52 protein-coding genes, 1 pseudogene and 1 riboswitch are annotated in these 57671 nt (G+C 47.0%); of the genes and pseudogenes, 42 read left to right on the top strand and 11 right to left on the bottom strand.

Features of this window, described 5'->3' with window-relative positions; translation table 11 throughout:
* Positions 1–24 precede the first annotated feature (24 nt).
* The 3 genes from uvrB (at position 25) to luxU (ending at position 4067) form a co-directional block, all read left to right on the top strand.
* Positions 25–2055 carry an excinuclease ABC subunit UvrB gene (gene uvrB / locus UF06_RS12905; protein WP_045570813.1) on the top strand — a complete coding sequence of 677 codons (2031 nt, stop codon included), beginning with the start codon at positions 25–27 and terminating at the stop codon, positions 2053–2055.
* Positions 2056–2317: 262 nt separating this feature from the next.
* Positions 2318–3736, top strand: a complete 1419-nt coding sequence (luxO, locus tag UF06_RS12900; RefSeq protein WP_045570812.1) for a quorum-sensing sigma-54 dependent transcriptional regulator LuxO — start codon at positions 2318–2320, stop codon at positions 3734–3736.
* Positions 3720–4067, top strand: coding sequence for a quorum-sensing phosphorelay protein LuxU (gene luxU / locus UF06_RS12895; RefSeq protein ID WP_045570811.1), 348 nt, complete (start codon positions 3720–3722; stop codon positions 4065–4067). The genes luxO and luxU overlap by 17 nt, the downstream gene beginning before the upstream one ends.
* Before the next feature lie 62 nt (positions 4068–4129).
* Here the strand turns inward: luxU and UF06_RS12890 are convergent, their stop codons facing one another.
* The gene (locus UF06_RS12890) at positions 4130–5023 is read right to left on the bottom strand and encodes a YvcK family protein (protein WP_045570810.1); all 894 of its coding nucleotides are present in this window, start codon (positions 5021–5023) and stop codon (positions 4130–4132) included.
* 175 nt (positions 5024–5198) lie between these two features.
* A riboswitch (molybdenum cofactor riboswitch) is annotated at positions 5199–5337 on the top strand.
* Between UF06_RS12890 and moaA the strand changes: the two genes are divergently transcribed.
* The 12 genes and pseudogenes from moaA to UF06_RS26180 all read left to right on the top strand — a co-directional run.
* The gene (gene moaA, locus UF06_RS12885) at positions 5326–6315 is read left to right on the top strand and encodes a GTP 3',8-cyclase MoaA (RefSeq protein WP_045570809.1); all 990 of its coding nucleotides are present in this window, start codon (positions 5326–5328) and stop codon (positions 6313–6315) included. Its footprint overlaps the riboswitch before it by 12 nt.
* 74 nt (positions 6316–6389) lie before the next feature.
* Positions 6390–6902, top strand: coding sequence for a molybdenum cofactor biosynthesis protein B (gene moaB, locus UF06_RS12880; RefSeq protein ID WP_045570808.1), 513 nt, complete (start codon positions 6390–6392; stop codon positions 6900–6902).
* Positions 6903–6912: 10 nt separating this feature from the next.
* Positions 6913–7392: a cyclic pyranopterin monophosphate synthase MoaC gene (gene moaC / locus UF06_RS12875; protein ID WP_045570807.1), complete on the top strand. Its 480-nt coding sequence runs from the start codon at positions 6913–6915 to the stop codon at positions 7390–7392.
* On the top strand, positions 7389–7634 hold the full coding sequence (gene moaD / locus UF06_RS12870; RefSeq protein WP_045570806.1) for a molybdopterin synthase sulfur carrier subunit: 246 nt from the start codon (positions 7389–7391) through the stop codon (positions 7632–7634). The genes moaC and moaD overlap by 4 nt, the downstream gene beginning before the upstream one ends.
* Before the next feature lie 2 nt (positions 7635–7636).
* Positions 7637–8098: a molybdopterin synthase catalytic subunit MoaE gene (gene moaE / locus UF06_RS12865; RefSeq protein WP_045570805.1), complete on the top strand. Its 462-nt coding sequence runs from the start codon at positions 7637–7639 to the stop codon at positions 8096–8098.
* A gap of 530 nt (positions 8099–8628) precedes the next feature.
* Positions 8629–10260 (top strand): ABC transporter substrate-binding protein, encoded by a 1632-nt coding sequence (locus tag UF06_RS12860; protein WP_045570804.1) that lies wholly within the window; start codon positions 8629–8631, stop codon positions 10258–10260.
* Between the two features lie 99 nt (positions 10261–10359).
* Positions 10360–11280: an oligopeptide ABC transporter permease OppB gene (oppB, locus tag UF06_RS12855; RefSeq protein ID WP_045570803.1), complete on the top strand. Its 921-nt coding sequence runs from the start codon at positions 10360–10362 to the stop codon at positions 11278–11280.
* Between the two features lie 15 nt (positions 11281–11295).
* Positions 11296–12198 (top strand): oligopeptide ABC transporter permease OppC, encoded by a 903-nt coding sequence (oppC, locus tag UF06_RS12850; protein WP_045570802.1) that lies wholly within the window; start codon positions 11296–11298, stop codon positions 12196–12198.
* A gap of 27 nt (positions 12199–12225) precedes the next feature.
* Positions 12226–13197, top strand: coding sequence for an ABC transporter ATP-binding protein (locus UF06_RS12845; RefSeq protein ID WP_045570801.1), 972 nt, complete (start codon positions 12226–12228; stop codon positions 13195–13197).
* A complete protein-coding gene (gene oppF / locus UF06_RS12840; RefSeq protein WP_045570800.1) occupies positions 13194–14189 on the top strand; it encodes a murein tripeptide/oligopeptide ABC transporter ATP binding protein OppF in 996 nt (331 codons plus the stop codon). Before UF06_RS12845 ends, oppF begins: the two co-directional genes overlap by 4 nt.
* A gap of 195 nt (positions 14190–14384) precedes the next feature.
* Positions 14385–15329, top strand: a complete 945-nt coding sequence (locus tag UF06_RS12835) for a glutathione S-transferase family protein (protein WP_045570799.1) — start codon at positions 14385–14387, stop codon at positions 15327–15329.
* Positions 15330–15435: 106 nt separating this feature from the next.
* Positions 15436–15613 (top strand): annotated as a pseudogene (locus tag UF06_RS26180) (MgtC/SapB family protein); the annotation flags it as partial.
* Positions 15614–15671: 58 nt separating this feature from the next.
* On the opposite strand, the gene pta reads toward UF06_RS26180, so the two are convergent.
* Together pta and UF06_RS12825 are read right to left on the bottom strand one after the other, a co-directional pair.
* On the bottom strand, positions 15672–17816 hold the full coding sequence (gene pta / locus UF06_RS12830) for a phosphate acetyltransferase (protein WP_045570798.1): 2145 nt from the start codon (positions 17814–17816) through the stop codon (positions 15672–15674).
* Between the two features lie 140 nt (positions 17817–17956).
* Positions 17957–19153: an acetate kinase gene (locus UF06_RS12825; protein WP_045570797.1), complete on the bottom strand. Its 1197-nt coding sequence runs from the start codon at positions 19151–19153 to the stop codon at positions 17957–17959.
* Between the two features lie 340 nt (positions 19154–19493).
* On the opposite strand from UF06_RS12825, the gene yfbV reads away from it, so the two are divergent.
* From yfbV to malZ, 5 genes are all read left to right on the top strand, one after another.
* Complete coding sequence (gene yfbV, locus UF06_RS12820) at positions 19494–19946, top strand: terminus macrodomain insulation protein YfbV (RefSeq protein WP_045570796.1); 453 nt, start codon at positions 19494–19496, stop codon at positions 19944–19946.
* 254 nt (positions 19947–20200) lie between these two features.
* Entirely contained in the window at positions 20201–21166 is a 966-nt protein-coding gene (locus UF06_RS12815; RefSeq protein ID WP_045570795.1) for an ABC transporter substrate-binding protein, read from the top strand.
* Between the two features lie 60 nt (positions 21167–21226).
* On the top strand, positions 21227–22162 hold the full coding sequence (locus UF06_RS12810) for an ABC transporter permease (RefSeq protein ID WP_045570794.1): 936 nt from the start codon (positions 21227–21229) through the stop codon (positions 22160–22162).
* The gene (locus UF06_RS12805; protein WP_039429871.1) at positions 22159–22953 is read left to right on the top strand and encodes an ABC transporter ATP-binding protein; all 795 of its coding nucleotides are present in this window, start codon (positions 22159–22161) and stop codon (positions 22951–22953) included. Before UF06_RS12810 ends, UF06_RS12805 begins: the two co-directional genes overlap by 4 nt.
* Before the next feature lie 153 nt (positions 22954–23106).
* Entirely contained in the window at positions 23107–24954 is a 1848-nt protein-coding gene (gene malZ / locus UF06_RS12800; RefSeq protein ID WP_045570793.1) for a maltodextrin glucosidase, read from the top strand.
* Between the two features lie 42 nt (positions 24955–24996).
* On the opposite strand, the gene dusC is transcribed toward malZ, so the two are convergent.
* Positions 24997–25962 (bottom strand): tRNA dihydrouridine(16) synthase DusC, encoded by a 966-nt coding sequence (gene dusC, locus UF06_RS12795; RefSeq protein ID WP_045570792.1) that lies wholly within the window; start codon positions 25960–25962, stop codon positions 24997–24999.
* Between the two features lie 170 nt (positions 25963–26132).
* On the opposite strand from dusC, the gene UF06_RS12790 reads away from it, so the two are divergent.
* Positions 26133–26741: an SEC-C metal-binding domain-containing protein gene (locus UF06_RS12790; RefSeq protein WP_045570791.1), complete on the top strand. Its 609-nt coding sequence runs from the start codon at positions 26133–26135 to the stop codon at positions 26739–26741.
* A 73-nt stretch (positions 26742–26814) separates the two neighbouring features.
* Here the strand turns inward: UF06_RS12790 and dsbB are convergent, their stop codons facing one another.
* Complete coding sequence (dsbB, locus tag UF06_RS12785) at positions 26815–27351, bottom strand: disulfide bond formation protein DsbB (RefSeq protein ID WP_045570790.1); 537 nt, start codon at positions 27349–27351, stop codon at positions 26815–26817.
* Positions 27352–27440: 89 nt separating this feature from the next.
* The gene (nhaB, locus tag UF06_RS12780) at positions 27441–29030 is read right to left on the bottom strand and encodes a Na(+)/H(+) antiporter NhaB (RefSeq protein WP_045570789.1); all 1590 of its coding nucleotides are present in this window, start codon (positions 29028–29030) and stop codon (positions 27441–27443) included.
* Positions 29031–29672: 642 nt separating this feature from the next.
* Between nhaB and fadR the strand changes: the two genes are divergently transcribed.
* Complete coding sequence (gene fadR, locus UF06_RS12775) at positions 29673–30512, top strand: fatty acid metabolism transcriptional regulator FadR (protein ID WP_039429858.1); 840 nt, start codon at positions 29673–29675, stop codon at positions 30510–30512.
* Between the two features lie 38 nt (positions 30513–30550).
* Here fadR and UF06_RS12770 read toward each other — a convergent pair whose 3' ends face one another.
* Both UF06_RS12770 and metG read right to left on the bottom strand, forming a co-directional pair.
* Positions 30551–31357, bottom strand: a complete 807-nt coding sequence (locus tag UF06_RS12770) for a hypothetical protein (protein ID WP_045570788.1) — start codon at positions 31355–31357, stop codon at positions 30551–30553.
* Positions 31358–31570: 213 nt separating this feature from the next.
* The gene (gene metG, locus UF06_RS12765; RefSeq protein ID WP_045570787.1) at positions 31571–33643 is read right to left on the bottom strand and encodes a methionine--tRNA ligase; all 2073 of its coding nucleotides are present in this window, start codon (positions 33641–33643) and stop codon (positions 31571–31573) included.
* A 160-nt stretch (positions 33644–33803) separates the two neighbouring features.
* Here metG and apbC point away from each other — a divergent pair, with 160 nt between their 5' ends.
* From apbC to UF06_RS12750, 3 genes are all read left to right on the top strand, one after another.
* Positions 33804–34880, top strand: coding sequence for an iron-sulfur cluster carrier protein ApbC (gene apbC / locus UF06_RS12760; RefSeq protein WP_045570786.1), 1077 nt, complete (start codon positions 33804–33806; stop codon positions 34878–34880).
* Positions 34881–35062: 182 nt separating this feature from the next.
* Positions 35063–35704 carry a uridine kinase gene (gene udk, locus UF06_RS12755; protein ID WP_039429849.1) on the top strand — a complete coding sequence of 214 codons (642 nt, stop codon included), beginning with the start codon at positions 35063–35065 and terminating at the stop codon, positions 35702–35704.
* 141 nt (positions 35705–35845) lie between these two features.
* Positions 35846–37954: an AsmA family protein gene (locus UF06_RS12750; protein ID WP_045570785.1), complete on the top strand. Its 2109-nt coding sequence runs from the start codon at positions 35846–35848 to the stop codon at positions 37952–37954.
* Positions 37955–38032: 78 nt separating this feature from the next.
* Here the strand turns inward: UF06_RS12750 and cobO are convergent, their stop codons facing one another.
* Positions 38033–38638, bottom strand: coding sequence for a cob(I)yrinic acid a,c-diamide adenosyltransferase (gene cobO, locus UF06_RS12745; RefSeq protein ID WP_045570784.1), 606 nt, complete (start codon positions 38636–38638; stop codon positions 38033–38035).
* A gap of 176 nt (positions 38639–38814) precedes the next feature.
* On the opposite strand from cobO, the gene UF06_RS12740 reads away from it, so the two are divergent.
* Positions 38815–39270 carry a low molecular weight protein-tyrosine-phosphatase gene (locus UF06_RS12740; protein ID WP_045570783.1) on the top strand — a complete coding sequence of 152 codons (456 nt, stop codon included), beginning with the start codon at positions 38815–38817 and terminating at the stop codon, positions 39268–39270.
* Positions 39271–39327: 57 nt separating this feature from the next.
* Here the strand turns inward: UF06_RS12740 and rne are convergent, their stop codons facing one another.
* Positions 39328–42492, bottom strand: a complete 3165-nt coding sequence (gene rne / locus UF06_RS12735; protein WP_045570782.1) for a ribonuclease E — start codon at positions 42490–42492, stop codon at positions 39328–39330.
* A 598-nt stretch (positions 42493–43090) separates the two neighbouring features.
* On the opposite strand from rne, the gene rluC reads away from it, so the two are divergent.
* Positions 43091–44044: a 23S rRNA pseudouridine(955/2504/2580) synthase RluC gene (rluC, locus tag UF06_RS12730; RefSeq protein WP_045570781.1), complete on the top strand. Its 954-nt coding sequence runs from the start codon at positions 43091–43093 to the stop codon at positions 44042–44044.
* Between the two features lie 20 nt (positions 44045–44064).
* Here the strand turns inward: rluC and UF06_RS12725 are convergent, their stop codons facing one another.
* Positions 44065–44649: a nucleoside triphosphate pyrophosphatase gene (locus tag UF06_RS12725; protein ID WP_045570780.1), complete on the bottom strand. Its 585-nt coding sequence runs from the start codon at positions 44647–44649 to the stop codon at positions 44065–44067.
* Positions 44650–44798: 149 nt separating this feature from the next.
* Here UF06_RS12725 and yceD point away from each other — a divergent pair, with 149 nt between their 5' ends.
* From yceD to UF06_RS12650, 15 genes are all read left to right on the top strand, one after another.
* Positions 44799–45323 carry a 23S rRNA accumulation protein YceD gene (gene yceD / locus UF06_RS12720; RefSeq protein WP_045570779.1) on the top strand — a complete coding sequence of 175 codons (525 nt, stop codon included), beginning with the start codon at positions 44799–44801 and terminating at the stop codon, positions 45321–45323.
* Positions 45324–45359: 36 nt separating this feature from the next.
* The gene (gene rpmF, locus UF06_RS12715) at positions 45360–45530 is read left to right on the top strand and encodes a 50S ribosomal protein L32 (protein WP_039429829.1); all 171 of its coding nucleotides are present in this window, start codon (positions 45360–45362) and stop codon (positions 45528–45530) included.
* A gap of 9 nt (positions 45531–45539) precedes the next feature.
* Positions 45540–46565 carry a phosphate acyltransferase PlsX gene (gene plsX, locus UF06_RS12710; protein WP_045570778.1) on the top strand — a complete coding sequence of 342 codons (1026 nt, stop codon included), beginning with the start codon at positions 45540–45542 and terminating at the stop codon, positions 46563–46565.
* A gap of 5 nt (positions 46566–46570) precedes the next feature.
* Positions 46571–47521: a beta-ketoacyl-ACP synthase III gene (locus UF06_RS12705; protein WP_045570777.1), complete on the top strand. Its 951-nt coding sequence runs from the start codon at positions 46571–46573 to the stop codon at positions 47519–47521.
* A 73-nt stretch (positions 47522–47594) separates the two neighbouring features.
* Positions 47595–48518, top strand: a complete 924-nt coding sequence (gene fabD / locus UF06_RS12700; RefSeq protein ID WP_045570776.1) for an ACP S-malonyltransferase — start codon at positions 47595–47597, stop codon at positions 48516–48518.
* Between the two features lie 13 nt (positions 48519–48531).
* On the top strand, positions 48532–49278 hold the full coding sequence (fabG, locus tag UF06_RS12695; RefSeq protein WP_139046351.1) for a 3-oxoacyl-ACP reductase FabG: 747 nt from the start codon (positions 48532–48534) through the stop codon (positions 49276–49278).
* 165 nt (positions 49279–49443) lie between these two features.
* Positions 49444–49680, top strand: coding sequence for an acyl carrier protein (gene acpP, locus UF06_RS12690; protein ID WP_039429816.1), 237 nt, complete (start codon positions 49444–49446; stop codon positions 49678–49680).
* Positions 49681–49771: 91 nt separating this feature from the next.
* Positions 49772–51013: a beta-ketoacyl-ACP synthase II gene (fabF, locus tag UF06_RS12685; RefSeq protein ID WP_045570775.1), complete on the top strand. Its 1242-nt coding sequence runs from the start codon at positions 49772–49774 to the stop codon at positions 51011–51013.
* Between the two features lie 80 nt (positions 51014–51093).
* Positions 51094–51897: an aminodeoxychorismate lyase gene (pabC, locus tag UF06_RS12680; RefSeq protein WP_045570774.1), complete on the top strand. Its 804-nt coding sequence runs from the start codon at positions 51094–51096 to the stop codon at positions 51895–51897.
* Positions 51894–52910 (top strand): endolytic transglycosylase MltG, encoded by a 1017-nt coding sequence (gene mltG, locus UF06_RS12675; RefSeq protein WP_045570773.1) that lies wholly within the window; start codon positions 51894–51896, stop codon positions 52908–52910. The genes pabC and mltG overlap by 4 nt, the downstream gene beginning before the upstream one ends.
* On the top strand, positions 52910–53548 hold the full coding sequence (gene tmk / locus UF06_RS12670; RefSeq protein ID WP_045570772.1) for a dTMP kinase: 639 nt from the start codon (positions 52910–52912) through the stop codon (positions 53546–53548). The genes mltG and tmk overlap by 1 nt, the downstream gene beginning before the upstream one ends.
* A gap of 2 nt (positions 53549–53550) precedes the next feature.
* Positions 53551–54513 carry a DNA polymerase III subunit delta' gene (locus UF06_RS12665; RefSeq protein ID WP_045570771.1) on the top strand — a complete coding sequence of 321 codons (963 nt, stop codon included), beginning with the start codon at positions 53551–53553 and terminating at the stop codon, positions 54511–54513.
* The gene (locus UF06_RS12660) at positions 54504–55271 is read left to right on the top strand and encodes a YchF/TatD family DNA exonuclease (RefSeq protein WP_045570770.1); all 768 of its coding nucleotides are present in this window, start codon (positions 54504–54506) and stop codon (positions 55269–55271) included. Before UF06_RS12665 ends, UF06_RS12660 begins: the two co-directional genes overlap by 10 nt.
* Before the next feature lie 443 nt (positions 55272–55714).
* A complete protein-coding gene (ptsG, locus tag UF06_RS12655; protein ID WP_045570769.1) occupies positions 55715–57145 on the top strand; it encodes a PTS glucose transporter subunit IIBC in 1431 nt (476 codons plus the stop codon).
* 148 nt (positions 57146–57293) lie between these two features.
* Entirely contained in the window at positions 57294–57614 is a 321-nt protein-coding gene (locus UF06_RS12650) for a hypothetical protein (RefSeq protein WP_045570768.1), read from the top strand.
* Positions 57615–57671 lie beyond the last annotated feature (57 nt).

Genomic DNA, 57671 nt, shown 5'->3' with positions numbered 1-57671 from the left:
GCAGCCATCAGAAACGGGGAAGATATGAGCAAAGTATTTGATTTAGTTTCGGAATATGCGCCATCCGGAGACCAACCAAGTGCAATTAAGCAATTGGTCGAAGGATTAGATTCCGGTTTGGCCCACCAAACTTTATTGGGTGTGACGGGATCAGGCAAAACTTTTACTCTAGCGAATGTCATAGCGCAAGCACAGCGTCCCGCGATCCTGTTGGCCCCCAACAAAACCCTAGCGGCTCAGTTGTACGGCGAGATGAAAGCTTTTTTCCCCAACAACGCCGTTGAGTTTTTCGTCTCTTACTACGATTACTATCAACCCGAAGCGTACGTTCCCACCACCGACACCTTTATCGAGAAAGATGCATCCATCAATGCGCATATTGAGCAGATGCGTTTATCGGCCACCAAAGCGCTGCTGGAGCGAAAAGACGCGATTATTGTCGCTTCGGTTTCCGCTATTTATGGTTTGGGCGATCCTGAAGCGTATTTGCAGATGATGCTGCATATTCGTCGTGGTGACGTGATGGAACAACGCGATATTTTACGCCGATTGGCTGAACTGCAATACAGTCGCAACGACATTGCCTTCGAGCGAGGGCAGTTTAGAGTCCGTGGTGAAGTGATTGATATTTTTCCCGCCGAGTCCGATCAAGATGCGGTACGAGTAGAAATGTTTGACGATGAAATTGATTGCATCAGTATTTTTGATCCCTTGACAGGCGTGATTAAGCAGCGTGACATTCCTCGCTTTACGGTTTACCCCAAAACGCACTACGTGACGCCGCGTGATCGCATTCTCGAAGCGATTGAGAATATCAAGAAAGAGTTACTTCAGCGTCAAACCTATTTACGAGAGAACAATAAATTACTCGAAGATCAGCGTATTACCCAACGCACTCAATTTGATATTGAGATGATGCTCGAACTTGGTTTCTGCTCGGGTATTGAAAACTACTCTCGTTATCTCAGTGGACGTTCAGAAGGCGAGCCGCCACCCACCTTGTTTGATTATCTCCCGCATGATGGCTTGCTGATCATCGACGAATCGCACGTGACCGTTCCGCAAATCGGCGCGATGTACAAAGGCGACCGATCGCGTAAAGAGACCTTGGTGGAATACGGGTTTCGCTTGCCATCCGCGCTGGATAACCGTCCTCTGAAGTTTGATGAGTTTGAAGCGCTCGCCCCACAAACCATTTTTGTATCGGCCACGCCCGGTAATTATGAGCTGGAAAAATCGGCGGGTGAAATTGCTGATCAGGTCGTGCGCCCGACAGGATTATTGGATCCGATCTTGGAAGTGCGCCCGGTGTCGACTCAGGTCGATGATCTGCTTTCGGAGATTCGTCTGCGCGCCGTGAAAGACGAACGGGTCCTGGTGACCACGCTAACCAAACGCATGGCGGAAGATTTGACCGAATATCTGCATGAACACGACGTCAAAGTACGCTATCTGCACTCGGACATCGACACGGTTGAGCGGGTGGAGATTATCCGTGACTTGCGCCTGGGTGAGTTTGATGTGCTGGTGGGTATCAACTTACTGCGAGAAGGTCTCGACATGCCTGAGGTGTCGCTGGTGGCTATTCTGGATGCTGATAAAGAGGGGTTCTTACGTTCGGAACGCTCTCTGATTCAAACGATTGGCCGCGCAGCGCGTAACTTAAATGGTAAAGCCATCCTGTACGCGGACAACATCACCAAATCAATGCAAAAGGCGATGGATGAAACCGATCGTCGTCGAGAGAAACAGCAAGCCTACAACGAGCAAATGGGCATCCAGCCGCAAGCGCTAAAACGCAATATCAAAGATATTATGGAACTGGGAGACATAGCCAAGAGCCGCAAGCAGAAGAGCAGCAAAATGGTGCCTCTGTCTAAAGTGGCTGAGCCTTCTCAGACCTACGACATCCTGTCTCCGCAGCAGCTTGAGAAAGAGATCAGTAAATTGGAAGCTCAGATGTACAAGCATGCACGTGATCTGGAATTTGAGTTGGCTGCAGAGAAGCGCGATCAAATTGAAAAGCTGCGTCAGCAATTTATCGCCAATAGCTAAAGGCCCACTTTCAATCTCAGACGCAAAAAAAAGCCAACAGCGTTTTCACTATTGGCTACGGTTGCGAACACGAAGTTCACTAACAACGTCAGTTGGCTAGGTGACCTAAAAGGTCATCCAGCCTTTGCATCGTTTATGCCAATCTTTGTGGTTCTCTTTGCTTGATTTTTGAACATATTTCCGAAAAAGCACGTTTGTAATTTGCAAAATGCATCGCGCAATGCGATTATTGTTCGAAACACAAATAAAACTTGGCTAGATTATGCAACATACTACTGATGCGCCGCGCTCGCGTTACCTTCTCATGGTGGAAGATACTGCGTCTGTCGCGGCTTTATACCGATCCTATTTAACACCATTGGGTATCGACATTAATATTGTTGGTACCGGACGAGATGCGATTGAAAGTCTCAAACACCGAATCCCGGATCTGATCCTGCTTGATTTAAGATTGCCTGACATGACTGGAATGGATGTCCTGCACGCAGTGAAAGCCAGTCATCCCGATGTCCCGATAATCTTTATGACCGCGCACGGTTCGATAGATACTGCAGTCGAGGCGATGCGTCATGGCTCGCAAGACTTCTTGATTAAACCTTGTGAAGCAGACCGCTTGCGGGTCACGGTCAATAACGCCATTCGTAAAGCCAGCAAACTGAAAAATGAAGCTGACAGTCCAGCTAATCAGAATTACCAAGGTTTCATCGGTAGTAGTCAAAAAATGCAGCAGGTGTACCGCACCATAGACTCAGCGGCGAGCAGCAAAGCGAGTATTTTCATCACCGGAGAAAGTGGCACAGGTAAAGAAGTTTGTGCAGAGGCCATTCACGCCGCGAGTCGTCGTGGTGACAAGCCTTTCATCGCCATTAACTGCGCGGCTATTCCCAAAGATTTGATTGAAAGTGAGCTGTTTGGCCACGTAAAAGGTGCCTTTACAGGCGCGGCTACTGACCGGCAAGGGGCCGCAGAATTGGCCGATGGCGGTACGTTGTTTCTTGATGAGCTGTGCGAAATGGATTTGGATTTGCAGACCAAGTTGCTGCGCTTTATCCAAACAGGCACGTTCCAGAAAGTCGGTTCGTCAAAAATGAAAAGTGTTGACGTGCGTTTTGTTTGCGCAACCAACCGCGATCCTTGGAAAGAAGTGCAAGAGGGGCGCTTTCGTGAGGACTTGTACTACCGTTTGTACGTGATCCCACTGCATCTTCCTCCGCTGCGAGAGCGGGGAGAGGATGTGATAGAGATCGCCTATTCTTTACTTGGTTATATGTCTCATGAGGAGGGTAAAAACTTTGTACGTTTCTCTCCACAGGTACTTGATCGATTCAATGAGTACGAATGGCCCGGCAATGTGCGACAGCTACAAAACGTACTGCGTAATATCGTAGTACTAAACAATGGTAAGGAAATTACCATGGAAATGTTACCACCGCCGTTAAATCAACCGTTAGCTCGCAGCGAAAATCGCCTATTCAAAGAGTTAGAGCCGGTTTCTGTAACAGATATCTACCCGTTATGGATGACAGAAAAAATGGCGATTGAGCAGGCGATAAAAGCGTGTGATGGCAATATTCCACGTGCCGCAGGTTACTTGGACGTTAGTCCATCGACTATCTATCGCAAACTCCAGACTTGGAATGGAAAAGAAGAGAGCAGGGCCCGTGATGGAATTACTGAATAAAGAGAAAATCGCTTCGCTCGGTGAAGAGATAGGTCCGGAGAACGTGCCTATATTGCTGGGTATCTTTCTTAACGAACTTGAGACCTACCTCGGGGTACTGTCGGATGCCACTTACAATGACAAAATCACTTACTTGAAAGAGATCAGTCACGCATTAAAAAGCAGCGCCGCCAGTTTTGGTGCCGATGTTCTATGCGACTTTGCCCTAAATTTGGACGGACGAGCGAAACAAAACGACGCATTTGACGAAGTGACCGATGTGCTAGCAATGATTGATGTCTTGCATCAAACCCAGCACGCTTACCAGCGATGGCAAAACGAAGCGTTCTAAGCGTCTAATATAGGATATGGGAATCGAAAACGGCCCTTGATGGGCCGTTAGTGTATTACCCATTAAGCTTGAATCAGTTGCTGTTCAATGGCTAAACGCAATTTATTGCGATCATGTCGCCAATCGTGGTTGGCAGAGGCAAGAGATTGGGTCGCGAAATGCCAATGTTTTTTTAAATCAGGATGTTCAGTATCGCCAAGAATGACATCAATTTTCCGTCCTTGACAAGCACGTTCACACCATTCCAGCTTTTGTTTGAGATCCATTCTTCCTGCTGGGCCATATTCAGGGCTAAGGTTAGCAACGAATATCAGTTTCGCCCTGCTGTTACGTGCAATCGCTTTACCCAGCTCAGGCAAAAGTAAAGGTGGCATAATGCTGGTCAAAAAGCTGCCCGGGCCAAGAATAATTGCATCCGCTTGCTCAAGTGCGACGACGGCTTCCTTCGTGGCTGGCACTTTTGGGGAAAGATCCAAGCGTTTTAAATCGGTGGCCATTTCATCCACGTTGGTTTCTCCTGTGACCCATTTTCCCTCCACCGACAGGGCGGTGAGATCGGACGGGTGCTCAGACATGGGGAGAATATTGACCTCGACTTTGAGCATGTCACGCACAAGATTGATGGCGTCTAAAGGCCGAACAGATAAGTTGTCCAATGCCGTGAGCATCAGATTCCCTAAGTTGTGCCCGTCAAGTTCACCACTGCCTTTAAAACGGTATTCAAACATCATGGAACTGATAGATGGTTCGGTGATGAGCTGGTTAATACAGTTGCGGGTATCGCCCCAAGCGATGCCGCCTTGGCAGTGTCGAATACGCCCGGTTGAGCCGCCGTTATCTGTAGTCGCGACAATACCTGTCGCGTTCCCACCAAAGTCTTTAAGAGCTGCCAAAACTCTTCCTAAGCCATGGCCGCCACCCACTGCGACGACCTTTTTGGAAGTGTGTACGTTCATTCAATTCTTCTTATTTTTTGTCATAACCAACTACAATTTAGAGTATTCGATTCATATCAGATACTCACTAAGTAGTAAATTGTGTATTTAGTGATGTTTTTCTTGGCTAGAGCTAGATTCCACCATAAATATTAAGTATTTTATCTGGCAAAGCTACCCTTATCTTGCTAGATCAAGGGTGCCATAACTCCGAGCTTAACTTGCTAAGTCGTGTTTTGCGATAAGCAGCTTAAGCCAGTGGCAAAAGGCCACAAGGGCGACATTGGAAATGATCTCGCCTCCCGTATTTGGAAAGGTGTTCCGTGGCGCAACAATTTGAAGATACATTTCATCGCAAGTTCTATTACCTGCGTTTGTCGGTGACTGACGTCTGTAATTTTAAGTGCACTTACTGCTTACCTAACGGCTATCAGTCGCACGGGCAAGCGCCTTCGTCTTTTTTATCTGTCCCAGAGATCCGCCGGCTGGTGGCTGCGTTTGCCTCTTGCGGCACAAACAAAGTGCGCATTACAGGTGGCGAGCCTAGTCTGCGTAAAGACTTTTTACCCATCATTGAGAGCATTGCTTCAACCCCGGGTATCGAAAAAGTGGCGATGACCACAAATGGCTATCGGCTTGAGAAGCAGGTCGCGCAGTGGCAAGCGGCAGGGCTGACTCACATCAATGTCAGCGTCGATAGTCTTGATGCGCGGATGTTTCAGCAAATTACCGGTGAGAACAAATTTGCTCAAGTGATGTCAGGTATCGACCGTGCATTTGATGTCGGTTATGAGCAAGTCAAAGTCAACGTGGTATTGATGAAAGGGCTAAATTTACGCGAGTTTCCGGCTTTCCTGCGCTGGATAAAAGATCGCCCAATTCAATTACGTTTGATCGAATTAATGCAAACTGGTGAGATGGACCAACTCTTCAACCAGCATCATGTTTCTGGTGCTGTGATCCGCACTCAACTACTCAATGCAGGCTGGCTGCCGAAAGTGAAAGCCGCTAATGATGGCCCTGCACAGGTTTTTGTTCATCCAGATTATCGGGGTGAAATTGGTCTGATCATGCCCTACGAAAAAGATTTTTGCACCAGTTGCAATCGCTTGAGAGTATCGGCAAAAGGCAAATTGCATCTGTGTTTGTTTGGTGAACAAGGAGTCGATCTGCGTGATCTCTTACACCGTGACGAGCAACGTGACGAACTGATCACTCGCATTGCAGGCGGATTGAAAAATAAAGCCGTCAGCCACTTTCTCCAACAAGGCAACACCGGTGCGACGCCACATTTGGCTTCTATCGGTGGATAATTCCAAACTTCTCGAACTCACCGCCTAAAGGGTGAGCAGACAACTGATTAAATGATATGACAAGGTGAACAAAAATGGGTCACGCTGAAAGTAAATTCCAACCAGCAAATATTGCGGTATTGACCGTGTCAGATACACGTAGCGAAGCAAATGACACTTCTGGTGCGTATTTGGTGGAGAGCGCCAAGGAAGCTGGACATCACATAGTCGATAAGAAAATTGTCATTGACGATATGTATAAGATCCGCGCCATTGTATCTCAGTGGATTGCCGATGAGAGCGTACAGGCCGTGCTTATTACTGGCGGAACGGGCTTTACTTCGCGCGATAGCACGCCTGAGGCGCTCAAGCCATTGTTTGATAAAGAAGTAGAAGGCTTTGGTGAGCTATTCCGTCAAGTATCGTATGAAGAGATCGGTACTTCCACGATTCAATCTCGCGCGATTGCGGGTTTTGCCAACCATACAGTAATTTTCGCCATGCCGGGTTCAACGGGTGCGTGTCGCACGGGCTGGAGCAAAATTATCAAGCAACAATTGGATGCCAGCCATCGTCCGTGCAACTTTATGCCTCATCTGAGTGTATAAAGGAGAGAGTATGAGCCAATTAACCCATATCAATGCCTCGGGCGAAGCCAATATGGTGGATGTGTCGGCCAAAGCTGAAACGGTGCGTGAAGCAAGGGCAGAAGCCTTGGTTCAAATGGCGCCAGAAACGCTGCAACTTATTCTATCCGGCCAACATCATAAAGGTGATGTCTTCGCGACGGCGCGCATTGCCGGTATCCAAGCGGCAAAGAAAACCTGGGATTTAATTCCACTTTGCCACCCTTTGTTGCTGACGAAAGTCGAAGTACAGATCGAAGCCATTGAAACGGAAAATAAAGTTCGTATTGAATCGGTGTGCAAGTTGGCGGGCAAGACAGGCGTTGAAATGGAAGCGTTGACTGCGGCCTCTGTAGCGGCTCTTACCATCTACGATATGTGTAAAGCGGTACAGAAAGACATTGTGATCGGCAATATACGGCTGTTGGAAAAAACGGGCGGCAAATCAGGGCACTTTAAGGTGGATGTATGATCAAAGTTCTCTTTTTCGCGCAAACCCGCGAGTTGGTATGCACGGATTCAGTTGAGCTGCAAGAGCCGTTTGCGAATGTCGAAGCGATTCGCGCTCATCTTGCCTCGCAAACCGGAAAGTGGGCTCTTGCATTGGAAACCGGTAAGCTGTTGGCGGCAGTTAATCAAAGTATTGTGTCATTGGATACTGAAGTAAAAGACGGTGATGAGGTGGCATTTTTTCCACCAGTGACAGGAGGTTAGCCTTGGATTTGCGTGTTTCTGTTCAGTTAGAGGACTTCGATCTCGCCACAGAATATGCCCATCTAGCGCAGGGTAGTGCCGCCGGGGCAGTGGTCACTTTTGTTGGCAAAGTGCGTGATATGAATCTCGGCGACAAGGTGATTGGCTTGTCACTCGAGCATTATCCGGGCATGACCGAAAAGTCACTGAGTGAGATTTGCGATCAAGCGCAAATACGCTGGCCACTATTAGGCGTTCGAGTGATTCACCGAGTTGGTGATCTAGCGCTTGGCGATCAAATTGTCCTAGTCGGCGTGTCCAGTGCGCACCGCAGTGCGGCGTTTGAGGCGTGCGAATTTATTATGGACTTCCTCAAGACCAACGCGCCTTTTTGGAAGAAAGAGAGAACCACTGAGCAAACGCGCTGGGTGGAATCTCGAGAATCGGACAGCAAAGCAGCGCAGCGTTGGCATTCTCCCCAATAATCAACAGACAATGAAAAGCGATGGTCTCGGTCTCATCCATCGCTTTTTTGTATCACGATCACTTTCAGTAATAACATGATCTTAAGTTCACTTTTGTATCTGTGTTGAATCGGTGACATTGTTCACAAGACCACCTTTTCTGACAAAATATTTGCCACAATCTGTTAGACGCCATATGTCATAAATGTTAATTTTTAGCAACATATCTAGCACAAGATGCTGATGTGGAGTTGATTTTTAGATTTATCGACACTTATATCTACGAGTTTTGGTGAGCTGGTCAAGAAACTTCTGCTGAAAACTAAAGCTGTAGTATAAGGTGCTAATATTGTGCGGTTTCCTAAGGATTATTACGTTTTTTGCTACATTTTTATGGCAAATTACTTCAATGATTGCTAATGTGTGCCGCAATCTTTGCGATTATTTAGCTATTTTTGCTTAAAAAACAAGCTAAAAATTCCTAAATCACTGGCCGTTCTGGTGTCTTGCAAAGAAGTCATGGATGCAAATGAAAAACTTGGAGTTTATGCATGTATAAGAACAAAATCACTCAAGCCCTTCTTCTAGGCGCTGGTTTGGCAATGGCTGCCACTTCTACTCTTTCCTTCGCTGCTGATGTTCCAGCAGGTACTAAACTAGCAGCAAAGCAGGAACTGGTTCGTGGTAACGGCACAGAAGTCGCGTCTATCGATCCGCACAAAACGGAAGGGGTGCCAGAGTCAAACGTTATTCGCGATTTACTCGAAGGCTTGGTGAACCAGGATGCAACTGGCAACACTATCCCAGGTGTGGCTGAAAGCTGGGAAACAACAGACAACAAAACCTTTGTTTTCCACCTGCGTAAAAATGCGAAATGGTCTAACGGCGATCCTGTGACTGCTGAAGACTTCGTATACAGCTTCAAACGTGCAGTTGATCCAGCAACCGCTTCTCCATACTCTTGGTACCTAGAGATGACGACGATGGAAAATGCTGCTGACATCATCGCAGGGAAAAAAGACAAAGAAACTTTGGGTGTGAAAGCATTGGATGCAAACACACTGGAGATCAAATTGGAATCAGCGGTTCCATACTTTGTGAAAATGATGGGCCACACTACTGTGAAACCAGTACACCGTGCAACGGTTGAAAAATGGGGCGATCAGTGGACCAAACCTGAACACTTCGTAGGTAACGGCGCATACGTTCTAGATAAATGGGTTGTGAACGAGCGTATGGAGCTAAAACGTAACTCTAATTACTGGGACAATGAGCATACAGTCATCAACAAAGTGACTTACCTGCCAATTGAAAACCAAGTCTCGGAAATGAACCGTTTTCTATCTGGTGAGATTCAGATCACAAACGAATTGCCACTTGAGCACTTCAAACGCCTGAAGAAAGAGCATCCTGAATCGATTCAAGTACAAGGTAACCTATGTACTTACTACTATGGCTTCAACAACCAGAAAGCACCTTTCAATGATGTACGTGTTCGCAAAGCATTGTCTTACGCGATTGACCGTAACATCATCACAGACGCGATTCTTGGTCAAGGTCAGAAACCTGCTTATTTCTTGACCCCAGAAATCACAGCCGGATTCCACCCTGAAATGCCTGCTTATGGCAAGATGACCCAGAAAGAACGTATTGCTGAGGCGAAGAAACTTCTAGCTGAAGCGGGTTACGACAAATCAAACCCTCTAAAATTCACACTGCTGTACAACACTTCAGAAAACCACAAGAAGATTGCAACTGCGGTCCAATCAATGTGGAAAACCACACTGGGTGTTGACGTAGCGCTAGAAAACCAAGAGTGGAAGACTTTCCTAGATACACGTCGTTCGGGTGGATATGACGTAACTCGTGCTGGTTGGTGTGGTGACTACAACGAAGCATCAAGCTTCTTGTCACTGATGCAGTCCAATAACAGCTCAAACGACCAGAAATACCACAGTGCAGAATACGATGCAGTGATGGAAAAAGCGATGAACACCACTTCCGACGCAGAGCGTGAAGCTCTATATGTTGATGCTGAGAAATTACTAGCTCGTGATATGCCACTTGCGCCTATCTATCAGTACGTAAAATCTCGTTTAGTATCTCCAACGGTTGGCGGCTACCCTGCTGGTAACGCGGAAGATAAGATCTACGCTAAAGATCTTTACATCAAAGCTCAATAGTTCTTGAGCATTTAAAACTATAAATATATAGACACTGTATGCGCAGCGCGCATACAGCGTCTTTTAATTTCTATTGTCACAGACTGAAAGAGTGAGTTTATGATTAAATTCATTGCAAAAAGGATATTTGAAGCGATTCCAACTTTGTTGGTGCTAATCACGATATCTTTCTTTCTGATGCGTTTTGCACCAGGTAACCCATTTTCTTCTGAGCGTCCTCTGCCTCCAGAGGTTATGGCTAATATCAACGCGAAATATGGTTTGGATAAACCAGTATCTGAACAATATTTCACCTACTTGACCAATATCTTGCAAGGTGATTTTGGCCCATCGTTTAAATATAAAGATTATTCGGTAAACGAATTGATAGCGAGTGCTTTGCCTGTATCTGCTAAAGTTGGATTTGCAGCATTTATATTTACTGTCATTTTAGGGGTAAGTATCGGTACTATCGCAGCATTAAGGCAAAACACTTGGGTTGACTACTCGATAATGTCGACGGCTATGCTCGGCGTGGTGATGCCTTCTTTTGTACTCGCCCCCGTGTTGATTTATATCTTCTCTATTAATCTGGGGTGGTTCCCAGCCGGTGGATGGTTAGATGGTTCCTTCCACTATATGACACTTCCTGTTATTGGTATGTCGTTGCTATATGTTGCCACCTTTGCCCGTATCACACGGGGTTCAATGATTGAAACTCTAAACAGTAACTTCATTCGTACTGCTCGCGCCAAAGGTTTAAGTTATCGCTACATTGTTATCAAGCATGCCCTGAAACCAGCTATGATGCCTGTAGTGTCTTATATGGGTCCGGCATTCGTTGGTATCATTACTGGCTCTGTCGTCATTGAAACCATCTTTGGGTTGCCGGGCATCGGTAAACTATTTGTTAACGCCGCCTTTAACCGTGACTATTCGTTGGTTATGGGGGTAACTATCTTAATCGGTTTCCTATTTATTATCTTCAATGCGGTTGTGGATATTCTGCTCGCGTATATCGACCCTAAAATTCGCTACTAATTGGACACGGATATTATGTTAACCAAAAAAGCAAACTTAGAAGCGATCGAAAAGTTCTCTGAGAACTTAGAAATTGAAGGTCGCAGTTTATGGCAGGATGCTCGTATTCGTTTTATGCGCAATAAAGCGGCAATGGTCAGCTTGTTCATTCTTTCTTTAATTACTTTGGCCGTTATTTTTGTGCCAATGTTTTCTACTTATTCATACGAAGATACCGATTGGTATGCCATGCATGCAGCGCCAACCGCTGAGCACTGGTTTGGTACAGATGCGCTCGGCCGAGACCTATTGGTGCGTACACTAGTAGGTGGACGCATCTCTCTGATGGTCGGTATCATGGGGGCTCTGGTTGCTGTGCTGATCGGTACGCTTTACGGCGCTGCATCGGGCTTTATTGGCGGACGTACAGATCGCATTATGATGCGTATTCTAGAGATTCTATACGCAATCCCATTCATGTTCTTAGTGATTGTGCTAGTCACCTTTTTCGGCCGCAACATTGTTCTAATATTTGTTGCCATTGGTGCGATTGCTTGGCTCGATATGGCACGTATTGTGCGCGGGCAAACGTTGAGCTTGCGCAGCAAAGAGTTTATTGAAGCAGCACATGTGTGTGGTGTTAGTAACTGGAATATTATTACTCGGCACATTGTGCCAAATGTGCTGGGCATCGTGGCAGTTTACTCAACACTGCTCATCCCAAGTATGATTCTGACAGAATCCTTCCTTTCATTCCTTGGTCTAGGTGTACAGGAACCGATGACAAGCTGGGGTGCCTTGCTGCAAGAAGGCGCGAACACAATGGAAGTCGCTATTTGGCAGCTTCTTTTCCCAGCAGCGTTCATGGTTATTACTCTATTCTGTTTCAACTACGTCGGTGATGGCCTGCGCGATGCGCTCGATCCAAAAGACAGATAAGTAGAATAAAAGATTAAGGAAGCAATGATGAGCTTATTAGATGTCAAAGATCTGCGCGTCGAATTTACCACGCAAGATGGTATCGTCACCGCAGTAAACGATTTAAATTTCTCGCTAAACCAAGGTGAAACCCTAGGTATCGTGGGTGAGTCTGGTTCGGGTAAATCCCAGACGGTATTTGCCATTATGGGCTTGCTGGCGAAAAACGGAAAAATTTCAGGTAGTGCTAAGTTTGAGGGCAAAGAGATCCTCAACTTGCCTGAAAAGAAATTGAACAAAGTGCGTGCAGAGCAGATCGCGATGATCTTCCAAGATCCAATGACGTCGCTTAACCCGTATATGAAGGTGAGCGATCAGTTGATGGAAGTGCTTATGCTGCACAAAGGCATGAGCAAAGCGCAAGCGTTCGAAGAATCTGTGCGTATGTTGGAAGCGGTAAAAATTCCCGAAGCGCGTAAACGTATTACCATGTACCCGCATGAGTTCTCAGGCGGTATGCGTCAACGTGTGATGATTGCGATGGCGCTGCTGTGTCGCCCCAAACTGTTGATCGCGGATGAACCGACCACCGCATTGGATGTGACTGTTCAGGCACAGATCATGGACCTGCTCAATGAACTTAAACGCGAGTTCAACACGGCGATCATCATGATTACTCACGATCTGGGCGTCGTTGCAGGCTCTTGTGACAAAGTGCTGGTGATGTACGCGGGACGTACAATGGAATATGGCACAGTTGACGACATTTTCTATCAACCGACTCATCCGTATGCCGAAGGTCTTTTGAAAGCGATTCCTCGTCTTGATACTGAAGGCGAGATCTTGCCAACCATTCCGGGCAATCCACCCAACTTGCTGCGTTTGCCACCAGGTTGCCCATACCAAGAACGCTGTCATCGCGTGATGGATCACTGTAAACGTGAAGCGCCAATTCTGACGCAATTCGGTGATGGTCGTCAGCGCGCCTGTTTTTCTGATTGGGAGGCTTGGACAAAATGAGTGCACAAGAGAAAAAAATACTACTCGACGTTAAAAATCTGAAGGTTCATTTCAGCATCGCGTCTAAATCGGCTTGGCCTTGGAGCAAGCCTGCGAATCTGAAAGCGGTTGACGGAGTGAACATTCGCCTTTATGAAGGGGAAACGCTCGGCGTGGTAGGCGAGTCTGGTTGCGGTAAGTCGACTTTTGCTCGTGCCATTATCGGTCTTGTTCAAGCGACCGAAGGTGAAGTCGTTTGGCTTGGCCAAGATGTGACCAAGATGAAAGAGGTCAAGCGCCGCGAAACGCGCAAAGACATGCAGATGATTTTCCAAGATCCATTGGCATCGCTTAACCCGCGTATGACGGTTGGTGATATCATCGCTGAGCCTTTAGAAACCTTCTACCCGCAGCTTTCTAAGCAAGATGTGAAAGATCGTGTGAAAGAGATGATGGCAAAGGTTGGCCTATTGCCCAACGTAATCAACCGTTATCCACACGAGTTTTCTGGTGGTCAGTGTCAGCGTATTGGTATCGCTCGCGCGTTGATCTTGAACCCGAAGATGATCATCTGTGATGAACCTGTTTCTGCTCTGGATGTGTCGATACAAGCTCAGGTTGTCAACCTCTTGAAAGAGTTGCAAAAAGAGCTTGGCCTCTCTTTGGTGTTTATTGCGCACGATTTGTCGGTGGTGAAACACATCTCCGATCGCGTATTGGTGATGTACCTCGGTAATGCCGTTGAGCTAGGTAAATCAGAAGCCTTGTTTGCCGATCCGAAACACCCATACACACGAGCGCTGATGTCTGCGGTGCCGATCCCTGACCCAAGGATCGAGCGCAGCAAAACCATCCAGATGTTGGAAGGTGATTTGCCTTCGCCAATCAATCCACCATCAGGCTGTGTCTTCCGTACGCGTTGCCCACAGGCGACCGAAGCGTGTGCTAAAACCAGACCAACCATTCAAGGTACAGATACTCACGCGGTTTCGTGTCTGCACGTTGAAATCTAAGCCATTCAGCCTGTGACGGGCTTAAGCGCGGTATCGTAATGATCCGCGCTTTTTTTGTCTCTGTGTCTGCCTCTCTGATGTTTCAAATTGCACTTCTGTACTTGTTCGAAATTTCTGAAGATCACTAGCAATCACCACTTGTTAAGAAAAATGCCAGCCTGTTTATACTGAGAAAAAACACGAGGAGGCTCGAAAATGGGCAAGCTAATCAACGGTGAATGGCACGATGTTTGGTACGATACGAAGCAAAATCAAGGTAAATTTGTCCGTGAAGAGGCAGGATTTCGTCATTGGATAGAAAATCGCGCGGCAGCAACATTTCAACCTGAATCTGGGCGTTATCATCTTTATGTGTCTCTGGCGTGCCCTTGGGCGCATCGTACCATGATTTTTCGTCATCTTAAGGGGTTAGAAAGCCATATTGATGTCACGATTGTCTGCCCTGATATGCTCAGTGAAGGCTGGAAAATGGGGTTGCCTGAGCCGCTATTTGGTCATACGCGCTTGCACCAAATTTATACTCAGGCGCAGAAAGACTACACCGGAAGAGTCACTGTGCCTGTTTTGTGGGACAAAAAGACCCACACTATTGTCAGTAACGAATCGTCTGAAATCATTCGTATGTTCAACTCCGAATTTAACCAACTGACGGACAATACGGCCGACTACTATCCGCTTGCTCTTCGCGATGTGATTGATGAATGGAATGCGTTTATCTACCCAAATATCAACAATGGTGTCTATCGTTGTGGATTTGCCACCACACAAGAAGCCTACGAAGAGGCGTATGAAGCGCTCTTTGCCGCTTTAGACAAAGTGGATGCACACTTGGCGACTCATCGTTATTTAGCTGGCCGTCACCTAACTGAAGCTGACTGGCGTCTGTTTACCACGTTGATTCGCTTCGATGCTGTGTATGTTGGCCATTTTAAGTGCAATAAAAAGCGCATTGCCGATTACCCCAATTTAAATGGCTACCTAAAAGAGCTTTATCAGATCGAAGGCATTGCTGAAACGACAGATTTCTACCATATCAAACGTCATTACTATTTCAGCCATACGACCATTAATCCAAGCCAAGTGGTGCCTGTTGGCCCAGATTTAGATCTGAACTCGCCTCACGGACGGGATCACTTGTAATGAAACATGAGAAGTCTTTTGTATCACAACCTTTGTCATTTCACAGTCCATATTGATGAATCAATTAAACTGAATTTAAAGGGTATTTTCCTTTAAAGGTGTTGGAATAGACGTCAGTGAATTGGTTAATGAACAAGGCGTTTGTTGATTGCGCTGTTACTCGGCGTGATCATCGGTACTCAGCGTGACTGGGTAATGCGCAACAGTGCGGAAGGGACCGAGTGGCAGGCATTCGCACTTTCTCTCTGGTTGGTCTGTTCGGCGGCTTAACCGCCTTACTCGCCGTAGGCCTGACAATAAAAAGCCCTCGACTTGGCGAGGGCTTGAACTTTACAGTGACAATTACTTCTGCTCTTGGCTTGACTGAATGGCCGTTAGAGCGATGGTGTAGACGATATCGTCGACAAGCGCACCACGAGACAAGTCATTTACTGGCTTGCGCATACCTTGCAGCATTGGACCGATAGAAACGAGATCCGCGCTGCGTTGTACTGCTTTGTAAGTCGTGTTACCTGTGTTTAGATCAGGGAAGACGAATACGGTTGCTTTACCCGCAACTGGAGAGTTTGGTGCTTTAGAAGCGGCCACGTTTTCCATAATCGCTGCGTCGTATTGCAGTGGACCGTCGATGATCAGATCAGGGCGCTTCTCTTGTGCGATGCGTGTTGCTTCGCGCACTTTGTCAACGTCAGCGCCTTTACCTGATTCACCCGTTGAGTAAGAGATCATTGCTACTCGTGGTTCAATGCCGAACGCTGCGGCAGAATCTGCTGACTGGATAGCAATCTCTGCCAACTGCTCTGCGGTTGGATCTGGGTTGATCGCACAGTCACCGTAAACCAGTACTTGATCAGGCAGAAGCATGAAGAATACGGATGATACGATCGACGCATTTGGTGCTGTCTTGATGATCTGGAACGGAGGAACGATGGTGTTCGCCGTTGTGTGAACCGCACCCGAAACCAGACCGTCAACTTCATCGGCTTCGAGCATCATGGTGCCAAGGAACACAGAGTCTTGCAGTTTTTCGCGCGCAACCACTTCGGTCATGCCTTTTGAACCACGCAGCTCAACAAGGCGAGCAACGTAGTTTTCACGAATCGCATCTGCATCGATGATTTGCACGCCAGCTCCAAGTTCAACGCCTTGCTGAGCGGCAACACGTTTGATCTCTTCAGGGTTACCAAGCAGGACACATTCTGCGATACCGCGCTCAGCACAGATAGCCGCTGCTTTGACGGTACGTGGCTCATCACCTTCTGGAAGCACGATACGTTTACCCGCTTTACGTGCCAGTTCAGTCAACTGATAACGGAACGCTGGTGGGCTTAGGCGGCGTGATTTCTGCGTGCCTTCGGTCATGGATTCGATCCAGTTGCCGTCAATGTGGCTTGCAACGTGCTCGTTGATGAATTCAATACGCTCTTTGTCGTCTGCTGGCACTTCCAAGCTAAAGCTTTGTAGGTTTAACGAGGTCTGCCAAGTGTTGCCTTGTGCTTTGAAAATGGGTAGGCCGGTTTCAAACGCTGGCTTACACAGACCTGTAATCTCAGCAGGAATATCGTAACCACCGGTCAGAAGCACGGCGCCAATTTCCACACCGTTCATTGCAGCAAGCGATGCGGCAACGATAACGTCTGGGCGGTCCGCTGAAGTTACCAGCAGTGAACCTGGTTTAAAGTGCTCAATCATATGCGGCAGAGAGCGTGCACAGAAGGTGATGCTTTTGATACGACGAGTTTTGATATCACCTTGATTGATGACCTCGGCCTTCAGGTGCTTGGCCATGTCGATGGCGCGAGTGGCAATCAGATTGATGCTCCATGGCACACAACCCAGAACGCGGATTGGGCTTGAATTGAAGATCTGCATCACTTCGAGTTGGTTCTGTTTTGCGCTGTCGGCGTCGTCAAAGATTTCCGACAAGTCAGGGCGAGTACGGCCCGCTTCGTCAACAGGCGCGTTAAGCTTGTTGATGATCACGCCGGAAATGTTCTTGTTTTTTGTGCCGCCGAAGTTTGAGCAAGCTACTTCAATGCGCTCTTTCAACTGCGATGGGTTGTCTGTGCCTGGGGTGGCAACCAACACAATTTCCGCGCCCAGTGTGGCGGCGATTTCTGCGTTCACTTGGTTGGCGAATGGATGCTTACGTGTTGGAACCAAACCTTCGATCAGCGTAACATCCGCATCTTTATTGATCTGGTTGTAACGTTCTACAACGGTCTCAAGCAGCTCGTCCATGTTATCGTTGCCGATCAGGTTTTCAGCCACTGACATTTGCATTGGCTCGCCAATTTTCATGTCACTGTTGACTGCAACGATGGTGCTGGTTAGATCGGGCTGATCACCGCCACTGCGTGGCTGAGCGATAGGTTTGTAAAAAGAAACTTTAACGCCTTTGCGCTCCATAGCGCGTAGGACACCCATGCTGACGCTGGTTAAACCAACACCGGCACTGGCTGGGATGAGCATAATAGTACGGGACATCAGACAAAGTACCTTTAACTATTGGGGGGATAAAAGCTTAACTGCGTATGGCTTGGCCGAGCCAAACAATAGCAGTAAAGCCCCTTATTCTTTTGTCATAAAGAAATCTGGCTAGCGGTGAGGCTAGCCAGTGAAGTCAATTACAGACCTGCTAGACGCGCAGTATCTTCTGCGATCACCAACTCTTCGTTGGTTGAGATAACCATCGCTGGGATGCGGCTGTTTGCTGTTGTGATAACGCCTTCGCCGCCGAAACGTGCTTTTAGGTTTGCTTCGCTGTCTACTTCGATACCGAAGATGCCAAGGCGGTTGAGAACCATTTCACGGATTGGAGCAGAGTTTTCACCGATGCCGCCAGTGAAAGTGATGGCGTCTAGACGACCGTCTAGGGTTGCGGTGTAACCAGCAACGTATTTAGCAAGGCGGTGACAGAATACATCCATCGCGCGAGTGGCTTCTTCTTTCTGGCCGTAGTTGTCTTCAACGAAACGGCAGTCAGACGTCACTTCAGTCAGACCAGCTAGGCCAGACTCTTTGGTCAGCATAGTGTTGATTTTTTCAACCGAGTAGCCAAGCGCATCGTGTAGGTGGAAAATGATTGCAGGGTCGATATCGCCACAGCGAGTACCCATTACTAGACCTTCAAGTGGTGTTAGGCCCATTGAAGTATCCACTGACTGGCCGTTCTTCACTGCACAAACAGAAGCGCCGTTACCTAGGTGACAGTTGATGATGTTCACTTCTTCTACTGGCTTGTTGAGTAGGCTTGCCACTTCACGAGTGATGAACAGGTGAGAAGTGCCGTGCATACCGTAACGACGGATACCGTGCTCTTTGTACAGGCTGTATGGCAAAGCATATAGATAAGATTCTTCAGGCATCGTTTGGTGGAAAGCGGTATCGAATACAGCGACGTTTTTCAGTGCTGGGAACGATTTTTGTGCCGCTTTAATACCGATGATGTGTGCTGGGTTGTGAAGTGGTGCCAGTGTTGCACAGTCTTCGATACCTTTGAGAACGTCGTCAGTGATAAGCGCTGACTGAGTGAACTTCTCGCCGCCGTGTACAACACGGTGACCGATTGCTGCTAGATTCTCAGAAAGCTCTGGCTTAGAAGCAAGAATAGTTTCTACCATAAACGCTAGGGCTTCTTCGTGTGCTGCACCGTTACCCAGCTGAGCTTCGTGTTTGCCATCCAGTTTCCATTTGATACGTGCTTCAGGAAGGTGAAGACACTCAGCAAGACCTGATAGATGCTCGTCGCCATTTTCGGCATCAACAACAGCAAATTTGAGAGAAGAACTACCGCAGTTTAAAACTAAAACTAGCTTAGACATTTGTGACTACCTGTTATTCGTCTGATAAAGATCAGTAAGGATGAAAAATCATTCACAAGAATAGACGATGCCGTTACAGCTGCGTACTAATCTTGGTCAAAAAACTTTCGCTTTCCGTAATAAAGAAAGGTGGCGATCCCAATCACCACCTTTGCCATCCTTTGCAGATAGGTCCTCAGAGTTGCTTAAATTGTAAAATACAGCAACAATGACATTGAGGATCGTCAAAGGATAACGATAATAGACAATGATAACAAAAAAAATTTGAAAGGATATTAACTTTCATCAATTTTTTGCGTTTTCAGTTTAAATCTTCAACTAAATTTTAGTGAGGGGCGTTATGAGCAATAAAGTCGGATTAGCCCACAGCCTACGAGATGGGCAAAAGTACATGGATATCTGGCCGATGCGCAAAGAGTTGAACGCCATATTTCCTGATCAGAGAATAATTAAGGCGACGCGCTTCGGCTTGAAAGTGATGCCGGCGATTGCGGCCATTAGCCTGCTTACCCAAATGGCTTTCGACAATTACCAAGCCTTGCCACAAGCCATTGTGGTGGCACTATTCGCTCTAAGTATGCCGTTGCAAGGAATGTGGTGGCTTGGCAATCGCTCTAACACGCAATTGCCTCCTGCGTTGGCAAGTTGGTATCGTGAGTTGCATCATAAGATTGTAGAAACAGGCTTTGCTTTGGAGCCACTCAAATCCCGTCCGCGTTATAAAGAGTTAGCGCAGATCCTCAATCGTGCCTTTCGTCAACTGGATAAAAGCGCCTTAGAACGTTGGTTTTAGCGCGATTTCTAAGTGCTTAAGTGAGTTCTTCCGGGCAGCCTCCGTGCTGCCTTTTGTTTTGCGTTATTTTCCGCTAGACACTTTGTCTTATCTCTCCTTTTGTTTGTTTTCTGTTAAATCCCGCTTTCCATCACGCTAAGTTACTGGTAATAATGTCATTCAGATGCACGAAAAGTGCACACAATAAAGATCGAACACAATAAACAAACACACAACATCATCTATCTAAATTATGCTGAAATCAAGGAGTCAAGATGAAAGCAGGAAAACTGATCGCGACGGCCGTTCTTGCCAGTGCTGCATTACTCTCATCTCAATCGGTATTAGCGAAAACTGCCAAAGTTGCGGTATCGCAAATCGTTGAACATCCCGCCTTGGACGCAACGCGTCAAGGATTGCTCGATGGTCTGAAAGCCAAAGGCTACGTTGAGGGGAAAAATCTCGAATTTGATTACAAAACAGCGCAAGGCAACCCAGCGATTGCGGTGCAAATTGCTCGTCAGTTTGTCGGGGAAAATCCAGATGTGCTAGTGGGTATTGCTACGCCAACTGCGCAGGCTTTGGTTTCGGCGACTCGCTCTATTCCGGTGGTGTTTACCGCGGTAACCGACCCTGTCGGAGCGAAACTGGTTAAAAGCATGCAGCAACCGGGCAAGAATGTGACGGGTTTGTCTGACCTTTCTCCTGTTTCTCAGCATGTTGACCTTATCAAAGAAATTCTACCGAATGCCAAGTCGATTGGTGTTGTGTATAACCCAGGCGAAGCCAACGCGGTGACGTTAGTCGATCTGCTGAAAAAGAGCGCAGCAGAGAAGGGTTTACAGGTGGTGGAAGCCACTGCGCTGAAAAGTGCTGATGTGCAGTCAGCGACTCAAGCGATTGCGGCTAAATCTGACGTGTTGTATGCACCGACGGACAACACCGTTGCCAGTGCGATCGAAGGGATGATTGTTGCTGCAAACCAAGCAAAAACGCCGGTGTTTGGAGGGGCGACCTCTTATGTTGAAAAAGGTGCGATTGCGAGCTTAGGTTTTGATTACTATCAAGTTGGCGTGCAAACGGCAGAGTACGTCGCAGCCATTTTAGATGGACAAGAGCCGGGCAAGTTAGATGTAAAAGTGGCCACAGGCTCTGATTTAGTGGTGAACCAGCGTGTTGCTACCAAGCTCGGTGTAACAATTCCTGCTTCTGTGCTTGAGCGCGCGACAGAGGTTCAATAACTCTCCTCATCGGCCAGCGGGAAGCTGGCCCAATTCTTGAGCAGAATTAAAGGAGTGACTATGTCTGCTTTTGCATTTTTCGGAGCTTTAGAGCTTGGCCTGTTGTACGGTTTGGTCGCATTGGGCGTTTTTCTCACCTTTCGTGTGTTGGATTTTCCTGATCTCAGTGTTGACGGTAGTTTTCCGATGGGCGCGGCGGTTGCAGCAACGGCAATCGTGGCGGGGGGCAACCCTTGGCTTGCCACTGGAATGGCGATTATCGCTGGCGCAATGACCGGCTGGGTAACGGCATTTTTAGCGGTGCGCTGCGGAATATTGCACCTTTTAGCATCCATTCTCACCATGATTGCCGCGTTTTCTATCAACATTCGCATTATGGGTCGGCCAAATATGGCTTTGCTTGGGGAAGAAACCATTCTCACGCCGTTTGAGTCTTTGGGCGATCCTATGCTGGTTCGACCATTGGTGGTTGGCATCTTGGTGTTAATCTCAGCTTGGTTAGTGGTTCGTCTGCTCAGCAGCGATTTTGGCCTGGGTTTACGCGCCACGGGGGTTAACGCTCGAATGGTGCGCGCACAGGGTGGAAGTACTTCTTTTTACACCTATTTTGGTCTTGCACTATCGAACGGTTTTGTCGGCTTTGCGGGGGCATTATTTGCGCAAACCAATAGTTTTGCCGATGTTACCTCTGGGGTTGGCACCATAGTGGTCGGCCTTGCTGCGGTAATCTTAGGCCAAACGTTGATCTCAGGTCGTAAAATTTGGGTCGCCGTCGTCGCGGTGATTGTTGGCTCGGTTCTTTATCGTTTAGCCGTTGCGTTTGCCTTGAGTTCTGGCATGTTCGGTTTACAAGCATCGGATCTCAACTTAGTGACCGCCATTCTCGTTGCGATTGCCTTGATCGCGCCGAAACTGAAAGGAAACCTCAGTATAAAAAAGTCCGTTAGCCCTGCCAAAGTGGCGGGTGGAAAAAGTCGATCAGGAGGTACGGCATGATTAGGCTTGAAGATATTCAGGTGACGTTTAACCGCGGCACTATTCTTGAAAATCGCGCTTTGCGTGGTGTCTGTTTAGAAGTGCCGGAGCACCAGTTTCTCACGGTTATTGGCTCAAATGGCGCAGGTAAATCAACACTTTTGGGCGCGGTAACAGGTGAAACGCCGATGGTCGGTGGCAAAGTATTGATTGATGACACCGACGTGACTCATCAAACCGTTGACCAGCGGGCTAAGCTTTGCGCGCGTGTATTTCAGGATCCATTAGCGGGTACTTGCGGCGCGCTGACCATCGAAGAGAACATGGCTTTGGCTTACATGCGCGGGAAATCTCGTGGTTGGAACTTAGCGCTCTCCTCCCAGCGCAGAAAGCTCTTTCAAGAGCGCATCAGTATTCTGGGTTTAGGTTTAGAGGATAGGCTGGGCGACAGTATTGGCCTGCTATCGGGCGGGCAGCGCCAAGCTGTGAGTTTGGTGATGGCGACCTTATCAGACAGTAAGCTGCTCTTGCTGGATGAGCATACCGCAGCTTTAGACCCTCGTATGGCGGCGTTTATCATCGATCTGACCAAACGCATCGTCAAAGAGTTTAACCTGACTGTGATGATGGTGACTCACTCAATGAAAGATGCGCTCGCGTGTGGCGATCGCACCGTCATGTTGCACCAAGGCGAAATTGTTTTGGATGTCGCCGGAGAGCAACGGGCAGGAATGACGGTGACTCATCTGCTCGAAATGTTCTCGAAAGTGCGTGGCGAAGAGTTAGCGGACGACAGCTTACTGCTCAACTAAAAATAGTCGCGTCACATCTCTACGCCCCTAACAATACGCCTACCAAGTGTGATCTCCCCTTGAAAAATAAAGGATTATTTATTTTTTAAGGGGGGATTTTCTCGGTTGTTTGTGCTTCTACAATAAAGCAAAGCAACAACTAGAGTACCTCAAATGACGCATCCCTTTCTTTTTCACTCGCAGACTCAAGATGGATTTTGCTTAAGCCAAGGCTTAGCGCAGGTGACACTTCGCACTCAATCGCAAGGTATTCAAAAGGTCTACCTCAGGCATGAACCCGATAATGAAGAGTACTTAGTCGAGATGCAACCGATTGAAGCTGCCGGGGTGTTAAAGCAATGGCGAGCAAGTTTCGCGCTCAACAGTGACCGTGATGTCACTCAATATGTCTTCAAAGTACTGACGGAAGATGGACAGTATTGGTTAGATGCTCGCGGGGTGCAAAAGCGCATGCCGGGCAGCGAATATCACTTTAAATACAATGCTAAACATCAACCGCCAGAGTGGGTGAAAGAGCAGGTTTTCTATCAAATCTTCCCAGATCGCTTTTGCGACGGCAATCCTGATATCAGTGTGAAAGATGGCGAATACACAGTAAAAAATGGTACGCGGCTGGTGGTGGCCAAAGCTTGGGGAGAGGCGGTTGATACCGGATCTGGCTATGGTGGCTGTGAGTTTTATGGCGGCGATCTGGCCGGTATCGCAAGCAAACTGGATTATCTACAAACTTTGGGCGTGAGCGCGCTCTATCTCAACCCTATTTTTACCGCACCGAGTAATCATAAGTACGATACGACCGATTATCTGATGGTCGATCCGCATCTTGGCACCAATCAGGAGTTTGCCGAGCTCACGCAAGCATTACACCAGCGTGGTATGAAAGTGATACTCGATGCCGTGTTTAACCACACCTCTTGCGAGCATCCTTGGCTCGATCGCGGCGGGAAAGGAGATAACGGTGCCTACCATCACAGTGATTCGCCTTACCGTGACTACTATTTCTTTGATGGCGAAACGAAGAATTACATCGGTTGGAAAGGGATTGAGAACTTACCAGTGCTCAATTTTGCCCATCAAGCGGTAAGAGATTACATCTACCAAGGTGAAGATGCGGTGATACGCCATTGGCTCAAAGCGCCTTATCAAATTGATGGCTGGCGGTTTGATGTGATCCATATGCTCGGTGAAGGGGAAGGGGCTTACAACAATGCCCATTACGTGCAGGCGTTTCGTCAGGCGACCAAAGCGGAAAGCCCACAGGCGTACGTGCTCGGAGAACATTTTTTCGAGGCCACCAAGTGGCTGCAAGGTGAGCAAGAAGATGGCTCGATGAACTACTACGGCTTTGCCCACCCAGTTCGAGCTCTACTGGCACAACAAGATATTGCTTACGAACCGATTGCCATCGATGGCTGCGAGTTTGTCGAATGGCTCAATGAGGCACGAGCGAAAATTCCTTGGCTCAACCAATTAAGCCAGCTCAATCAACTCGATAGCCATGATACCGCACGCTTCATTACGCTACTCAACCAACACCAAGGTTATTACATGGAAATCGCACTCGGGCTGTTGTTTACGTATGTTGGCACGCCGTGCCTTTACTATGGGACAGAAGTGGGCTTAGCAGGGGGACAAGATCCCGATAATCGACGTAGCTTCCCTTGGGAACAGGTCGACACGTCCCCTTGGTTTGGTTATGTACAACGCTTGATCCAATTAAGAACAACTCATCCTTGTTTACAGCAAGGCGCAATACTGTTTCTGGCGATAGAGAAGGACCACTTTGCCTTTACTCGCCAATTGGGAGAAGAATGCACGCTGGTGGTTGTCAATTTAGCCAATCAAACACAGCCGATCTCATTACCATTTTGGCAAACGGGGATATCAGCAGGCCAATTGACGCCGATGATGGAGCAACGCACACCTTTAGCCATTAGTGAAGATATGTGCATGGAGATTGCGCCTGAGTCCATTTCCGTATGGATGGTGGACACGAAGTGAAGGTATCGGCCACAACTTCTCAGCGGCCGATAAGTTTTCATTTTATGCAGAAATTCTTTCTGCGTGGAGCTGCGCGCGATAATGCTGCAGATGGGCCACAATCGGCTCAACTTGGGTCAGAGTACGAATGTCACTAAAGAGTGGGGCGGCTTGAGGGTAAGCTTGGCGTAAATAGGCAAACCACTGTTTAATGCGATTCGGGTAATACTTACTTTTATCGCCGCGTACCTCGTACTCACTGTATTGCAGCAGCAAATCCACCACTTGCTCCCACGGCATTGATTTGTGGTCATGCTTCACCACATTGCCTAAGTTTGGCACATTTAGCGCGCCGCGACATACCATTAAAGAATCGACCCCTGTGGTTGCTATACAAGCTTGCCCATCGGCGTAATTCCAGATTTCGCCATTAGCGATCAGAGGAATGTTGCAGCGCTGGCGGATTTGGTCGATATAGTGCCACTTAATTTCACTGGCTTTGTAGCCGCCTGTTTTGGTTCGGGCGTGCACGGTCAGTTCATCTGCTTTGCCTTGTTCGACTGCCTCGACGATCTCAAAGCAATCTTCTGGGTTTTCCCAGCCTAGGCGGATTTTGGCAGAGACAGGAATGTGCGCAGGAACCGCCTCTCGGCACGCTTTGACCACTTGATAGATAAGTTCCGGATGTTGCAACAGTGCCGCTCCGCCTTTGCTTTGGTTAACCATCTTCGCTGGACAACCAAAATTCAGATCGATGCCATAAGCACCAAGCTCGGCTGCTCGTACCGCGTTTTCTGCCATCCAATGTGGATCTTGACCAAGAAGTTGTAATTTGATTGGCACACCAGCACGTGTCTTTGAGCCTTGCAGCAGTTCAGGGCACAAGCGATAGAAGACGTGATCGGGAAGTGGCTGACTGACCACGCGAACAAATTCGGTGACGCAGAAATCGTAATCATTGATCTCTGTGAGCATCTCACGCATCAAATGATCCAATACCCCTTCCATCGGTCCCAATATTACACGCATAGCTAATTTTTGCCTCTGTCAAAACGAGGCGCGATTGTAGCGATAAGCGACTCGCTTGTCACGATAAGAGGGCTGCCAAAAGCCACAACGAATTTATCCACCACGTGGCTAAGCTTAGGTATATAATCGCCACTATTTACTGAAAAAATTACCGAAAAAAGTTAACGACAATGCAATACCAACTTATCGAACTCACGATTTCAGCATGTTCAGAATCAGCCTGGTTTATTGAAGGGGCTGTTTTTGCTGCGAATTTGACCGTCAAACCGACCGATCCAGAACAATGGCTGGACAGCTTGCTGGGCGAAGTCTCTGTCGATGTACGTCATGCGGTCACAGAGCAGATCCACAAGCAACATAATCGCATTCTGCGCAATGAGTACTCGCTGCAGACACTACTCGATGAAAACCAAGAGGCATTGGCGGACTTTGCCGAAGGGTTTATGTCGCTATGGCCGATAGTGGAAGAGCAGTGGCAAGAGGTGCAAATCAATGACGGTACGCAGCGTATGCTCAGTGCATGGTTAACATGCTTGATGCTTGCTATCGACCAAGAACAAACTCAAGCGCAAATGAAGGCGGCAGGGATCGAGACGCCACCGCAACTGGGTGATTTTCTGCCTCAGCTCGATCTGATGCTCAATGAGGTAGCACAAGCCGCAGATGAGTTGATGGTTGGCAATAAATCGCAAAGCCTTAATCCTTATAAAGGCATCGGCCGCAACGATACATGCCCTTGTGGTAGCGGTAAGAAGTTCAAACAGTGCTGCGGCCAGTAATATCGGTTTACAACTTAGAGAAAGCCAAAAGCCGGGAAATCAACCTGGCTTTGTTTTATCTGCGTTCATGTACTTAGCGGATGGGATTTCTTTTCTTGATGGCAAAGAATTGGGAAAAAAACACAAACGCGAGAACCACGAGATTGGCAGCAAAAATCACCACGAGCCACTGCGGCATGGATAAAGTTAAAAACTGCCACACGATTTTGCTGCAATCCCCATAGGCTTCAAACAGCCAAGGTGCCCACTGGTTAAGCGGTGCCCAATCAGGGAAAGTGACAAACAGGTCACAGGTTGCAAAAGGAGATGGATTAAACTGGTAGTCCACGTGTTGCATCGCCAGCGTTAAGCCTTTGTATGAACTGGCTCCCCAAGCCGCAAAACCAAGCCAACGAATCAATGGGTTGCTCGGTGCTATCAGCCCTATGAGTGCCGCGCCACCAATCCCAAACATAGCCACACGCTCATAAATGCACATCACGCAGGGCGAAAGTAGCATGACATGTTGGAAAAAGAGGGCCGCCCCCTCAAAGAAAAGAACAAAAATCAACAAAAGTAGCCATGAGGCACGACTACGAGAAAACCGATTAAGTGATGAAAAAAGAGTCACTTCAAGCAATCCTTTTGTAAATAAATAAAAAAAGCCCTGAATACTCAGAGCTTTTTATCTTGGATAAGTTTCTTAATCAATGGAAATATTTAGTGACCACTCGAAACTGCGTGTGAAACGGCCCCAACGTGATGCGAAATCCAACCCGCGTCATAAAACCAGGCAGTCATCGGCTCCAGTAGGAACACAATGCCAAACAGGCCCACCAAGGCGAGCACAACCGTATATGGCAGTGCCATCAGCACCATACGTCCATAAGAGAGGCGAATCAAAGGCGCTAAGGCCGAAGTCAATAGGAACAGAAATGCCGCCTGACCGTTTGGTGTGGCCACCGAAGGTAAGTTGGTACCTGTGTTGATAGCAACCGCGAGCAAGTCAAACTGATCGCGGTTAATCAAACCTTCGTGCAAGGCGGTTTTTACTTCGTTGATGTAAACAGTGCCAACAAACACGTTGTCTGAAACCATAGAGAGCAAACCGTTAGCGACATAGAACATCGCAAGCTGTGTTCCTTTGTCCTCAACCGCTAACACCGCATCAATTACTGGCTTAAAGAGTTGCTGGTCGATGATCACCGCAACGATAGAGAAGAATACCGCTAGCAACGCAGTAAATGGCAGTGCTTCTTCAAACGCTTTACCCAGCGAATGTTCTTCTATTACACCAGTGAACGCAGTGGCGAGGATGATGACCGACAAACCAATCAAACCGACCGCAGCCAAGTGCAGTGCGAGTCCAACAATCAACCAAACCGCAATCAAGCCCTGAATCCATAGTTTTGCGATGTCTTGATTGGTGCGGGTTTTGCGCTCTTCGTTGTCGAAATCGACCAATATATGACGAACGTTGTCAGGCAGCTCGGCACCATAGCCAAACACTTTGAACTTCTCAACCGCAACACAGGTAAGCAAACCGAAGATAAACACAGGCAGTGTGATTGGCGCCATACGAATCAAGAATTCACCGAACAGCCAGCCTGCTTGATCGGCAATGATCAGGTTTTGCGGTTCACCAACCATGGTGGTTACGCCGCCAAGTGCAGTCCCTACCCCGGCGTGCATCAATAGTGAGCGTAGGAATGCGCGGTAATTCTCAAGGTCATCTCGAGTTAGCTCAGTGATGTGGTCATCTTGGGTATGATCGTGGTCTGAACTCACCCCGCTGCCAGAGGCGACTTTGTGGTAGATTGAGTAGAAACCGACAGCAACGCTGATAACCACAGCAATCACCGTTAAGGCATCTAAAAATGCCGAAAGAAACGCGGCCGCAAAGCAGAATGCTAAAGAAAGCATCGCTTTAGAGCGGATGCCGAGCAAGATCTTGGTGAAAATAAACAGAAGCAAGTGCTTCATAAAGTAGATGCCGGCCACCATGAATACGAGGAGCAGTAGCACTTCAATATTCGCCACAAGTTCATGCTTTACTTGTTCTGGACTGGTCATCCCGATAGCAATTGCCTCAATTGCTAATAAACCGCCTGGTTGAAGTGGGTAACATTTTAGTGCCATCGCCAACGTAAAGATGAACTCTACCACCAGTAGCCAGCCTGCTACGAAAGGGTTGACGAGGAAAAAAACGAAAGGGTTAATGATTAGAAAAGAAATGATGGCAAGTTTATACCAATCAGGTGCCTTACCAAGAAAATTCTTGATAAAAGCGTTTCCGAGCGACATCGGCATGATAATTCTCTTACTTAACTGAGTTATGAATAGACACTACAACATAGTGCTTAAGCCTATGTGTCAAAGATGAAATATCTATCTTAAAAACAATAACTTAGAAAAACAACAAATCCTTGTTTTTATGTAGTTTTGCCAAGTTACTTCCCTTGAACTTAAGCACCGCTCCTTTTTCGCCCGCAACTCTACTATTAAGTAACACTTAGTCAATAAGAAATCCCCTTCAGATTGACAAATAGCGACTTTGTTTCATAAAACGCGATCGAAGTAGCACAAGTATATCATGAAAAGTATGCAAAAGTTCTCTTATCATCATAATTGACGTTCAAAGGAGAAAAAAGACTAATTAAGATAGGGTTCTAGATGATTGACTCAATTTTAAATTGCAATTTTACAATGAAAAATTGTGACAAATGACCCTTTATTTACTCTGGGTTTGTGCGTGGTTCGATAGCCATAAATTGTCATTTTTGCCACTCTTCAACCATTTCCTAGACTTTCTGTACCCATTTGGTATTAGAGTAAATATTCAATATTGCAGTTTGGTTTCATTTATTGTTAGGAAATTTTCGCTATTGAATAAGTAGTGGTATGATGAGTGCCATTGAAGACGCCAAAACAAAAACTGGATAACAAAATATAATGGTTATTAAGGCAAAGAGCCCAGCGGGCTTTGCAGAGAAGTATATTATTGAAAGCATCTGGAATGGTCGCTTTCCACCAGGTTCTATTTTACCTGCTGAGCGTGAGCTCTCTGAATTGATTGGAGTAACCAGAACAACACTGCGTGAAGTATTGCAGCGATTGGCTCGTGATGGTTGGTTGACTATTCAGCATGGTAAACCAACCAAAGTAAACCAGTTTATGGAAACATCTGGTCTACATATTCTAGACACTTTGATGACGCTTGATGTCGATAACGCTACTAACATCGTGGAAGATCTTCTGGCGGCGCGCACTAACATCAGCCCTATTTTTATGCGTTATGCATTCAAAGTGAATAAAGAGAGCTCTGAGCGAACCATCAGGAATGTAATTGACTCTTGCGAACAATTGCTTGAAGCGCCATCGTGGGATGCATTTTTGTCATCGTCTCCTTATGCCGACAAAATTCAACAAAATGTAAAAGAAGACAATGAGAAAGATGAAGTCAAGCGTCAGGAAATTCTGGTGGCGAAGACATTCAATTTTTACGACTACATGCTTTTTCAACGTTTGGCGTTTCACTCTGGGAACCAAATCTACGGCCTCATCTTTAACGGTTTAAGAAAACTGTATGATCGTGTTGGAAGCTTCTATTTTTCCAATCCGACTTCGCGTGCACTTGCTCTGAAATTTTATCGCCAGTTGCTACAGATCTGCGAGTCAGGTCAACGTGAACAGTTACCAGGCCTTATTCGTCAATATGGCATTGAAAGTGCGATGATTTGGAACGAGATGAAAAAGCAGTTGCCGACCAATTTCACGGAAGACGATGCTTAGAAGCTGATAGAGAAAACCGCCAAATCGGCGGTTTTCTTTTAGGCGATGGAAAGTTTGGGCAGTGGCAGGTAAACACTCTCAATGATCTCATCTAACATCGCGTCATAACTGGTAAAAATGGCCGCCGAAATTTGACTGGTCAGCTCATAAAGTTCAGTCTTTATCGGACGGCTCTCCGCCGATTCCACATATGCCTCTAAGACACGAGTGATTTCCATCCCTGCCGGAGAGGCAATACTCAAAGGACTTATAAGCGCTAATTGATTGAGCCTTCTAACCATCCTGTCTGCATTATGACGAAATCGCGTTAGCCCTTGCTCATCTTGAATGTCTTGGATAGAGATGCGCAGCTGTGTCAATGCTTCAAGACTTTCAATCACAATCTGCCAATGGCCGTGGTACTCATCACTCAGTTCATCGCGTTCTGACTCGGCCAACCAGCTGACAGTCACTTCATCAATTAGGTAGAGTGTATGACGGATCAACTTACCATGGTGAAATTGACTTTTTGCTACGCTGTTTTCCTGCCAATTGTTAAAAAGAAACGTGTATTGATTCAATAGGATGCGATACAAAGGCTTGCTGTCTATCGCAGTGAGATCGATCAACATCTGACAACGCAACAACACTTCTTCCTGAATGTGCTTAATCTCGCTACTGTGAGGCTGTTTGTAGAGCAAGCTCAAATGCGCTGCAGAGCGATGTTGTCGTGTTAAGTGCACCACTTCTCTCAATGTACTAAGGATTTGATACTTCTGCATGTAACGGTTTTCACGCTTTTGTGAAAGGTAGAAGAGTGAACCTAAAACGGCGATAGACAATAACGATGACAGTAAAACAAACATAACTTACTCCTTGTATGCGTTCCTAGCCACAAAGGGGTAGAGCAGGTTTAATGCCAGAATATTAATTGTTTAAATTCAAATGGTTAGATTTTGTTAGTGAAAATCACTGTGCCAATTTGGTGCAGCTATCACCAAAAGTGTGAAATAGGACACAAAAAAAGCCTCGCGTTTTTAACTGCGAGGCTTGGAGATAAGTAAATCGTTGACTGCTGGTTACATCACACGCATGCCAGGCTGCGCGCCTTCATGCGGTTCAAGGATCCAGAGATCTTTTCCACCAGGGCCGGCGGCAAGGATCATGCCTTCCGACATGCCAAACTTCATCTTACGTGGCTTCAGGTTAGCAACCACAACGGTGTATTTACCAACCAGATCCTCGGGGTTGTAAGCGGCTTTAATACCAGAGAAAACTTGACGCATTTCGCCACCAATATCTAACTGGAATTTCAGCAGTTTGTCCGCTTTTGGTACGGATTCACAAGAAACGATTTTAGCGATACGGAGGTCAACTTTGGCGAAATCGTCAAATTCGATCTCGGCGGCAATCGGATCTTTGCTCAACTCACTCTCTTGCGCATTTTTTGCGGCTTCAGCTTTCTCTTTCGCTGCCATTTCGGCCGCTGCATCTTCTTTTGACGCTTCGATCATGGCTTCGATGTTTTTCGGATCGATACGATTAAACAGCGCTTTGAATGCTGTGATTTCGTGTGCCGTTAATGGCAGAGCAATGCCTTCCCACGTTAGTTCTTGATTTAAGAACGCTTCTGTTCGCGCCGCTAGTGCTGGCATCACAGGTTTCAAGTAGGTCATGAGAACGCGGAATAGGTTAATACCAACAGAACAAATCTCTTGTAGCTCTTGATCTTTGCCTTCTTCCTTTGCCACAACCCAAGGTGCTTTCTCATCAACGTACTGGTTTGCTTTGTCAGCGAGAGCGGTAATTTCACGAATCGCGCGACCAAACTCACGTGTTTCGTAAAGTTCAGCGATACGGTCTGCAGCGGCAACAAATTCGTTGTAAAGCTCTGGCTCGACGAAGTTTTCAGCGAGCTTGCCTTCAAAGCGCTTGGCAATGAAACCAGCGTTACGCGATGCTAGGTTAACGATCTTGTTTACTACGTCAGCGTTGACGCGCTGAGTAAAGTCTTCAAGGTTAAGATCTAGGTCGTCAATGCGGCTGTTCAGTTTCGCTGCGTAGTAGTAACGTAGGCACTCAGGATCAAGATGCTCAAGGTAAGTACTCGCTTTCACGAATGTCCCTTTAGACTTAGACATCTTCGCGCCGTTGACCGTAACATAGCCGTGAACAAAAACGTTGTTTGGCTTACGGAAACCAGAACCGTCTAGCATTGCTGGCCAGAATAGGCTGTGGAAGTAAACAATGTCTTTACCGATGAAATGGTACAGTTCCGTTTTGCTGTCTTTGTTCCAGTATTCATCGAAGTCTAGATCGTCACGTTTATTACACAGGTTTTTGAATGAGCCCATGTAACCGATAGGTGCATCAAGCCAAACGTAGAAGAACTTGTCTTTTTCGCCTGGGATTTCAAAACCGAAGTAAGGCGCATCACGGGAGATATCCCACTGTTGCAGGCCCGACTCAAACCACTCCTGCATTTTGTTGGCGGTTTCAGTTTGTAGAGAACCAGAACGTGTCCACTCTTTGAGCATGCTTTCAAACTGAGGCAGGTCGAAGAAGAAGTGTTCGGAATCTTTCATTACTGGTGTTGCGCCTGATACCGCTGATTTCGGGTTAATCAGTTCGGTTGGGCTGTACGTTTCGCCACAAGCATCACAGTTGTCGCCGTATTGGTCTTCTGACTTACATTTCGGGCACGTCCCTTTAACGAAACGATCCGGTAGGAACATCTCTTTTTCAGGGTCGAACAACTGAGAAATAGTACGGCTAGAGATAAAGCCATTTTTCTTCAGTTGCAGATAAATGTGCGTAGCCAGCTCACGGTTCTCGTCTGAATGCGTGCTGTGGTAGTTATCAAAGCTGATATCAAAGCCAGCAAAGTCCTTCTGGTGCTCCACGTTGACCGCAGCGATCATCTCTTCTGGCGACATACCCATCTGTTGAGCTTTAAGCATGATTGGCGTGCCGTGAGCATCGTCAGCACAGATGAAATTTACAATGTTGCCGCGTAGGCGTTGGTAACGAACCCAAATGTCCGCTTGGATATGCTCAAGCATATGACCAAGGTGGATCGAACCGTTAGCGTACGGAAGGGCACAAGTTACCAGCAATTTCCTTGAGGGAAAGTTTCTTGGATCGTTTGCCATACTTAATATTCGCTTTTCTCGATAGGTATAAAAATTTGATTGATAATACTAACTCAGTAAATCGGTAAGTCCAAGGTGTGACAGAGGATAATCACCTGGTTTTTTTGGGGTTCAGTCGTGCTTTACTCGGTGGTAGGATGCAGTCAACAGAGGAGGCGATATGCGTCAATTCACTTCAAAACAAGATTTCTCTTATTGGCTTAATCAGTTCGAACATTGGGCTTTGATACCGCAGTGGGCAGATATGCACGGTGTGGTGAATGTAAAAGCCGACGGTGGGCTGCACATCACGCTGCCTTTTGCTGCCAAATCGTTGATCGAAGCGTTGACGAGTTGGATAGTGCAGCAGCAAGCAAGCGGCGAGGCGGCTAAGGTGGGGTTCACCATTGAGCAGCGAGTCAAAGCGATGGAAACGTCAGTTGCTCACGCTGTAAGTGGAATAAAAAACATCATCGCGGTTACCTCCGCCAAAGGCGGTGTGGGCAAATCTACTACGGCGGTTAATTTGGCACTGGCGATAGCGGCCAGTGGCGCAAAAGTGGGGTTGCTTGATGCTGATATCTATGGTCCGTCTTTGCCGCTAATGCTCGGCACACTAAATAAAAAGCCAGACGTCGAGCAGGGAAAATGGATGCAACCTGTGCTGGCGCATGGCATCTATACCAACTCAATCGGTTACTTAGTCGATCAAAAAGAAGCCGCTATTTGGCGTGGGCCGATGGCTTCCAAAGCGCTAGCGCAATTGCTCAATGAAACTCAGTGGCCGGATCTCGACTATTTGGTCATCGATATGCCTCCCGGTACCGGTGATATTCAACTGACTTTATCACAGCAAGTGCCAGTGACAGGCAGTGTGATCGTCACCACGCCGCAAGATCTCGCGTTGGCGGATGCGCGCAAAGGGGCCGCCATGTTTCGTAAAGTGGGTGTTCCGGTGCTCGGTGTGGTTGAGAACATGAGTTACCATATTTGCCGCCACTGCGGGGCCCAAGAGGCGATTTTCGGCCATGGTGGTGGTGAAGAAATGGCCAAAGAGTATGGACTGGCCCTGCTAAGTCAGATCCCACTGCATATTGAGATGCGCGAAGACATTGACGCTGGTGTGCCAACGGTTTGTCGGCGACCAGAAAGTGAACATGCACAGCGTTATTACCAGCTTGCGGAGCGTATATGCAGTGCATTGTACTGGCAAGGAAAGGCAAAGCCAGAGACCATTCTCTACACCCGGCTTGATTAAATAAGCCCATCGATTTCAGATGAAAAAAAGACCAAGTAATCGTTTGCTTGGTCTTTTGTTCTCCGCTGCCGGAGAAAAGGGCGTTAAAGCAGGAAAAGCGACTAGTATCTAAAGGATGAACTCCCTATAATCAGGCGGTTTATCTATTCCTACTGCTACAAAATCATCATCGGGTGCAACTAATGTCTGAGAATAATCAATGCGTCATCGTCGGTATTGCGGGCGCGTCAGCTTCTGGAAAAAGTCTGATTGCCAGCACGATCTATAATGAACTTCGTGCCAAAGTAGGCGACCATCAAATCGGTGTGATTACGGAAGATTGCTACTACAATGACCAAAGCCATTTGAGCATGGAAGAACGCGTTAAAACTAACTACGACCACCCGAGCGCGCTCGACCACGATCTGCTTTGTGAACACCTAGAAAAGCTCACCCGAGGTGAAGCGGTTGAAGTCCCTGAGTACAGCTATACTGAACATACCCGCACGGCCAATACCACTACCATGACGCCGAAAAAAGTGATCATCCTAGAAGGCATCTTGCTTTTGACCGATCCGCGTTTGCGTGACTTAATGCACGCGACTGTCTTTATGGATACGCCACTGGATATCTGTCTGCTGCGCCGTGTGAAGCGTGATGTAGAAGAGCGCGGCCGTACCATGGAATCGGTGCTGAAACAGTACCAGCAGACTGTGCGCCCAATGTTTATGCAGTTTATTGAGCCTTCAAAACAGTACGCTGATATCATCGTTCCTCGTGGTGGTAAAAACCGCATTGCGATTGATGTACTGAAAGCGCACATTGCAAAACTTTTGAAAGCTTAAGTCATTGTCTTGTCAGCGAGCTTTATTTTTATTTAAGAAAGTGGCACTTTAAGTGCCACTTTCTTTTTTGGAGCAAGAACCGCGCAAAATAGGTGTTTTCTCTGTTCTTGTCTCAACTCTTGCATGCAAAGGAATACGCATATGAAAAAACTGTTCCTTATTTTGGCTGCGTCTATCGCGGTTGTCGTGATTGCGGTGATAGCGTTAGTGACCTTAGTGAATCCCAATCAATTTAGACCGTTGATCACCGAACAAGTAGCCAAGCAAACGGGTTTAGCGTTGGTGATTGAAGGCGACATTGAATGGCAATTTTTCCCTTCGGTTGGTTTTTCTCTAGGCAAAACGGAGTTAAAGAATCCTCAGGGCTTTTCTCAAGAAAACTTATTTAAAGTTGAGAACGTTGGGATCGATATCTCGGTGATGCCTCTGCTTGATAAAGTCTTGCAGATTGGTGATGTTCGCCTTGATGGTGCGGAATTTCATTTAGAGACGCGTAAAGATGGGCAAAAGAATATTGATGCGTTGACTCAGCAGCAGAAAGCGCAGCAAGAGACGGCTCCGCAAGAGGTGATCTCGGAGCCCGCCACGGATGCTCCACAGCAAGCTGGCGCGGCGGCAGACTGGCGTATTGAGCTAGCCGGGATCTCGGTGAGCAATGCCAAACTCGTTAACCAAGATAGACAAGCGGGTACTTCACTTGAACTCTATGATGTGAATTTCTCACTTTCAGAGTTTGCCTTTGAGCAATGGACCAAAGCGGAGTTTTCAGCCAAAGGAAAAAACAACCAGCAACAGTTCAGCGCAAACGGTAAGCTTGAGTTTCACTTGGCGCAAGACTTCTCTTCTTATGCTCTGCGCAATATCGAGCTGAACAGCCAGTTTAGCGATCCAGCCACGAAGATGGATAGCATCAAGTTGGTGCTGAACACATTCGAGTTTGATAAAGACAACGCACTGACATTTGCAATCAAAGGCCAAGCATCCGGTATGGATCTTTCGGCCAATGGCTCGGCGCAGTTGCATGTGGATGCTGCCATCAGCACCGTGATGGTGAAGACAATCCTGTTGGAATCGCAACTCAATGGGGAATCACTGCCTCAATCGCCAATGAAGGTGGCAATGAGCTCTGAAGTGACCTTTGATGTGCCGCGCAGCCATCTATCGCTTGTGCTAAATAAACTGACCGCCAACGCTATTGCATTAGACGGTAAAGCCGATGTGACGTTAGCTGAGATTCCGAAAGTGCGTTTTTCGCTGCACAGCCTAGAGATTGATCTCGATGAGTTTCTCGGCCTAACGCAGCCGTCGCAAGAAACGGCAAGCACAAACAGCAGCAATGACAAAGACGCGCATCCAGAGGCAAACAACGAAGTTGAGCCTGATCTGAGCGCGTTAAAAACGTTGGATGTGATTGGTCAAGTGAGTATTGATAAGTTCAAAGCCAATAATGCCAAGCTGCAAAATGTCATCACCAAGTTCACGGTGAACCGTGGTATTGCGACCTTAGATCGCTTTGATGCCAATCTGTATCAAGGCTCTATCAACGCCAGCGCGAAACTGGATGCACGTCGATCACCAGCCACCTATAGTGTGAAAAAGCGCATAAAAGATGTCCAAGTGCAGCCACTGCTGGTGGACGTGGCACAAAATGACAAGTTGGAAGGCACTGGCGACATCAACATTGATGTGCAGGGTAGCAGTTTGACACCAAGTGGTATTCAGAAGAACTTAGTGGGCACCGCGACGATCAATTTTGCTGATGGTGCTGTCAATGGCATCAACGTTGCCCAGTTGATTCGTGAAAATTACGCGAAATTTAAAGGGCAAAAGTTGGATGAAAAGCAAGGTGTGCAAAAAACCGATTTCAGCTCGATGAGTGCTACGTTAAAGCTCAATAAAGGCAATGTGTCGACCGACAATCTGCACATGCAATCTCCGTTACTGCGTATTCGTGGTAAAGGAGAAGCAAACTACATCGATCAAACGGTTGATTTTACGGTCAGTACTTCCATTGTTGGCACGTTAGAAGGTCAGGGCGGTAAGGATATCGACGAGCTGCGCGATGTTACGATCCCCATCAATATTTCCGGTAAATGGGCCGACCCTAAATTCAAGCTAGTGTTTGACGATGTGCTCAAGCAGAAAGCGCAGAAAGAGATCGACCGCGGAGTCGAGAAGTTGACCGATAAGATCAAAGATGAAAAAACCAAGCAAGCGGTGGATGGATTGTTAAAAGGACTGTTCAACTAAACGCAATAAGTAAACTAAATGCAATAAGGGCGACTTGATGGTCGCCCTTATTGCAAACGATGTGTGCCGAGGAAAAGGCTACCAATCAACCCCTTTCAATGCTTTGATACCGGATTCGAAAGCGTGTTTCACGTTTCTCACTTCAGAGACAGTGTCCGCCATTTCGATCAGAGTGCGATGTGCACCGCGACCGGTGATTACCACCGATTGCATTTGAGGACGCTGTGCTAGCGCATCCACCACATCATCTAAATCAATATAACCATAGCTGACCATGTAGGTGAGTTCGTCAAAAAGAAGTACGTCAAGTGATTCATCTTTGAGCATGCGCTTGCACTCTTGCCAAACTTGCTGTGCGGCTTGGGTATCCGTCTCTTTGTTCTGGGTTTCCCAAGTGAAACCGGTCGCCATGACTTGAAACTCAACGCCTAGTTTTTCCAGCAAATTGCGTTCGCCATTGTCCCAGGTTCCTTTAATAAATTGCGCCACTGCGCATTTTTTGCCGTGCCCAACTGCGCGAGCGATCGTCCCAAAACCAGAGGTTGATTTGCCTTTGCCATTGCCTGTGATCACTAGTAGCAAGCCTTTTTCTTCCTGGGCGGCGGCGATTTTGGCATCGACTTGCTGTTTAATTTTCTGTTGTCGTTCCTTGTGGCGACTCTCTTTGTTCTCTTCCGAGTGCATATCAACTCCAATAATATTTACCTTTTCGCCATAGTAACGGAAAACCTAACTACAAAGTACTTGTAATCATTAGGGTTAAATAGAAATGATGCACGCTAAAAAGCAATTTCTTTAGAAAAATGTTGTCACTTGCTAGAGTCGGAGTTTGAAAGAAGGCGATTACCAAGGATGAAGTGATGAAAAAACTATTGGTTGTGTGTATGGGAAATATTTGCCGCTCTCCGACGGCTGAAGCGGTACTGCGCGCTAAAGCAATGAATCTGGGTATGGAGGTAGAAATTGATTCAGCGGGGACGATTGACTATCACAGAGGATCGCAGCCAGACCATCGTTCTCGATGCGCTGGAGAGAAAAGAGGCTACTCGTTCCAAGGAATTCGAGCGCGGCAAGTGAGAGGAGAGGATTTTGCGTACTTTGATATGGTCTTGGCGGCAGATAAGGCAAATCTCAACGATCTTTTGGCGATTTGCCCTGCGCAGTACCAGCATAAGATTTCGCTCTTTTTGAACCATTGCTCTTGCGAGCATGATGAGATCCCTGATCCCTACTATGGTGGTGATGCAGGGTTTGAGCAGGTGCTGGATCTGATTGAACAAGCGGCAGATGCCATCGTGGAAAAGTGCAAGAACTAGAAGCTCAAATAGCGAAAGGGCTACTGTTTAGTAGCCCTTTGAGTTAGAGAGGTCGGGTTAGTTTGTCAATCCAGGTTTTGCCATTTCAGCAGAAGCTTGGCTTGTTGCCACCTGACTGCCTGCACCGCGTTGAACATAACGCTCAGAGCGGAACGCGGCTGCGACGACGGTAATCTCACGCAGCTCCTGTGGACCAGGCGCTTTGGTCATCGGCGCAAAGGCATGTGGCTTAGATAGCGCACTCACCGCTCGCTTTTCCAGCTTGGGCTGAGTTGCCTGTACCGGTGCTTCGACTTTGACCAGATTCTCTGCCGAGTCCTCTTTGCTTTCTACTTTAGAAGAAGTCGCTTCTAGGGTCGTCACTTCAGCATTAGTTTCATCAACCGTTTCTTCAACGGCAACCGAAACCTGTTCAGCCGTTTCTTGAGCTGATTCGCTTACAACTTCCACGTCTGCTTGTGATGTAGGTTCCTTTGCTGCAACGAAAGAGTCTTCTGCCACAATGACAGCTTCTTGTGCATCGACAGGCGTTGTCACTTGCTCAATGACTTCAACAGCCGCTTGGTTGTGCTGGATAGTGTCAGACGTTTGCTGCTCATCTGCGTCACGTCGAACAATGACTTTACCCATAGCGAGTTCAGGACAAGCAACACCACCTTGCAAAATCACTGCTGATTCGACGATGGTTTCTGTCACAGGCTCTTTCGCGACTTGCTCTTTTTTCGCAACCGGTTTTGGAATATAGCGCGGCATCACTTTACCCATCGCCATTTCTGGTGATGCAACGCCACCTTTACGCAGGCGGAAAGGATTTGGACGGCGGTCACGACCACGGCGACGACGTTGCCCACTGGCACGAAGATGACGTGGCGAACGACGATTGCGGCGTGGTTTCGCCTCTTTATCTTCGTCTTGCTCATCGACACTGTCAGTATCAATGTTTGCAACGATTTGAACCGCAGTTTCAACTGGCGTAGCAACGAAACCTTCGTTTTGCTCCAGCACAGGCGTCGCAGCCAATACGTTTTCTTCTACCGTTTCGTCTTGAACCTGATCTTTTACGCGTACAGATTTGTTCAGTTTACGACGCTGACGACGCTCTTTAACTTTCTCTGCCTTCACATTTGCTTTAACAGAATCCTGCTTCTGTGCCCCTTGTGCTTCTGAAGCAAGCTGTAAACCTTTTTCCGCGACTTTGGGGTTCGCTTTGTTTTCTACAGGTGCTTCTGCTTTCACCGGAGCCGCTTTCGGCTTACGCTTTTGTTGTTGGCGCGGCTTAGCGCTTTCATCTTGAGCGGGTTCTACTGTCGCACTCTCGTCGCGTGGTTTACGGCGACGTTTGTTGTCACGAGGCTCTCGGTTTTCACGAGGCTCACGACTGTTACGACGGCGATCATTACGATCGTGATGTTCACGTTTCTGACGTTTGTCGTCTTTTTCGCCTTCGTTTTGCGTCTGCTGTTTTTCTGCCTCAGCTTTGTCTTGAGCAGAGCCAAACAGAAAGTTACCCAGTGCACTAAAGAAGCGACTCAACAAGCCTGGCTGCTGTGGCTGAGGTTGAGCTTCCACTTCTTTTACTTGCGGTGCTGGTTTTGGCGCAGGAGCAGATTGCGCAGTAGATGCGAAACCTTTCAAAACAGGTTCTTCAATGCGTTTCGGCTTGAATTCTGTTTCTGAACTCTCTTTTCCTTCCGCTTCTTTTATCGCTTCCAATTTCTTCGGTAGCAAGTAGGAAAGCAGATCCACCTCTTCGCCTTCACGTACACGGATCACCTCAAAGTGCGGTGTTTCCATGTCGGAGTTCGGCACGACAGTGATCTTGACTTCTTGGATGCGTTCAATGTGGTTCACTGAGCGACGTTTTTCGTTCAACAGGTAAGAAGCGATCGGTACAGGTACCACAGCCAATACTTGGGCGGTATTGTCTTTCAGTGCTTCTTCTTCAATTAAACGCAAAACAGAAAGCGCTAGAGATTCGTTGTCGCGAACGACACCGGTACCACTACAACGAGGACAGATGTGATGGCTAGCTTCTGCTAAAGAAGGACTCAAGCGCTGACGCGACATTTCGAGCAGACCAAAGCGTGAAATGCGGCCAATTTGTACACGTGCACGATCAAGACGTACCGCTTCTCGCAGGCGGTTTTCCACTTCGCGTTGGTGACGCACAGGAGTCATGTCGATGAAATCGATCACCACCAGACCACCTAAGTCACGCAGACGCAGCTGGCGAGCGATTTCGTCTGCCGCTTCCAAGTTGGTGTTTAGAGCGGTTTCTTCGATGTCGCCGCCTTTGGTCGCACGCGCAGAGTTGATATCAATCGAGGTCAATGCTTCGGTTGGGTCAATAACGATAGAACCACCAGAAGGAAGACGAACTTCACGTTGGAACGCGGACTCAATCTGGCTTTCAATCTGATAGTGACTGAAAAGCGGCACTTCACCATCGTATTTCTTCACACGGCTGATAAAGTCTGGACGAACCAACTGAATGTGCTCTTTGGCGCGTTCAAAAATGGTGTTGCTGTCGATTAAGATCTCACCGATATCGCGACGCAAATAGTCGCGGATAGCACGAACAATGACGTTACTCTCTTGGTGGATCAGAAACGGCGCTGGATTTGATTCAGAAGCGTCTTTAATTGCCGCCCAATGATTGAGTAGTACATTTAGGTCCCACTCAAGTTCTTCTGCACTTTTGCCTACCCCTGCGGTGCGGACAATCAAGCCCATTCCTTGCGGTAGTTCGAGTGTGCTTAAGGCCGTTTTGAGATCGGTTCTCTCGTCACCTTCGATACGGCGAGAAATACCACCTGCACGAGGGTTGTTTGGCATCAACACTAAGTAGCTGCCTGCCAAAGAGATAAACGTTGTCAAAGCAGCGCCTTTACTCCCACGTTCTTCTTTCTCAATCTGTACAATTACTTCCTGACCTTCTCTTAGCACTTCTTTAATGCTCGGACGGCCTTGGTAGGTATAACCATCTGGGAAGTATTCTTTGGCAATTTCTTTGAGAGGAAGGAAACCGTGTCGCTCAGCACCGTAATCGACGAATGCGGCTTCTAAGCTTGGTTCAACGCGTGTGATACGCCCTTTGTAGATATTTGCTTTCTTCGATTCATGCCCAGGACTTTCGATATCCAAATCGTAAAGTCGTTGGCCATCAACCAAAGCGACACGCAACTCTTCTTTTTGAGTTGCGTTAATTAACATTCTTTTCATTGAAAATTTCTCGTTGTCTTTATCTTTTGTTGTCTTTTGTCTCTGTCACAAAGTTCGCTATCTCATGGTGCCTGATCCCGTGGTTTACAGATTGCAGCCTCCCGGCTGGAGGGGGATGCTCTAGGGCACGTCAGTCATCACAAACAACATAGGTTGCCTGTGAGCCGTATCAATATCGGTAATTACTCAACATGAGTGTGCGATGAGTAGTGTGACAGTTATGTTGATGTTGAGATGTCTTACGCCAATTGCAGCATTCAAACGTCAACAAACTACTCGGTGTGCTTGTGGACAAACGGTCGGTTATATACAAGTAATCAACCGGACCTACCTTCGCAGTCGTGAACTATAACAGTGCGGCGGAGTATCAGCAATCGCCTTTGACGCAAACGTTGCAAGTTTTTAGTTTGAGTTCAATTTTACCTATTGCCACTGTTGGCTTTATAAACAATTGGTGGGTGATTAGTAACCTGTGGGTAACTTTGTTGTTGGGAGAGCAAAGCGAGAACGAACCTTATGGCGCAGATAGGTAAATTTTGTCGTTAAGGGAAAAGAAAGACTCTGTGAACTTAAGCCCGTTTACGTTTACAATAGCGCCATGAACGAAATCAGAACTAAAGTCCAATCCGTCGAAATCGATGAGGATATGGCTGGTCAACGCATTGATAATTTCTTGCGTAACCAATTAAAAGATGTCCCTAAAAGCATGATTTATCGAATCGTGCGTAAGGGCGAAGTCCGAGTAAACAAAAAGCGCATCAAAGCAGAGTATAAGCTGCAAGCTGGCGACGTGGTACGTATTCCACCCCTAACGGTGGAAGAAAAAACACCAGAAGTCGCACCGAGCACCAAACTCAATCGAGTAGCAGAGCTTGAGCAGCAGATTATCTTCGAAGACGATCATCTGCTGATCCTCAATAAACCCTCTGGCACGGCGGTACACGGTGGTAGCGGTTTAAAATTTGGTGCGATTGAAGCGCTACGAGCGTTAAGACCGGAAGCGCGTTTTTTAGAGCTAGTGCATCGTATTGACCGTGACACCTCCGGAATCTTGCTCGTGGCTAAAAAGCGCTCTGCATTGCGACATTTGCAAGCGCAGTTTCGTGAAAAAACAGTTAAGAAATATTATTTCGCGTTGGTGATGGGTGAGTGGAAAAACAGCTGCAAGGTGGTCAACGCGCCACTGTTGAAGAACGAAGTGAATAGCATTGTTCGCGTTAATCCGAATGGTAAACCTTCTGAAACGCGCTTTAGCGTGCTTGAAAAGTTTACCCAAGCGACGTTAGTGCAAGCGAGTCCGATTACCGGGAGAACGCATCAAATTCGTGTCCACACACAGTACAGCGGCCACCCTATTGCGTGGGACGATCGATATGGTGATCGTCGATTTGATGCTTACACAGGTCAACATGGGTTAGACCGTCTGTTTTTGCATGCGGCCAACATACGTTTTGTGCACCCAGCTACCGAAGCGTCAATGGAGATTAACGCGCCGATGGGTGAGCAGCTAGAGGCGGTGTTAGCCTCTCTTCGAAGTGAGAAAAAGGGATGATGGTCATCCCTTTATTCTGATTATCCCAGTACTTTACATCCGTGTTTTTCCAGTATATCGACCAGATCAATGAGAGGCAGCCCGATCAAAGTGTTGGGATCTTTGCCCTCTAATCGTTCAAACAGCGCAATGCCTAATCCTTCACTTTTGAAACTGCCAGCGCAGTAAAAAGGTTGCTCTACATCGACATAGTATTCAATTTGTGCTTGGGAAAGTTGGCGAAAGTGGACACGAAAGGTATCTAGCTTGCTCAGCGTTTGTCCAGTTTGGCTGTTAAATACGGCTAAACCGGTATAGAAATCAATGCTTTTACCACTTTGTGAGAGTAGTTGCTGTATAGCCTGCTCTCCGGAGAGTGGCTTGCCAACAATTTCTCCACCAATTACGCAGACCTGATCGCTGCCAATGACTAAGCTTGGTTGGGTCAGTGCACAAGATTCCGCTTTGGTCTGTGCCAATCGTAAAACCAGATCTTGAGGAGATTCGCTTGGCAAAGGCGTCTCATCACAAATTGGCGATTGGGTCGTAAAGGGCAGCGACAGTTTTTCAAGCAGTTGCTGGCGAAATGGCGAGGTAGACGCTAAAACTAGTTGGTAATTTTTCATTTTAATTTACAATTTGGCAGAGCATTTTTCCTAGCATAACGGATCAAAACCGACCCTTGCTAATGCTCTGTATGACAAGCGCAAAAAAGTACAAATTTTTTGCCTTTTTCTTTGACTAATTTCTATTTGGAAGATAATATTCGCGCCCTATGCAAAAGGTAAAAATACCGCGAACGGTGGATCCGGCGAAGGCTGCTCAAAAAAGATTGGATTACGATGGTATCATCCAAGCCAGTCTGTTTAAGCGTCTTGCTGAAATGACCGAAGGCGTAAAACGCGACGCAGAAGTCTATTTGTCATTTGAGATAGATGAACAGCGACTCGTTGTTATCTCTGGTAAAGCTAACATCGAAGTCGATTTAGAGTGTCAACGTTGTAATGAGTCATTCACACATTATTGTGAAGTAGGGTTCACTTATACTCCTTACTACAGTGAGAAAAGTGAGCAAGATGCTCCAGAATGTTACGATTTGGTAGATCTTAACGAATATGGAGAGGTCGATCTCATTCAATTGGTTGAAGACGAGTTCATTCTAGAATTACCTCAAATTGCCATGCACGATGAAGCGGATTGCAGCGTTAATTCAAATAACATGGTATTTGGCGATATTCCTGAAGAAATTGAGGAAGGTAAACCAAATCCGTTCGATGTTTTAAAAAGCTTAAAGCGATAAGCTTTACGCTGAACCCATAACATAGGAGTAGGGTCAATGGCCGTACAACAAAACCGTAAAACACGTTCAAGACGTGGTATGCGTCGTTCTCACGATGCGCTAACTACAGCAGCTCTATCTGTAGACGCGACTTCTGGTGAAACGCACCTACGCCACAACGTAACCGCTGAAGGTTACTACCGTGGCAAAAAGGTTATCAACAAGTAAGGTTGACCTTTGCAAAGTATTACCGTTGCACTTGATGCAATGGGCGGGGATTTTGGTCCTCGCGTCACAGTGCCTGCCGCCGTGCAGGCACTGTCTCATTTCCCAGAGCTAAAAGTGATTCTCACAGGTGATCAACCTTTGATCACAACTCAACTTTCCCGATTAGGTTATAAACCTGACTCTCGTCTGACTATCCAGCATTGCAGTCGTGTAATCTCCAACTCGGAAAAACCTTCTCTGGCACTGCGTAACAGTCAAGACAGTTCGATGCGTTTGGCGATTGAACTGGTTTCGGATGCCAAAGCGGATGCCTGTGTCAGTGGTGGCAATACTGGCGCCTTGATGGCCTTATCTCGTTTTATTCTCAAATTACTGCCAGGAATCGACAGACCTGCATTAGTGTCTGCATTACCCACCGTGTCCGCTGGCCGCAGTTGGATGCTTGACTTAGGGGCGAACGTTTCTTGTGATGCCGACAGCTTATTTCAGTTTGCGGTAATGGGAGCAGCGCTCGCCGAAGAACACCTTAACCGTATCCCCAAAGTGGCGGTATTAAATGTGGGTGTTGAAGAGATTAAAGGTAATGATGTGGTCAAACGTTGTGCCGAATTGCTTTCCCAAACCGACGCGGTTAATTTTGTCGGCTTTATTGAGGGAAATCAGATTCTGCAGAATGTGGCCGACGTGATTGTCTGTGATGGCTTTGTCGGCAACGTCTGTCTTAAAGCGAGTGAAGGCACCGCTCAGCTCTTTATCGAAAAAATAAAAAATAGCATGGCGACTTCGTCTATAAAGGGTTGGATAGCCAAAAAACTGCTTTCTGGGCTATTTTATGAATTAAAAACACTGAACCCCGACCAGTATAACGGTGCAAGTTTGTTAGGATTGCGCGGCATTGTCATTAAAAGTCATGGAAGTGCTGATGTATCTGCGGTTGTTAACGCCATAGGCGAAGCAGTACACGAGGTCAAACGACAAGTACCAAGCCGGATAAGCGATCGTTTGGAAGCGGTTTTACTCGAGAGGCATTATTAGTCTTCATGTATAGCAAAATTTTAGGTACTGGCAGCTACTTGCCATCTCAGATCCGCACCAACGCTGATCTCGAGAAAATGGTAGAGACGAGTGACGAGTGGATTGTGACTCGTACAGGCATCAAAGAACGCCGTATTGCGGCAGAAAACGAAACCGTTGCGGATATGGGTTTCTATGCTGCTGAAAATGCCATTGAGATGGCCGGCATCGATAAACATGACATTGATCTCATCATTGTCGCGACGACTAGCGGTAGCCATACTTTCCCTTCATCTGCGTGTCAGGTTCAGGCAAAGCTTGGCATTAAAGGCTGTGCAGCATTTGATCTCGCCGCCGCCTGTTCTGGTTTTATTTATGCACTATCGGTCGCCGATCAGCATATCAAAACAGGGATGTGCAAGAATGTCCTCGTGGTGGGTTCAGACGCGCTGTCAAAAACGTGTGATCCGACCGACCGTTCAACCATTATTCTCTTTGGTGACGGCGCTGGTGCGGTTGTCATTGGTGCAAGCGAAGAGCCGGGTATTCTATCTACTCACATCTACGCGGATGGTGAGTTTGGTGATCTTCTTAGCTTAGAAGTACCTGAGCGCGGTAAAGATGCCGATAAATGGCTGCACATGGCGGGCAATGAGGTATTTAAGGTGGCAGTGACGCAACTGTCTAAGCTGGTGAAAGATACCCTGGATGCTAATGGCATGCACAAATCTGAACTCGACTGGTTGGTTCCGCATCAAGCAAACTATCGCATTATTTCTGCGACCGCGAAAAAGCTTTCGATGTCTTTGGATCAAGTGGTTATTACCCTAGATCGCCACGGGAATACCTCTGCCGCCACGGTCCCGACAGCATTAGATGAAGCGGTACGTGATGGCCGCATTAAGCGTGGTCAGACATTATTGCTCGAGGCTTTTGGTGGTGGTTTCACTTGGGGTTCGGCCCTAGTACGCTTTTAATTAAGAATTTCATATTAAAGTCGTTAATTTGTAACGACTTCCCCTTATTTTGCTTTGGTTAAGGAAAATTACTATGAGCAAGTTTGCTATTGTATTCCCAGGTCAGGGCTCACAAGCTGTAGGTATGCTTGCTGAACTTGGCGAACAATACGACATCGTAAAAGAGACTTTTGCGCAAGCCTCAGAAGCGCTTGGTTATGACCTTTGGTCTTTAGTGCAAAATGGCCCTGCGGAAGATCTCAATCAAACTTTTCGTACTCAGCCTGCTTTGCTGAGCTCATCTGTCGCGATTTGGCGCGTGTGGCAACAATTAGGTTTGGCGCAACCTGCAAACTTGGCGGGTCACAGCCTAGGCGAGTATTCAGCGTTGGTCTGTGCGGGTGTTATCGACTTTAAACAAGCGATCAAACTGGTTGAACTGCGTGGGCAATTGATGCAAGAAGCGGTTCCAGCGGGTACGGGTGCGATGTACGCGATTATCGGTTTAGACGATGACGCTATAGCAAAAGCATGTACTGAAGCGGCTCAAGGCGATGTAGTATCACCAGTTAACTTTAACTCTCCTGGTCAAGTTGTGATTGCAGGTAGTAAAGATGCCGTCGAGCGTGCGTGCGTGCTGTGTAAAGAAGCGGGGGCCAAGCGTGCACTTCCACTGCCAGTTTCAGTACCATCACACTGCGCATTGATGAAGCCTGCAGCAGACAAACTGGCGATTGCTCTAGAATCTATCGAATTTAATACCCCGCAGCTTCCTGTTATTAATAACGTAGATGTGGTTGCAGAAACCGACCCGGTGAAGATCAAAGATGCCCTTGTTCGCCAGCTTTACAGCCCAGTTCGTTGGACCGAAAGCGTGGAACTAATGAGTCATCAGGGGGTCGAGAAATTATTTGAAATGGGTCCTGGTAAAGTATTAACCGGTTTGACCAAACGCATTGTTAAGTCTCTAGAAGCGGCCGCAGTGAACGATATTGCTTCGCTGGACGCTGTAAAATAATAAGGAAAAACCAATGACAGACTTATTGAATTTAAGTGGCAAAGTTGCCCTTGTGACAGGTGCTAGCCGTGGTATTGGTCGCGCGATTGCGGAAACCTTGGTTGAACGCGGTGCAACCGTCATCGGTACAGCCACATCAGAAAGTGGCGCAGCCGCCATTTCTGAATATTTAGGCGAAAATGGCAAAGGTTTTGCGTTAAATGTCACCCAAGCTGAGTCAATTGAGGCTACAATAAAGGCCATCAACGATGAGTTCGGCGCGATTGATATTTTGATCAATAATGCAGGCATCACACGTGATAATCTGTTAATGCGCATGAAAGATGACGAATGGAGTGACATTCTTGACACTAACTTAACGTCTATCTTCCGCCTGTCAAAAGCGGTTATGCGTGGCATGATGAAAAAGCGTGATGGTCGCATTATCAACATCGGCTCTGTTGTTGGCACTATGGGTAACGCAGGCCAGGCAAACTACGCAGCCGCTAAAGCAGGTGTAATCGGCTTTACCAAGTCTCTTGCACGTGAAGTGGCATCGCGTGGTGTGACAGTGAACACGGTTGCCCCTGGTTTTATCGAAACCGACATGACTCGTGCGCTTAATGATGAACAACGTGCCGTCACTTTGGCGAATGTACCAGCAGGTCGCCTTGGTGATCCTCGTGAAATTGCTGAAGCTGTGGTATTTTTGGCGTCGCCAGCGGCGGCTTACATCACTGGCGAAACACTTCATGTGAATGGCGGCATGTATATGGTTTAAATTTTGTGCAGCATCTGTGCATGATTTAGGTCAAATATGTAATGAAAATCGGTTAAAATCGCGTAAATTGTGGTTTGACCAGAAAAGTTAGCCTTGCAACTTTTAATAGATTGAATAAACTACGGAAAACATCGCATAAAGCGAACTCTGTAAAGGAAAAGAAAAATGAGCAACCTCGAAGAACGCGTAAAGAAAATCATTGTTGAACAACTAGGTGTTGACGAGTCTGAAGTGAAAAACGAAGCTTCTTTCGTAGATGACCTAGGCGCGGATTCTCTAGACACCGTTGAGCTAGTAATGGCACTAGAAGAAGAATTCGACACTGAGATTCCAGACGAAGAAGCTGAAAAGATCACAACTGTTCAAGCTGCTATCGACTACGTGACTGCTAACGCAGAGTAATAGTCTCTCCCAGGCGGTCACCTAGACCGCCTGTGTTTTTTCCAACTTCTTCTATCCTCCCATAGAAACTCAATTCCCGGAGAATTATATCGTGTCCAAGCGTCGTGTAGTTGTCACTGGCATGGGTATGTTGTCACCGGTCGGCAACACTGTAGCAGATTCATGGAAAGCCCTGCTGGAAGGCAAAAGTGGTATCGTCAATATCGATCATTTCGATACAACTAATTTTTCTACCCGTTTCGCAGGTCTGGTGAAAGACTTCAATTGCGAAGAGTACATGTCTAAAAAAGACGCTCGTAAAATGGATTTGTTTATCCAGTACGGCATCGCCGCAGGCATTCAGGCTCTGGATGACTCAGGTCTGGAAATCAACGAACAGAATGCACATCGTGTTGGTGTGGCAATTGGTTCTGGCATCGGTGGCCTGGATTTAATTGAAACTGGCCATACCGCTCTAGTCGAGAAAGGCCCACGTAAAGTGAGTCCATTCTTCGTTCCTTCAACCATCGTCAACATGGTTGCGGGTAACTTGTCTATTATGCGTGGCTTGCGTGGCCCGAATATCGCTATTTCTACTGCTTGTACTACAGGCTTGCACAATATTGGTCACGCTGCGCGTATGATCGCTTACGGTGACGCCGACGCTATGGTCGCTGGTGGTGCTGAGAAAGCCTCAACTCCGCTTGGTATGGCAGGTTTTGGCGCTGCGAAAGCGTTATCTACCCGTAATGATGAGCCACAGAAAGCGTCTCGCCCTTGGGACAAAGACCGAGACGGTTTTGTTCTGGGTGACGGTGCTGGCATCATGGTTTTGGAAGAGTATGAACACGCTAAAGCGCGTGGCGCGAAGATTTACGCTGAGCTGGTTGGCTTTGGTATGTCTGGCGATGCTTACCACATGACGTCTCCGAGTGAAGATGGTTCTGGCGGAGCACTGGCGATGGAAGCGGCAATGCGCGATGCTGGTATTGTCGGCACACAAGTTGGCTACGTGAATGCTCATGGCACATCAACACCTGCTGGTGATGTGGCAGAAATTAAGGGCGTTAAGCGTGCTCTTGGTGAAGAAGGCGCGAAGCAAGTTAAAGTTTCTTCAACTAAGTCAATGACTGGGCACCTTTTAGGCGCCGCAGGCTCGGTTGAGGCTATCATCACGGTGATGTCATTGGTCGATCAGATTGTTCCACCAACCATCAACCTGGATAACCCAGAAGATGGGCTGGACATCGACCTCGTACCGCATGTTGCACAAAAAGTGGAGATGGAGTACGCCATCTGTAACTCTTTCGGCTTCGGTGGTACTAACGGTTCTCTGATCTTTAAGAAAATCTAAGTGCTTTAGAGTTTAGAAACTTGTATTTAAACGGCTCGATGCTTAGCATTGAGCCGTTTTTGTTTTTTAGGGATGCTGAAATGTTTTGGGTAAATGGTGTACCAAGTGAGATGGTTTCGCTTACCGACCGTTCATTTCAATATGGTGACGGATGCTTCACCACTATGTTGAGCCGATATGGCCATATTGAGCACTGGCCTTTACATATTGAACGCATGCAGGCGTGTTTAAGCGTATTACATATTCCTATTCCCGACTGGTTACAAGTGAAACAGTGGCTAGACTTAGCGGTACTTGCCGATGAAAAAGCGGTGCTTAAACTGCATATTAGTCGGGGGCTTGGTGGGCGAGGGTACAGTTTTTCCGAGGTCACGCAGCCACTCGTAACGATCTCAAGTGCTTCCTATCCGCCGCATTATGCCGCTTTGCAACAAACAGGCTTGCAACTTGGGGTGTGTCAAACCCGTTTAGGTATTAATCCGTTACTTGCCGGACACAAACATAACAACCGTTTGGAACAGATTTTGTGTAAAGCGGAGATGGAAAAGCAAGGCTATCAAGACGGCGTCACCTTAAATGTGCAAAATCATGTTATTGAAACTACAATGGCCAATCTTTTTTGGTTCAAAGAATCGGTTTTGTACACCAGTGATGTGTCGCAAAGTGGTGTGGCAGGCATTATGCGCCGCTTGATCCTCGCTCAAGCACAGCATGACAGCATGCCAGTCAATGTGATTGATGCGCAGATAGCACAGCTACTTGATGCAAACGAAGTGTTTGTTTGTAACTCTTTGCTCGGTGTAGCGCCGGTTACCCGCATACAAGAGCGCAATATGCCGATTGGTGAGATGACACGATACTTTCAAGGAATTTTCTGCTCGTGATTAAGAAGTTATTAGCCGTAATTATTGTTGCTGCCATCGTCATCGCGGTGGGCAGCCAGTATGTATTATCGCAGATCAAGCAATACGTTGAACTGCCGGTGAACATCGAACAAGCGCAAATTATCACAGTCCCAGCAGGCAGCGGATTTAGCCGCGCGCTGATCTTGCTTCAAGATAAGCAATGGATAGACGACACCCCCTTTGCCCGTCTGCTACCGAAACTCTATCCTGAGTTGACGCAGATTAAAGCGGGTACTTATCAAATACGGCCAGAGATGTCGCTCTATGATGTGTTGGTGCTCTTTAACGAAGGCAAGGAGCATCAGTTTAGTATCACTTTTGTGGAAGGAAGCCAGTTTAAAGAGTGGATTGAACAGATCGCCAATGAGCCGTACTTGATCCACAAGCTTGAGGGATTAAGTGAAGAGGAGATCGCCACGCAGTTAGATGTGCCTTATAGCAAGCTGGAAGGACTGTTTTTAGCCGAAACCTACCACTACACCATGGGAACATCGGATATTGAGCTGTTAAAACGAGCGCATAGTAAACTAAATAAAATACTCGACAAGCATTGGCAGAGTCGTCAGGAGAAGTTGCCACTGCAATCCGCTTATGAAGCGCTTATTTTGGCTTCTATCATTGAAAAAGAGACGGCGATCGACGACGAACGCGAGCGAATTGCCTCAGTCTTTATCAATCGCTTGAATAAAGGTATGCGTTTACAAACCGATCCGACGGTCATTTATGGCTTGGGGGAACGCTACGACGGGAATATCCGCAAGAAAGATCTTCGCACGCCGACACCGTACAATACTTATGTGATCAATGGCTTACCACCAACGCCGATTGCGATGGCGGGTGAATCCTCTATTCAAGCGGCATTAAATCCAGAAAAAAATAGCCACTACTTATACTTTGTTGCCAGTGGGAAAGGAGGACACGTTTTCTCGAAAACATTGGCAGAGCACAACAGCGCAGTACGTGCATATTTACGAGAATTAAGAAAAAAATAATGAACAAGACAAAATTTATCGTCGTAGAAGGATTAGAAGGCGCGGGGAAGAGTACTGCAATCAGTACCGTTTTGGATGTACTTCGTACGGCTGGTATTCAAGATGTCGTGCAGACTAGAGAACCCGGTGGAACCCCGTTAGCAGAAAAGTTACGTGCTTTGGTTAAAGAAGAACACTCAGGTGAGCATCTACACGATATGACCGAGTTGCTGCTGCTGTATGCGGCACGTGTGCAACTGGTGGAAAACGTGATCAAACCTGCTCTTGCCCAAGGGCAATGGGTGGTGGGGGATAGACATGATATGTCATCACAAGCGTATCAGGGCGGTGGGCGTCAGATCTCTCCGCTATTGATGAAAAATCTGCGTGATACCGCGCTTGGTGAATTCAAACCAGATTTTACCATTTACATGGATATCGAACCCAAAGTGGGTCTTGAACGTGCTAGAGGGCGTGGGGAGCTTGATCGAATTGAGAAAATGGATATCAGCTTTTTCGAACGTACACGTCAACGTTATTTGCAGATTGCCCAAGCGGATCCATCAGTAGTGATTATCAATGCAGAACAAGCGATCGATGCGGTTGCGCAGGACATTCGCACCGTACTGCAGAAATGGTTAGTGGAAACACAGGATTGAGGATGGTACACGAGTATCCTTGGCTAGAAAATGTGTGGCGCGGGTTACAAGCGTCAATGGCTGCGCAGCGGCTACCTGGTGCGGTTTTGTTGCAAAGTGATGCCGATTTAGGTGTCGAAGTTTTAGTGGACGCGTTTGCTGCCGCTTTGCTGTGCAGAACCTACCCTGATCAGGCCTGCGGGTTTTGCCATAGCTGTGACTTGGTGAGATCCAATAATCATCCCGATCTCCATCGTATTCTCCCTGAAAAGGAAGGAAAAGCGATTGGCGTCGAACAGATCCGCCATTGTAACCGTTTAGCGCAGGAATCGTCCCAGTTGGGAGGTTACCGACTTTTTATTATTGAACCTGCCGAAGCAATGAATGAGTCAGCCTCCAACGCGCTGTTGAAAACGTTGGAAGAATCAGGCGAACAGTGTCTTTTTCTGTTGGTGAATCGGGATAAAAAGCGCTTGTTGCCAACGATTGTCAGCCGCTGTCAGCAATGGACGGTAACGACGCCAGATCTCAATACCGCGGTAGAATGGCTGTGTCAGCAGGGCGTGAAGGACGTTGCAAAAGACTTACTTAAACTCAGTCATTATTCGCCACTGCAAGCAAAAGCGATGGCGCAAGCCGGAGGGCTTGCTGAGTATCAAAAGCTAGAGGCGCTTTTTCTCAGTGTGCTGACCCAACCTTGGGGCGATATCACCGAGTTGGTTTCGTTTATACAAACGTCTTCGCAAAGAAATCTGACTTGGCTGTGGTATCTATTATCTGATGCGCAAAAAGCGGCATTTCGTTTAGACAGTCAAGACCTCTTATTTGGCAGTCAAGCATTGAGCCACTGCCCACTTATCCGTTTGCATTCTGCTATGGAATCGCTCACGCAACTCATGCAACAATTGCGTACGTTTCCCGGTTTGAATGAAGAACTGCTTATTACTAACTGGATTATAGAAATCCGAGAGGCATTATGTTTGTAGACTCTCATTGTCATTTAGACAAGTTGAACTATGACGACCTGCATCTGGATATTGCAGATGTGATTAACAAAGCAAAACAAGTCAACGTCGACCAACTTCTCTCGGTGGGTGTGACTTTGGATTCTTTCCCTAAAATGCTTGAGATGATTGAGCCGTTTGACAATGTTCGCGCCTCGTGTGGCGTCCACCCTTTGGATGTAGAAAGCGATTTTTGTTTGGCCACGCTAAAAGAGTACGCCAGTCATCCGAAGGTTGTTGCCGTAGGGGAAACCGGGCTCGATTACCATTACCAACCTGAAACGGCAGCGCTGCAGCGTACTCGCTTTGAACAGCACGTAGAACTTGCCGTAGAGCTCAACAAGCCGCTGATTATCCATACGAGACAGGCGAGAGAAGATACGCTCTCTATTTTAAAAAGTGGTGCAGCTGAGCAGTGTGGGGGCGTTATTCACTGCTTCACTGAGGATATGCCTTTTGCTCAATCCGCTATGGAATTAGGCTTTTACATTTCGATTTCAGGGATCGTTACGTTTCGACAAGCAACCGAATTGAAGGATGTGGTCAAAAACCTACCATTAGACCGCTTGCTGATTGAGACCGACGCACCTTATTTGGCTCCGGTTCCTCATCGAGGTAAAGAGAATCAACCAGCGTTTGTTGTTGAGGTTGCCGCATACATTGCCCAGCTTAAGGGCATCTCATTAGTGGAAGTTGCGCAAAAAACGAGCCAAAATTACCGAGATCTTTTTTTGCGATAAAAATATAAAAGCTGTTCAAAAAGAGAGCATTTGCTCTCTTTTTTTTCGTTATGTGTGTCGAAATAATCCAATAGCGCTTGTTAACGAAATATGTTGATTGATTCTACGACAATTCACGCAAATGTAATTTTGTTACTAAAAATAACATTGAACATCATTTTATTTACGCTATAAAATTAATTTTGTTAATTACAAAGTCATATAAAAACAATAACTTACTGCATTGTTTTTCTCTATTGACAGACGTAAATGTGTGTGATCCAAGGCTTGTTTTGAAACTAAATTTCGTAACTTTGTGGAAAGTTTGAGTGGCATCAAGATATATTTAGAGGCGGAAAATATAATGACAAATGTGGTTACATTTTCATTGGGTGCTAACATTTAGGCTACGGGGGTGTGCCGTTAGAACCCAAAATTCTAATAACTTAATCAGGAGCATAAACATGTTTAAAAACCTTTTTGCTAACCTGCAAAAAGTTGGTAAAGCTCTGATGCTACCAGTATCAGTCTTACCAGTTGCGGGTATTTTGCTTGGCGTAGGTGCTGCCAACTTCAGCTGGCTACCAGAGGTGGTTTCTCACCTAATGGAGCAAGCCGGTGGTTCAGTATTTGGTCAAATGGCACTTCTATTTGCAGTAGGTGTGGCACTTGGCTTTACCAATAACGATGGTGTTTCAGGTCTATCGGCTATCGTTGGTTACGGAATCATGGTTGCAACGCTAAAAGTGATGGCAACCGTTATGGGCGCAGACAAAATCGACACGGGTGTCCTAGGTGGTATCCTTGCCGGTGGCGTGGCTGCTTGGGCATTTAACCGTTTCTACAAAATTCAACTTCCAGAATACCTAGGTTTCTTCGCTGGTAAACGTGCAGTGCCGATTATCACTGGTTTCCTATCTATTATTCTTGGCGTGATTTTGTCATTCATTTGGCCACCAGTGGGTGCTGCAATTGCATCGTTCTCTGATTGGGCAGCGCATCAAAACCCAGTAACCGCATTTGGTATCTACGGCGTTATTGAACGTTCTTTGATCCCATTCGGTCTACACCACATCTGGAACGTACCATTCTTCTATGAAGCGGGTACTTGTGTGAACGGTTCAGGTGAAACAGTACACGGCATCATGACCTGTTTCCTAACTGCTGATGACGCAACTCGTGCAGCGGGTAATGGTTTCGGTCAGCTAGCTGGTGGCTACCTGTTCAAGATGTTTGGTTTGCCAGCTGCGGCGTTTGCTATCGCTCACTGTGCGAAACCAGAAAACCGTGCGAAAGTAATGGGTATCATGGCGTCAGCAGCTCTGACTTCATTCCTAACCGGTATTACTGAGCCAATCGAGTTCTCATTCTTGTTCATCGCTCCAGTATTGTACGCAATCCACGCAGTGCTTGCTGGTCTGGCTTATGTACTAACTAACTCACTGGGTGTTGTACACGGTCACACCTTCTCGAACGGTTTCATCGATTTCGTAGTTCAATCTCCACGTGCGGAAAACATGTTGCTGCTCGTTGGTTTGGGTGTTGCTTACGCAGTGCTGTACTACGTTGTGTTCACTTTCGTTATCCGTGCAATGGATCTGAAAACACCAGGTCGCGAAGATGAAACTGCAGACGTAACTGCAACTTCAGGTACTGAATTAGCAGGTGAACTGGTTGCAGCCTTCGGTGGTAAAGCGAACATCACTAACCTAGATGCATGTATCACTCGTCTACGTGTTTCTGTTGCTGATACTGAAATCGTTGACCAAAGCAAACTGAAAAAACTGGGTGCAGCAGGCGTAGTTGTAGTATCAGGTGGTGTACAAGCTATCTTCGGTACTAAGTCTGACAACCTGAAAACTGAAATGGATGAGTGGATCCGTAACCACGGTTAATCTTCCATTGTCATGTGAAAAGGAGGCTTCGGCCTCCTTTTTTATTTTGCTTCTTTTGGCGTTTATTTGTAAGCGTATCATAAACCCCGCATTCTAATCGTTTAGCCCGAATAATAAGATCAAACCTCCAACCCAAAGGAGATTTGAAATGGCCAAACGACGCACTAACCAAGAATGGCGAACCCTGTTCGAACACTATGAATCCAGCCAGCTATCACAACGATTATTCTGTGAACGTAACGGACTGAGCCTCTCCACTTTTTACGCTAAGCGCCAACAGTTAAAGCACATCGAAAAACCGAACACGGTTGGCTTTGTTAAAGCAGAAGTCGTTGAAAAGACCACAAAGTATCAAGCCACTCACGTTGCCGTTGCCAATATGACCCTGCTCGTCAATGATGTTGAACTGAGCATCCCACAAGGCACGCCAGCGACCTATCTTGCAGAACTTATCGGTGCGCTGTCATGAAACGTATGCTCAGTGCTCCCGAAATCTATCTCTATCGCGAAAGCGTCGATTTTAGAA

This window comes from Vibrio sp. S234-5 (genome assembly GCF_000960595.1).
Taxonomy (GTDB): domain Bacteria; phylum Pseudomonadota; class Gammaproteobacteria; order Enterobacterales; family Vibrionaceae; genus Vibrio.
Note: the sequence above shows the minus strand (reverse complement) of the source record. Positions and strands in the feature narration are given on the sequence as shown.

Coding starts and splice junctions, on each gene's coding strand:
- uvrB (WP_045570813.1), top strand. CDS start 25: ATGAGCAAAGTATTTGATTTAGTTTCGGAATATGCGCCATCCGGAGAC.
- luxO (WP_045570812.1), top strand. CDS start 2,318: ATGCAACATACTACTGATGCGCCGCGCTCGCGTTACCTTCTCATGGTG.
- luxU (WP_045570811.1), top strand. CDS start 3,720: ATGGAATTACTGAATAAAGAGAAAATCGCTTCGCTCGGTGAAGAGATA.
- UF06_RS12890 (WP_045570810.1), bottom strand. CDS start 5,023: ATGAACGTACACACTTCCAAAAAGGTCGTCGCAGTGGGTGGCGGCCAT.
- moaB (WP_045570808.1), top strand. CDS start 6,390: ATGGGTCACGCTGAAAGTAAATTCCAACCAGCAAATATTGCGGTATTG.
- moaC (WP_045570807.1), top strand. CDS start 6,913: ATGAGCCAATTAACCCATATCAATGCCTCGGGCGAAGCCAATATGGTG.
- moaD (WP_045570806.1), top strand. CDS start 7,389: ATGATCAAAGTTCTCTTTTTCGCGCAAACCCGCGAGTTGGTATGCACG.
- UF06_RS12860 (WP_045570804.1), top strand. CDS start 8,629: ATGTATAAGAACAAAATCACTCAAGCCCTTCTTCTAGGCGCTGGTTTG.
- oppB (WP_045570803.1), top strand. CDS start 10,360: ATGATTAAATTCATTGCAAAAAGGATATTTGAAGCGATTCCAACTTTG.
- oppC (WP_045570802.1), top strand. CDS start 11,296: ATGTTAACCAAAAAAGCAAACTTAGAAGCGATCGAAAAGTTCTCTGAG.
- UF06_RS12845 (WP_045570801.1), top strand. CDS start 12,226: ATGAGCTTATTAGATGTCAAAGATCTGCGCGTCGAATTTACCACGCAA.
- oppF (WP_045570800.1), top strand. CDS start 13,194: ATGAGTGCACAAGAGAAAAAAATACTACTCGACGTTAAAAATCTGAAG.
- UF06_RS12835 (WP_045570799.1), top strand. CDS start 14,385: ATGGGCAAGCTAATCAACGGTGAATGGCACGATGTTTGGTACGATACG.
- pta (WP_045570798.1), bottom strand. CDS start 17,816: ATGTCCCGTACTATTATGCTCATCCCAGCCAGTGCCGGTGTTGGTTTA.
- UF06_RS12825 (WP_045570797.1), bottom strand. CDS start 19,153: ATGTCTAAGCTAGTTTTAGTTTTAAACTGCGGTAGTTCTTCTCTCAAA.
- yfbV (WP_045570796.1), top strand. CDS start 19,494: ATGAGCAATAAAGTCGGATTAGCCCACAGCCTACGAGATGGGCAAAAG.
- UF06_RS12815 (WP_045570795.1), top strand. CDS start 20,201: ATGAAAGCAGGAAAACTGATCGCGACGGCCGTTCTTGCCAGTGCTGCA.
- UF06_RS12810 (WP_045570794.1), top strand. CDS start 21,227: ATGTCTGCTTTTGCATTTTTCGGAGCTTTAGAGCTTGGCCTGTTGTAC.
- UF06_RS12805 (WP_039429871.1), top strand. CDS start 22,159: ATGATTAGGCTTGAAGATATTCAGGTGACGTTTAACCGCGGCACTATT.
- malZ (WP_045570793.1), top strand. CDS start 23,107: ATGACGCATCCCTTTCTTTTTCACTCGCAGACTCAAGATGGATTTTGC.
- dusC (WP_045570792.1), bottom strand. CDS start 25,962: ATGCGTGTAATATTGGGACCGATGGAAGGGGTATTGGATCATTTGATG.
- UF06_RS12790 (WP_045570791.1), top strand. CDS start 26,133: ATGCAATACCAACTTATCGAACTCACGATTTCAGCATGTTCAGAATCA.
- nhaB (WP_045570789.1), bottom strand. CDS start 29,030: ATGCCGATGTCGCTCGGAAACGCTTTTATCAAGAATTTTCTTGGTAAG.
- fadR (WP_039429858.1), top strand. CDS start 29,673: ATGGTTATTAAGGCAAAGAGCCCAGCGGGCTTTGCAGAGAAGTATATT.
- UF06_RS12770 (WP_045570788.1), bottom strand. CDS start 31,357: ATGTTTGTTTTACTGTCATCGTTATTGTCTATCGCCGTTTTAGGTTCA.
- metG (WP_045570787.1), bottom strand. CDS start 33,643: ATGGCAAACGATCCAAGAAACTTTCCCTCAAGGAAATTGCTGGTAACT.
- apbC (WP_045570786.1), top strand. CDS start 33,804: ATGCGTCAATTCACTTCAAAACAAGATTTCTCTTATTGGCTTAATCAG.
- udk (WP_039429849.1), top strand. CDS start 35,063: ATGTCTGAGAATAATCAATGCGTCATCGTCGGTATTGCGGGCGCGTCA.
- UF06_RS12750 (WP_045570785.1), top strand. CDS start 35,846: ATGAAAAAACTGTTCCTTATTTTGGCTGCGTCTATCGCGGTTGTCGTG.
- cobO (WP_045570784.1), bottom strand. CDS start 38,638: ATGCACTCGGAAGAGAACAAAGAGAGTCGCCACAAGGAACGACAACAG.
- UF06_RS12740 (WP_045570783.1), top strand. CDS start 38,815: ATGAAAAAACTATTGGTTGTGTGTATGGGAAATATTTGCCGCTCTCCG.
- rne (WP_045570782.1), bottom strand. CDS start 42,492: ATGAAAAGAATGTTAATTAACGCAACTCAAAAAGAAGAGTTGCGTGTC.
- rluC (WP_045570781.1), top strand. CDS start 43,091: ATGAACGAAATCAGAACTAAAGTCCAATCCGTCGAAATCGATGAGGAT.
- UF06_RS12725 (WP_045570780.1), bottom strand. CDS start 44,649: ATGAAAAATTACCAACTAGTTTTAGCGTCTACCTCGCCATTTCGCCAG.
- yceD (WP_045570779.1), top strand. CDS start 44,799: ATGCAAAAGGTAAAAATACCGCGAACGGTGGATCCGGCGAAGGCTGCT.
- rpmF (WP_039429829.1), top strand. CDS start 45,360: ATGGCCGTACAACAAAACCGTAAAACACGTTCAAGACGTGGTATGCGT.
- UF06_RS12705 (WP_045570777.1), top strand. CDS start 46,571: ATGTATAGCAAAATTTTAGGTACTGGCAGCTACTTGCCATCTCAGATC.
- fabD (WP_045570776.1), top strand. CDS start 47,595: ATGAGCAAGTTTGCTATTGTATTCCCAGGTCAGGGCTCACAAGCTGTA.
- fabG (WP_139046351.1), top strand. CDS start 48,532: ATGACAGACTTATTGAATTTAAGTGGCAAAGTTGCCCTTGTGACAGGT.
- acpP (WP_039429816.1), top strand. CDS start 49,444: ATGAGCAACCTCGAAGAACGCGTAAAGAAAATCATTGTTGAACAACTA.
- pabC (WP_045570774.1), top strand. CDS start 51,094: ATGTTTTGGGTAAATGGTGTACCAAGTGAGATGGTTTCGCTTACCGAC.
- tmk (WP_045570772.1), top strand. CDS start 52,910: ATGAACAAGACAAAATTTATCGTCGTAGAAGGATTAGAAGGCGCGGGG.
- UF06_RS12665 (WP_045570771.1), top strand. CDS start 53,551: ATGGTACACGAGTATCCTTGGCTAGAAAATGTGTGGCGCGGGTTACAA.
- UF06_RS12660 (WP_045570770.1), top strand. CDS start 54,504: ATGTTTGTAGACTCTCATTGTCATTTAGACAAGTTGAACTATGACGAC.
- ptsG (WP_045570769.1), top strand. CDS start 55,715: ATGTTTAAAAACCTTTTTGCTAACCTGCAAAAAGTTGGTAAAGCTCTG.
- UF06_RS12650 (WP_045570768.1), top strand. CDS start 57,294: ATGGCCAAACGACGCACTAACCAAGAATGGCGAACCCTGTTCGAACAC.